The sequence below is a fragment of the Mycobacterium sp. URHB0044 genome (assembly GCF_000620625.1).
Taxonomy (GTDB): domain Bacteria; phylum Actinomycetota; class Actinomycetes; order Mycobacteriales; family Mycobacteriaceae; genus Mycobacterium.
This window is the reverse complement of sequence record NZ_JIAW01000002.1, coordinates 392,665-450,335: the sequence shown is the minus strand read 5'-3', so window position 1 is coordinate 450,335 and position 57,671 is coordinate 392,665. Positions and strand designations below refer to the sequence as shown.

Here is a 57,671-nt window from a genome sequence, read left to right as displayed (position 1 = left end):
GATTGAGGATGACGTTCTGCCGAGAGTCCGAACGCGGCGTCAGCCGGGCTTCGTTGAACGACGCGGTGACGGGGGACTTATAGGCATACCCAGTGGCGTGGATCAGTCGCAGGCGCCACATTGTTAGACCTCACCCGCTTCGATCACCAGACTGGCACTGCGGCCGGCGTCGGTCCATGCCACCCACGGTGCAGAGTGGAAGTACTCCAGCGCCAAGGCTTCTCCAACGTTTCGGCAGGTCGCCTGGAGTCCCGCCAGCCGCTGCTCCAGCGACTCCAGCAGCACACCCGGACGCAGGAACTCCAGCTCGCTGCGAGCCCGACCAAGTAAACGTTGCGCCTCAGCGGTGGCACCGACACGGTTGAGTGCACGATGATGCAGTTCGTCGAGACTGTGCTCGGCCAACCGCAGCGAATACATCACCGACCGCGGGAAGAGCCGGTCGAGCAGCATGAACTCGACCACGCGGCTGGCGTCGAGCACACCGCGATAGGTACGCAGGTATGCGTCGTGGGCACCCGCAGAGCGCAACACCGTCACCCAGGCCGGCGATGACGCCGGATCCCCAACCCGCGCGAGCAACAGACGGACGGTCATGTCGACGCGCTCAAGGGCTCGGCCGAGGAGCATGAACCGGTAGCCGTCGTCGCGGGACAACGTGGAGTCAGCCAGCCCGGCGAACATCGCGGCGCGACCCTCGACGAACGACAGGAACTCATGCGGGCCGAGTCGCTTCGCGGCGCGTTCGCGCTCGGCGAGCGCGTTGTACGTGGTGTTCAGACACTCCCACATCTCTGTCGACGTGACTTCGCGTGCGCCGCGGGCATTCTCACGGGCCGCCGAGATCGCTTCGACGATAGAGCAGCCGCCATCCGTGTCGCGGCTGAACGCCACCAAGTCTGTCAGCGACCATACGTTAAGCGTCTTCTGCGGTGGATCGATGCCGAGCACCGTCAACAGCGTCCGCGAGGTTTGGTCGGGGTCCACGCTCGAGTCCTCGAGTAGCTGGTGGACAGTGATGTCAAGAATGCGGGCGGTGTCGTCGGCCCGTTCGACGTAGCGTCCGATCCAGTAGAGCGATTCAGCGTTGCGCGCCAACATCAGTCGACAACCCCCTGTTGTTGTTGTTGCTGTTGTTGTTGTTGCTGTTGCTGATCGCTCCCCGAATTCGGCAAATGGGGGTGCTGCTGCTGCACCAACGAAGGCGAGTCGCCGTCCTTCTCTACCGTGGTGTGCTTGGGCAGGGTCCGCACCACCTCGCGGCCCGCGAGCTCGCGATCGGCGACCGAGGTCCGCGACGCGAGCACCCAGGTGTCCTTGGATCCACCGCCCTGGCTGGAGTTGACCACCAGCGAGCCCTCCGGCAGCGCCACCCGAGTCAGTCCACCGGGGAGCACCCAGACGTCTTCGCCATCGTTGACAGCGAACGGACGCAAGTCGACGTGCCGTGGCGCCAGCGTATCGCCGATCTGGGTTGGCACCGTGGACAACTGAACGACCGGCTGAGCGATCCAGGCGCGCGGATCGCTGCGGATCTTTTTGCTGATCGTCGCGAGCTCCTTCTCGGACGCGTCGGGACCAAAGACGATGCCGTAGCCGCCTGACCCCTCGACCGGCTTGATCACCAGATCCTCGATGCGGTCCAGCACCTCCTCGCGCTCCTCGGCGAGCCAGCACCGGAAGGTGTCGACGTTGGCCAACAGGGGCTTTTCGCCGAGGTAGTACTCGATGATCGTCGGCACGTAGGTGTACACCAGTTTGTCGTCGCCGATGCCGTTGCCGATTGCACTGGAAATGACGACATTGCCCGCCCGAGCCGCATTCAGCAGGCCTGCCACACCAAGCACTGAGTCCGGCTTGAAATGCATCGGGTCGAGGAACTCGTCGTCGATGCGGCGGTAGATGACGTCGACTTGACGTTCACCTTCGGTCGTACGCATGTAGACGGTGTTGTCGCGACAGAACAGGTCACGTCCCTCGACGAGTTCGACGCCCATCTGTCGAGCCAGCAGCGAGTGCTCGAAGTACGCCGAGTTGTAGACGCCGGGGGTCAGCACCACGACCGTCGGATCGGCCTCGTTGGATGCGGCCGCGCTGCGCAGGGCCCGCAGCAGGTGGGACGCGTAGTCGCCGACCGCGCGAACGCGGTGGGTAGCGAATAGGTTGGGAAAGACCCGTGCCATCGTGCGGCGGTTCTCCATCACATAGGAGACTCCCGACGGCGAGCGCAGATTGTCCTCGAGCACGCGGAAGGTGCCCTGGCCGTCGCGGACGAGGTCGATACCGGCCACGTGGATGCGCACTCCATTGGGCGGAATGATCCCCACGGCCGCGCGGTGGAAGTGGTCGCACGAAGTGATGAGCCGGCGCGGTATGACGCCGTCGCGGAGGATCTCCTGCTCACCGTAGATGTCGTCGAGATACAGCTCCAGCGCCTTCACACGCTGGGTTATTCCCCGCTCGAGTCGCGACCACTCGGCCGCCGAGATCACTCTCGGAACCAGGTCCAAAGGGAAGGGCCGCTCCTGACCCGACAGGGAGAAGGTGATGCCCTGATCGATGAAGGCGCGGCCGAGCGCCTCGGCACGCGCATTCAATTCTGAACTGTTGGACGGCCCGAGCTCGGTGAAGATCCCTTTGTACGGGCCGCGAACGTTCCCGTTGTCGTCGAACATCTCATCAAAAGCGCCGGCGTAGGAACCCAGCTGGTTGTAGCCGCTGAAGATCGGAGGAAATGTATTGCGGGCATGGTGGACAGCACGAATGCGCGCATTCTCGAGCGGGAGTGTTCGCAGGCTCACGCTGTTCATGCTGCACTACTCGCGGTTAGTTGGCAGGTCGTGCGACGCTTATCGCCTCGACGACCAGGGTGACCGTCGGTTCTGCGCGCCGAGTGCTTCGACACGACAACGGATCTGGCCAATGGGAACTCAAGCGCTGCTCGTGTCCTCACCACCTCAGCGGCCGCCCAAACCCAACACGCCCAAGTCCAGCTCGACGGCCGCAACGCCCTCGTCATCGCCGATCACCAAGAACCGGCCCGTCGCAGCCAGTGAACGTACGGCACTTCGACGCCTGATCGTGGCGACGCACTTCAAATCAGCAACGTCCCACACGTGGACTTCACACCCGTCTCCACCTTCGACGAGATACCTTCGGTCACTCGCTGTACGGAACATCGCAAGTGCGTTGATGCGGCCATTCGATTCGCAAAGTCGAATACTGGGCTTCGGACCCACGACCCGAATGTCGATTGCCGCAGCGTGTCTAACGACACCGACCGAACGAGTCGGATTGGAATGAGCCACCGCAATGACTGTGTCCGTAGCACTCTCACCGTCAATCGCCAACGCCGTAATCGTGCGAACGGCTTCATTGCCCGGTCGCGCAATGACTATCGGGTCCTTGATGCGATCGCCCGACTCGAAGTTCCACATCGAAACTCTCCGCGGATCGCGCCCGGCTACGACGACGGGATCCGCGCCAAAATATCCGAACGTGAATGCGGTGGGATTCTCCTCAGTAAAGTCGTGACCGTCGCCGGACACTGTGCCATCGAGGCTGTGCGCACGAACCATGCCGCCACGGGCTCCCACCAGCACCGCAAGCGACTTCTCGGTCCGCCCAAAACCCAAGTTCACGACCTTTTGCCAGCTGGCCGGTCGAAATGACGCCCCCACAGGCTCGTTTGCCGTCGCATCCCACAAATGCACCTCGGGCTCGCCCTTGCACATGTACGCCAGCAATAGACTGCCACCTTCGGAGACAGCGGCGCCGACGGCCGTCGCCGGACCGGGGGCCGTCACCGCGGCTTTCATCTCGGCATCGACGTCGCCGACGTCCCAGATTCTCACCGTCCCATCACGGCTTGCAGTCGCCAATACGGGCTCGCCATCGTCCAAGCACTCGAAAACGATGTGCTCGATCTTGCCGCTGTGCCCACCCTGGGGATCTCTGAGGCGCCCACCAGTCGTCGGATCGAGTACCTCGATCTTGTTGTCGGGACCGTTCACCACCAAGGTCGGATCGCCGTCTTGGCTCGAACACAGCGCGACCAAGGCCGGATCTCCTGAATCCAACGTAAGAATGCTGGTTGCTTTTCCGGACTTCACGTCCCAGAGATACACGGCGCCGTTTCCCAGGCCCACTGCCAAGCGCACGTGCGAACCATCTTGAACGTCGAACGACAGACTGGTCACGGCACTACCTTGGGTGGTCAATGAGCGATAGTGTTTGAAAGTCGGCGATGCACTCGACTTGCCGGCGACCCTATTCGCTCGATTCGCGATGAACTTCGACAAGTCCAATTGCGTGCATCTCCACAACGTTACCGATCCGTCGTCGGCTCCCGCGGCGAGCAATACGCAGTTTCCGGGTAGTGCCTTACTGACAATCGTGCTGATCTTGTTAAAATCGGCCGACAACGATGGGCCCAATTGCAGCCCACTGCTTGGATCCCAGAGCCGCAACACATCGCCATCAGCACAAACCAGAATGCTGTCGAGGCTGCCAATCTGTACGAAGGCCATCTCACGAATGGCGCGGGCATGACCGCCGAAATTGGCGACGAACGCCCCTGCACGCACATCCCAGACCCTGACGTTGCGTTTGCCGTCGCTGGCCGCCAGCAACACGTCACCATTGCCACATTGGCCCACCGCAGCGCCGAGGATGGGATGAACCTCTTCAGGAATCTTCAACCCCTGCCCTGCTGGAGAACCCGTTTGCGGATCGGAAGTCTGTACGACACCGTTCTCGTTGCAGGCAATCAAGACTGTCCGTCCGTCATTCGCCGTAATCGCATTCAAAGCTCGCAGCCTTCCAACGCCCGTCAAGGTCAGCAAGGCTTCATCTCTCAAGATGAAGGCCGAGAGCGTCGAATACGTGGGTCTGATGCCTTCTTGACCAGTTTCGAGCGTATTGCCCGTCGCCAGGCCGGCTTCGCAAAGATATGCCGCATTCTCATTCGGGTTATCGCCAAGCAGAGGACGAGCACGTCGATAGATGCGCGCACTCGAGGATGCGAGAATCGACGTGGGAGATAGCAACGGCGTAAGGGTGGTTGGATCCGCAACAGCAAGAAACCCATTCTGCTTCACGATGCTGAAGAATTTCTCTTGCCCTGCCCCGGAAGCATGTTCTGCCAAGTAGGTACGTATATACGGATGGGCTAGTGCCCAGTCGGCTGAATTCGCGTTCGGCAGAACCAGCGTGCTCATCAGGGCGTCGGTGATGAGCGACTCGATACGGAGCCATTTATCGGCCAACGATTGCCCACTTCGGCCGCCCCGCATGCTGTCCAACAATCTTTGCCTGAGGTGATCGGTCAATCGGTCGTGAAACGGCCGAAATACGGATCGGTTTCCAGGGCCGAGATCCTCGATGATGTACGCCCCAGCACGGTTGAGGGCGCCGTCTTTGCTCAGCAACCATCGAATGTCGAGGTCACTGACCGTCACCCGTCGCTCCGATTGCGGATGAAGCCGCTGGATCGCTTGGGCCACCGACAGCCAGACGTTCTCCCACGGCAGACCCGGACCCTTTGCCCACGCCAACGCCTCAAGCAGGATGAGCGCGACGTACTGCTTGTCTCCGAGGCCTCGGAGCTCCTCCTCGAATGCTTCGTTGAAGCTCGACGGCAATTGTGATTCCCAATTCGACGAATCCACATTGAGCCGGTCGGGCCTGCTTCGAACGGCACGAGCGATGACCTGAGCGATGAGAAAGGACTCCACGCCATCGCTCGACGTCGCATAGCTCGCAATGGCCCTGGCAATCTTGACGGTCTGCTCGTCGGGAATGCCCGACGCGGACCTGTAGGGGGGAGCCGGATGCAGCTCGGGCTCGTGGGTCGCCATCAGAAGTTGAGATACGTACTCGACGACTGCTTCCGGGTCGTGATGCTCTTGGGCATTGAGATCGATTCGCAGATCTGCGCTGACACCTTCGACCACGTTGGGTCTCGCCCCGAGAACCAGCCGCAAACCGTAGTGTCGGGTCATAGGCAACAACAACTCATCCCGTAGCTGCAGCGGATCCGCCGCCTCATCAACGGCGTCCACGATGATCACCGCGTACCACCGCGTGGGATGGTTGTGGAAGTGATCTAAGAGCTCTCCGACGGTAAACGCCTTGATCCGCAAGCCGGACGCGATTTGAGCGGCCACCTGATCGGCATTGAGACCCCTCGCATGGACTGAGATGATTCTCGTCTTCGTCGATATGTAGACCTCAGCCGTTCTTGCCGGCGAATCGGCACTGCAAGTCTCAAGCAGATTCTGTCGGCTCTGCGGCTTCGACAAGAGCACCGGTAACGCCAGCACCGTCGACTTTCCGGTGCCAGGGCTGCCCGTCACGATCGCGAGCAGACCTTGTTGTTCCTTCCCGGCGATCCATTTGGAGATCTCCTCGACCGCACGCACACGACCCGTGCGGCCCGTCACATACCAACCCGAACTGAAGGTACCCGCAGGGGCGCCGTTGGCTTTCGCGATCCAGTGCTGGTCGATTTCGGCGACGGTCTGCCCTCGCGCACCCTCGACGTACCTCAAATTCGGAAAGAACGGCGGAAACTCCGAGACGCCCGAGGCTGGCGGGAAGAGATAGACGCGCTGGTCGCTGGAAAGCGCAGCGCGGCACCTCTCTAGCACCACGTCAAAGGGCACCATCGGCATGAGATGCCCAATCTTCGGATCGCGGATCAATGACGACAACGCAGAAGCGAACGCACCGGATTGCGCATACTCGGTTTCGCCCGCGGTAGCCATTACCCACAGATTGGGGTGCTCATTATATGTGAGCGCACTTCTCAAGATCTCGATTCCAGCATTCTGCGAGAAGCAGCAATCGAGAATTACCAACGTAGGTGGCTGAGATGAATCAACCTCTCCGTCGTTGCGCCGAACCATTAATTCAGGAAGCAATTCTGGCTTGATTCCGCTGCGTGGCAGATCGGCTTTCTTATAGTCTTTTGTGGCGAGAATATACCGACCGCTCTCCAACAATACGCCGTGCCCAGTCCAATAAAGAACGACGATGTCGCCGTCCTGACAGGCCTTATGCAGAAGAGATTCTATTTCGCTCGCCTTCAAATCAATGCAATCGCTCGCATTCCGCTTCGAAACATACGTCACACTACCTAACGATTCGGATATCTCACGAATCGAATGCGGGATCGATTCGGCGACAGCTAGCGTGCGCTCTGGCAATGTGTTTAGCGTGGGCTCTTCATAGTTCGCGGAACCCACGACGAACAGTGTGCGAGTGTTTCCATCGAGCACGGGCGGATCACAGGCCCGCAGCGATCGCGCCGCCGGTTTCGGCGGCGGTCAAATATGGACCGATCCCGTGTGGCTCGCCTCCGTTGTCAACGCGGAGATCGGAAACTTCGCCGCCATCCGCCCTGGGAAATAGCGGCGCAAGGTCCTTGCGCATGGCGACGATGTCGTGAGGGTCACACACGTTGGTCCAGACAACTGCTTCCGTCCCAGGCCAAGCGCCCCCGTTCTGCGTTGGACGAGGCGTAAGTCTGTCGTAGACGATGTTGCGTATGCCCAACGGTGAGCCAAGCGTGATGAATGCCTTCACTGACTTCGGGCGATACATGCACAAGTACTCGTAGGCGACCACCGATCCCAACGAATGCCCAATCACAACCGTGGTCTCTTCGGACATTTCTTCGTCAACTCGGGCGAGCACCTTTCCCTTCACTTCTTCATCGGTCAAAAACCGTATGACCTGCTTGAGGTCGCCGATGAACGCCCGCTGCGGGATTGCACCGGCGAATGTCTTCGACCGCAGCACTCGCTCGATCATTACTTGCACAGGCGGATATTCGCCGATTTTCTTGACGGCGTCGCGGCCCGGCCCAAGGGCCCCCTCGGGCGGAAGGAGTTCTGGATCTTCGGCGGACGCAGAATCGTAGAGTGCCTCCAGGAATTCACGTTCGTCGGGAGACGACAAATCCTTCGGCTTGTATGGCGGATACTCTGCCCCCAAAGCGGCCTTGGGCCGGAACAGATCACCATAGAAGCTCACGGCCAGGTCGTCGACGTCCAACTTGGCTGCGATGTCCCGCTGTCCCGACACGATAAGGCCATCGGTCAGTGCGGGAAACCACACTTCTCTAAGCGAGTTCGGGCCACGAAACTGTTGAGCGATACCATGTATGCCGTTGATTCGAGCCATCCGCAGTTCTTAGCACGGACGTTCCGATTGCGACGGCCGTTTGAACGGATCTTGGGGTGACCCAAAATGGGTGCCGGTACTTCGAACGGGCAAACAACCGCAGTACATACGACGGTACATACGACTGAGGTGCGGTCACTCCAGAGATTGCGTCGACCAAGGTCGTCCGCAACTCTATTTCGACGATCTGCGTCCGGTCACACGAATCGTTTCGGCGGTCCCGACGACTGCCGAGCCCGATGAGAACCCCCGCTCGACCTATCGATCCTGGGTGCGGTGGTCGCCGGGATTGGGAGGTCGCCGAGGGTCACTGGTATCGTCGGTCCCTGCCCGCTTGCTGGGCGCAATGAACTTCCAGTACCCCCAACTCAGCTTTAGAAGGAATCAACGCGTGGCCAACATCAAGTCGCAGGAAAAGCGCATCCGTACCAACGAGCGCGCCCGACTGCGCAACCAGTCGGTGAAGTCCGCCCTTCGGACCGCTGTTCGCGGCCTGCGTGAGGCCATCGACGCTGGCGAGAAGGACAAGGCCGCCGAGTTGCTGGTCGCGACCAACCGTCAGTTGGACAAGGCCGCCAGCAAGGGTGTCATCCACAAGAATCAGGCGGCCAACAAGAAGTCCGCGCTGACGCAGGCCCTCAACAAGCTCTGAGCCTGCGCTCGGGGCTTCAGCCTTCGGCGGCCAGTTCCGCCACCCGCCGCACCGCCGTTTCGAGTGCGTAGTCGGCATCAGCCGCTACACCCTTCACGTCGGCGTTGAGTGCCGCGACCAATCGCATGGCCTCGGCAACCGATTCCCGCGACCAGCGTCGCGACTGTTTCTGTGCCTTCTGCACCCGCCACGGCGGCAGGCCCAGTTCGCCGGCGAGCCGATACGGATCACCCGACAGTGGACCGATGCGCGCGATCGCGTGCACGGCCTCGGCCAGCGCGTCGGCCAGCACCACCTGCGGTTCGCCGCCCATCATCGCCCAGCGCAGTGCCTCGGCCGCGCCTGCCACGTCGCCCGCGACCGCCTTGTCCGCGATGTCATAGCCCTTCACCTCGGCCTTGCCGCTGTGATAGCGGCGCACGGCAGCCACATTCACCTCGCCACCGGTGTCGGCGACCAGCTGTGAGCACGCCGCGGCCAGCTCGCGCAGGTCCGACCCAAGGGCGTCGAGCACCGCGGTGATCGTGTCGTCGCCGACCTTGGCCTTCAGCGCACGGAACTCTCGACGGACGAACTCCGCCCGCTCGGCCGGCTTGGTGATCTTCGCGCACGGATACACCTCCGCGCCAAGCTTTTTGAGTTGATCGGCCAACGCCTTCGCGCGTCCGCCGCCAGAGTGCACGACGACGAGCATGGTGCCGGGCGGCAGGTCGGCAGCGGCATCGGCGATGAGTGCGACCGCCTCCTTGCCGGCCTCTGCAGCGGCCTCGAGGACCACCAACCGCTCGTCGGCGAACAGCGAAGGGCTGAGCAGCTCGGCCAGTTCGTTGGTGCTCACCTCGCCGGCGCGCAGCCGGTCGACGGGTACGTCGACGGTGCCCGCAGCTTCGCGGGCGGATCGCAGGACGTCGGCAACGGCGCGTTCGACGAGCAGTTCTTCGTCACCCAGCACGAGGTGAAGTTGGCTCACGCTGAAGATCGTGTCACGTCGCGCCGACAGCACCGGTTGCCGGGCCAGCCGCGCCGCCCGTCACCGCCCACGCGAGCAGGCACATCGCGGCCGAGCCCGCCACGATGCGTCCCCACCGCCACCGCCACAGCACGACGGAACCGACTCCAGCGGCAGCCACGAACACCACGCCCACCGGTCCGGGTGGCACCGGCACGACGGCGCCGGGCACGGCCGAGGCCCAGCGCGCCACCCGAAGCAGCCACCACAGTTCGGGCCCGGTGAAGCGGACCAAGAACTGCGCAGCAGCTGGCCACAACGCCGACAGCGCCGCCGCTGCGGTGCCGATCACCGTGATGGGCGCGATGACGACAGTCACCGCGAGGTTCGCGGCCACGGACACCAGGCTGACGGTCCCCGCCATCCCCGCGACCAACGGCGCCGTGACGAGCTGGGCGGCGACGGCGACGCTGACCCCGTCTGCCAGCGGCTTGGGCCAACCACGGTCGACGAGCCGTCGCGACCACACCGGTGCGATCACGACCAGCGCCGCCGTGGCGGATGCCGACAGCGCGAAGCCGAGGTCCACCGCCAGTTGCGGCGCGCCGATCATCAGGACCACGACGGTGGCCGCCAACGCCGGAATCGCCCGACGCCGCCGGTGCGCCACGATCGCCAACAGGGTGATGGCGCCCATGACGGCCGCCCTCAGCACGCTGGCCGACGGCTGCACCACGACGACGAACGCCACCAGCGCGACGGCGGCCAATGCCACGGCCACCCGCGGGCCCACGATGCCGGCCGCCAGCAGCACCGCGCCACACACGATGGTGACGTTGGCCCCCGACACCGCGGTGAGGTGGGTCAGTCCGGCGGCCCGGAATTCGTCTATGGTCGTCGCGCTCACGGTCGACGTGTCACCGAGCACCAGTGCGGGCAGCATCGCCGCCTGGTCGGCAGGCAGTGCCCTGCGCGCCGCGTCGCCGAACGCTGCCCGCACCTGCGCGGCGATCCGTTGGATGCGGCCCGCCCGGCCGAGCGTCGGCTCCCCCGTCGCCGACAACACCGCCACCGTGAGGTCACGGCGCATCGGCTTCCCGACTGTGGCGCGGAAGGCGGCGGGGCGGCCCGCGGTCAGCTCGCCGTAGCCGACGCTCGACGCGAACACCACCACGCGACCGGTCGTCGGGCGGTCGCCGACGGCTCGCAGGTCGGCGCGGAACATCAACCTGCTGCCCGCCACGGTGCGGGGCGATTCCGTTGCGACGACCACCACGGACATCGTCGCGCCGACCTGACCGGACAGCGGATGGTGGGCCACGTCGTGCACGCGCAGGGTCACCGCGACCGTGAACCCGATCCCGACGACGAGCACTGCGAGCACGCCCGGCCACAGCGCCGCATCTGGCCGACGGGAGTGCCACCACCGGGTCACCACGAACGTGGCGACCACCGCGGCCGTCGTCGTCCACGCGGATCCCGAAGCGCCCCAAAGGATGCCGGTACAGGTCACGCCCCAAGCCGTCAATGCTGCGGGCACCAGCCGCAGGTCGTGACCGACCGCGCCGGTGTCGGGCGTACTCACACATGGACCAGGTCACGCAGCTTCTCCAGCCGCGCGGGACCGATGCCGTCGACCTCGCCGAGCTGCTCGACGTCGGCGAACCGCCCGTTGGCTTCGCGCCACGCGATGATCGCCGACGCGGTGACCGGCCCTACGCCGGGAAGCGCGTCCAGCTCGTCGGCCGTGGCGGTGTTGAGGTCGATGGGGCCGGGTGGTGCGGATGCGGTCTCGCCGCCGGGGGCCGGGGCGGGCGATTGGCCAGGCGGCGGCGTGATCGAGCTGCCCATCGCCGACGGCGCGCCCGGCGGTGACGCGATGCCGACGACGATCTGCTCGCCGTCGGACACCCGGCGGGCCATGTTCAAGCCGATCAGGTCGGCGCCGTCGAGCGTTCCACCCGCAGCCGTCAGGGCGTCGGCGATGCGTGCCCCCGACACGAGGGTGACCAGGCCGGGCCGGTGGACCAGTCCGACCACGCTGACCACGACCGGCCCGTCGGACGTCGGGGCCGCCTCACCCGGAGTTGGCTTCGCCGACGAAACCATCTCCACCGGAGGGAGTTTCGCCGACACCACCGGCGGTGGATCGTCGCGCATCAACGTGAAGATCGTCACCAGTACGGCGATGGCGCCGACCGCGGCCAGTGCCATCGCACCGGCCCGGCCCGGATCGGCCCGGATGGCCACTAGCCAGTTCGGGCCACCGGTCGCGGGCGTGTCGGGCAACCACCGTGACAGCGACGTATCGGGTTCCTCGTCGTCGGACCGTTCGGCGTCGCCGCCGGTCTCCGACCCCAACAGGCGGTGCGCCCGGTCGGCGGGAAGTTCGGTTCGCATGGCCGCGACGGTAGGCGCGGCACCGGACCACATCGGCCGGACGAGACGGCGTCAGGCTCTCGGCTGTGGATGAAATCCGCTCTGTGGATGGGGCTCAGAAGTCGCCGTGCGCGGCGAGCAGCGAGATCCGCAAGCCGTCCGGTCCGTCCGTCGCCACGTAGGTCACGGTGACGTTGGCGATCACCGCGCCGTGGTGGTCGCGGCGCGAGAAGGTGCCGCGGTAGAGACCCGACACCGAATTGAGGACGGTGACCTCGGCGTGCAGCACGTCGCTGTGGTGATAGCCGTTGGCGCGCAGGCCGTCGAGTTGGCCCTGCATCACCGCGGCGACCTGGTCCTCCGATGTCAGCGCGACGACTCCTTCGTCGCTGGTGACGATGAACGGCACACCGTAAAACTCCAGCAGCGAAGCGATCTCGCGATCACCGCGCGCACACGCCGCAAAGGTGTCGAGGTAGTCGTCGAACCACTTGGTCAATCCCTCGGCGTTCACCGGCATCACCCGATCATGCCCCAAAGTGCCTCGCACGCTAGGCGTTCTGACCGGACCGCCGGCCCGTCAGCGGTGCCTCGATTGCGATGCCGCGAACGTCGTCGGGAACCTTCGGGGCGGCCGACTCGGACGTCTCACCGGCCGTGGCCGTCTTCTCCTCGGTAACCGGTGTCGCCCGCTCCAGGAAGCGGAGCAGCTCGACCGGGAACGGGAGCACCAAGGTCGAGTTCTTCTCCGCGGCAACTTCGACCATGGTTTGCAAGAGTCGAAGTTGCAGCGCCGCAGGGCTTTCCGCCATCACCCTGGCAGCTTGGGAGAGCTTCTCGGATGCGGCGAATTCACCGTCGGCGGTGATGATTCGGGCCCGCCGCTCACGTTCGGCCTCGGCCTGGCGCGCAATCGACCGCTTCATCGACTCCGGCAGGCTCACGTCCTTGATCTCGACCCGGTCGATGTGGATGCCCCAGCCGAGCGCGGGGCTGTCGATCATCAACTCCAGGCCTTCGTTGAGGCGCTCCCGGTTGGACAGCAGGTCGTCCAGGTTGCTCTTGCCGATGATGGACCGCAGCGACGTCTGCGCCACCTGCCCGATCGCCGACATGTAGTCCTGCACGTCGACCGCGGCGCGCACCGGGTCCTCCACCCTGAAGTAGATGACCGCGTCGACGCGCACCGTGACGTTGTCGCAGGTGATGCCGTCCTGGGCGGGCACTGGCAACGTGATGACCTGCATGTTGACCTTCTGCAGGCGGTCGGCGAGCGGGATCAGCATCGTCAGACCCGGTCCGCGGACGTCGCTCTGCAACCGCCCGAACCGGAACACGACACCCCGCTCGAACTGCTTGATCACCCGGACGTTCAGTGCGGCCAGCCAGACCACGCCGAGACCAGCCACGGCGGCCAGCGTGAGTGAGTAGAAGATGCTCATGGGTCCTCCTCGATGGACTGACCCGCGGCGCTGTCCGGCCCCGTGGGCCTCACGACTCGATTGTTCTCCCCCAACCGTCGCTTCGCCAGCACACCCAATCGATCTCGACGAGCGCGCCGACCGCCAGCCCGGTGACTCCCACGCACGTCCGCGACGGCAACCGCTGCGGAAACCACGGCGCGTAGGCGTCGTTGAAGGCGGCGTAGTCGTCCCAGTCGAGCAGGTAGGCGCGCACCGAGACGACGTCGGCCAGTTCCCCGCCGCAGAGTTCGGTGACCCGCAGCAGGTTGCGCAGCACCTGATCCGTCTGGGCGGCGACGCCACCGCCGACCACGGTGCCGGTGACGTCGGTCGGCATCTGCCCGGTGACGTACAGCGTCTGCCCGGCGGCCGTGGCGTGGGCGAATGGCGCCACCCCCGGCGGCACTCCGTCGCGGGGAGTGAAGGTGAAACTGCGGATGCCCGTCATGGCGCGACCCCGGGCCAGCGCGGGAAGCACCGCTTGTCGATGCGGCCGTGCACGCCCTGGCGTTGGTCGACCACCTGGGTGATGGTGAAGTCGACGGCCACCGACATGAAGGAGTAGGCGTCCCTGCGGGACAGGCCGAAGCTGACCACGAGCACGTCGAGGGTCCGGAGCGCTGCCGCCTTCATCGCCGCGTCGAGGGTGTCGCCGAACCCGTGCACCAGCAGCTCGGTGGCGGTCTCGAGCACCGGCACCGTGAACGGTAGATCTCGCCGAATGGTCAAGCGCAGCAACCCGTTCAGTGACGACTCCAGTGCGGTGCCGCTGATCTCGCCGTCGCCCTGGGAGACGTGCGGGTCGCCGACGGACAGCAGCGCACCGGGCACCTGGACCGGGTAGTACATCCGTCCGCCCGCACCGATCCGCCAGTTGTCGACGTTGCCGCCGTGGTCACCGGGCGGCACCGACGACACCCGCTGCGGCTCGGCGGGTGCGACGCCCATCGTGCCGAAGTGCGGGCGCAGCGGGACGACGACGCCCGCCAGTGCCGGTTCGCGCGCGCCGGCGTCGGGTGCGACGACGGTGCCCGGCTGGTCGGCCAGCGGGGTCGCGGTCCAGTCGTACGCGAACAGGGCCCGGCCGAGCAGCGCGTCGACGTCGAGTTCGTAGACGGTGACCCGCTCGCCGGGCAGTTCGGCGTAGAGGTGGCCCCAATGCCCGGCCAGGTTGGAGCCGTACGGCAGCCGAGGCGTGGCCGCCAGGATGTCGACCTGCAACACGTCACCGGGCCGCGCACCCTCGACCGCGATCGGCCCGGTGAGCAGGTGTGGACCGGGTCCGCGGTCCTGCACCCGGTCGAACACCTCGGTGATGCCCGCATCCATCAGCAGGTCGGGGGCGTCCCCGGCGTGATGGGTCAGCGTCTCGATCGACACCAGGTCGCCGGAAGCGACGACGAGCGCCGGCTTCAGCCGAGGGTCGAAGTAGCCCCAGTGCACCGTCGACGGTGTGGCGGGCAGGGCGTGTTGCATCCGGCGATCATGCCAGCCAACGGCGATGTCGGCGCTGCAAGCAAATCGACTACGCGTTCCCCATCCGAGTGCAGGATTGACCGATGATCGAGATCGGATACGAACGTCGGGACAGAATCGCCTACATCACGTTGAACCGGCCGGAGGCCAAGAACGCGGTCACACCGCAGATGCACGAGGAGTTGTGCCGGATCTGGACCGACTTCGGCGAGGACGACGAGACGGACGTCGCAATCCTGACGGGCACCGGCGATGCCTTTTGCGCCGGAGCCGACTTGGCCACCTACGTCCCGCTGAACTACGTCGACGCGACGCCAAGCCGGGTTCGCGAGATCGTCGACATGGGTTTCGGCGGCATCACCCGAGGACTGCACCGGATCGCGAAGCCGACGATCGCCGCGGTGAACGGATGGGCGTTGGCGGGCGGTCTGGAGCTTGCGCTGGCGTGCGACCTTCGGGTGGCCTCGCACCAGGCGATGTTCGGCTCCTTCGAGGCTCGGCGCGGTTTTCATCACGGGGACGGTGGCATCACGCGGCTGGTCAACACGTGTGGCGTCGGCGTTGCCATGCAGATGGTCCTGACCGCCGAGCCGATCGACGCGCAGCAAGCGCTGCAATGCAACATGGTGACGAAAGTCGTTCCGCACGAACAGGTCATGCAAGATGCCGAGCGGTTGGCCCGCCAGATCCTGCGAAACTCGCAGCGGGCCGTACGCTCCGCGAAGGCGACGGTGCTCGAGGTCGTCGGCAAGCCACTGGACGACCAGTTGCGCATCGAGGGCTGGAATTCCTATACCTGTGTCGATCAGGCCGAAGCCCGAGAACTGCTCGGTCAGTTCTTCGACAAATCCGACGCGGGCAGGGCAGGGACGAAACCGACCGCCATGTAGTGCCGGTGTACACCTTCCGAATAGTGTCTACTGATCCGGCCGCAACGAGGAGGCACACATGACCGCTGACCGACCACTACGGGTGATCCAGTGGACCACCGGCAACATCGGCAGGCGGTCGCTGCACGCCATCATCGGGCGCGATGACATGGAACTAGTTGGGGTGTATGCGCACGGCGCCGACAAGGCCGGGGTGGACGCCGCCGACCTCGCGGGCTGGCCGGAACCCACCGGGGTGAAGGCCACCAACGACGTCGACGCGCTGATCGCGCTGAAACCGGACGCGTGCTGTTACAACCCGCTGTGGCCGGACGTCGACGAACTGGTCCGACTGCTCGAGGCCGGTGTCAACGTGTGCTCGAGCGCGGCGTGGATCACCGGGGGCAAGCAGACGCCGGAGGATCTCGACCGCATCAGGAAGGCCTGCGCGGCAGGCAATTCCACGATCTTCGGCAGCGGCGCACATCCGGGTATGACCAACATGGTCGGCATGGTGCTGTCCGGGGCATGCGAGAAGGTCGACGAGATCCGCATCACCGAGTCGGTCGACTGCTCAACGTACGAATCCGCGGGAACGCAAGCTGCCATGGGATTCTCGAAGGATCCCGACACGCCGGGCCTCGCCGAGAGCGTGCGGCGCGAGAGCGAGGTGTTCGCCGAGTCGGCGGCCATGATGGCCGACGCGATCGGTGCCAAGCTCGACCGGATGACGTTCGACGTCGAGTTCAGCACCGCCACGGGTGACACCGACCTCGGCTTCATGCAGATCCCGAAGGGCACCGTCGGCGGTGTGTTCGGCTACCACCGCGGCTGGGTGGGTGAGCGCAACGTCGTCAGCGTCGGATTCAACTGGACCATGGGCAACCACGTCACCCCGCCCAAGCCGCTGGAGCACGGCCACGTCATCCAGGTCTTCGGTACGCCCAACATGCGTACCGTGCTGCATTGCCTACCGCCGCGGGACTGGACCGAGCCCGGATTCATGGGGCTGGGCATGATCTACACCGCGATGCCGGTCACCAATGCAGTACCGGCGGTGGTCGCCGCCGCGCCGGGCATCGTGACGTTGAAGGATCTGCCGCCCGTTACGGGACGGGCATCGGCGTAGCGGCAACGATCGGCCGTCACGCGATGCCCACGTTCTTCGGTGGCATCTTCTGGACGCTCGAGATGATCTGCTGCGCCCGCGGAGTGACGTCGCCGTAGACCTTCCGGCATGGTCCGTTCCACAGGTTTCCGAGGCGGGTCAACTCAGCCCGGGCGGCGTCCATCCCGGCCGCGTTGTTCGAGTTGTAGGCCGCGCCCCACGCCTGGACCTGCGCATCGATCTGCGTCTGGAGGTCGTGGCAGGTGATCTGCAGGCTGTCGCTGTGCGTATCTGGGCTTGGGACACGTTCGGCGTAAGCGGCGGCCGGCGCAATCGCGGCCAGTGAACCCGCGAGAGCAAGGGCGGCGACGGCGGACTTGACGGCGAACTTCGCGTGCTTGGCGTTCATGGTGTCTCCTTGGCTTCGTCGTGGCCATCTGCCACGTTCATCAGCTAGGAGTGCCGGCTCGCGTCGATTCCCTCACTTTTTCGAAAACCGGTGATGGCCCTGCCGCCTCAGTCGTCCACCGTCACGCACACGCCAACCGCCCCGCCGCCCACGTGCACCGACAGCACCGGACCCATGTCGCTCACCGCGAGCGACTCGATCTGGGGAAGTCGGTCCGTCAGCGTGGCACCGATCTTGTCGGCGTCGTCGTGATTGTCGACGTGATGGACGACGATCGACGCCCTGCGGTCGCCGACGAACTCCGCGACGGCCTCCACCAGCGCGGCGTGGGCCTTCGACAGGGTGCGAATCCGCTGTGACAGCACCAGCCTGCCGTCGACGTCGATGCAGAGCAGCGGCTTGAGGGACAGTGCCGTGCCCAGCCACGACGCGGCCGTGCCGATCCGCCCACTGCGTCGGAGGTTGTCGAGCCGGTGCACGACGATGAAGGCGCGGCCGCGCGGCACGGCGGAGCGCGCCGCCGCCTCCACGGCGTCGAGGTCGGCGCCGGCGGCCGACGAACGCGCCGCTGCCACCGCGACGAACCCGACGCTGGCCGCCGCCGACCGGGCGTTCACCACGCGCACCGCAGGGCCGAACTCCCGCGCCGCAGCCACGGCCGTGCTGAACGTGCTCGACAGGGCCGCCGACAGATGCACCGCGACCACGCCGTCACCGCCGCTGTCCGCCAGTGCCTTGCGGTAGGTCTCGGTCAGGTCGGCAGGCGCGGCGCCGGCCGTGGTGACGTGCGCCCGGTCGTGGACGTCGTAGGGCACCGGGTCGATCCCGTCACGCAGATCATTGCCGTCGATCAAGACGTGCAATGGCACCTCGCGAATGCCCCACCGCTGCAGGTCATCTGGATGCAATCGCGCGGACGAATCGGTCACCACCATGACGGCCATGGCTAGCCGCCGGCGGCTTCGGAGACCACGACACCCGCTTCGACGAGGCCCTTCAACATCAAGTCCGCGACCGCCGCGTGGGCCTCGAAGTTCCAGTGGATGCCGTCCGGATTGCCGCGCCCACTCATCACCTCGTCGCCGACGGCAGCCTTCAGATCGACGATGGGCACGTCGTGTTCGCGTCCCCATGCGGTGATCGCGGCGACCGTCCCGTCGCGCCAGCGGTGCGACCGGCCGTAAGTGTCGGCGATGTGCACCGACGGTATCGACGCCACGATCGGAATGCCGGGCCGGTTGAAGTCGATTGCGGCCCTGGTCTGTTCGAGGTAGTCGGCGCTCAGGTGCGGGGGCAGCGCAGGCCGCGCGATCGGCGACAGCCGTGGCTGCAGCCAGCCGTATCCGTCACGGGCCCACCGGCGCAACCACGGCGGCCGCACGTAGCGGATCAGTTCGCGCACCGCCGTCGGCAGCGGCGACGGCAGCGAATCCATGCCACCCGTCGCGAAGATCACCGCGCCCGCACGGGGCAGCGCCGCCCACGCCCGCGGGTCCTGGGTGGCCGCCCACCACACGTCGCGGCACGTCCAGCCGATCCGGCCGATCAACTCGACATCCCAACCGAGTTGGGCGGCAACGATGTTGGGCCAGATCCGGGGATCGTCGGCAGGCAGACCACCGGTCGGCCCGTAGTAGGACAGGGAGTCGCAGAAGACGAGCAGGGTCCTGCGCTGGCTAGAGGACATCGTTGGCGACCTGTGCCGAGGCGTTCCACACGTCGAGCCGCCACCGGACCTCATCGGCCGCGGCGTTGGGTTCCGAATGCCCCGACAGCTGCACCCAGCTGGCGTTGCCCATGCCGCCGAGAATCGGCCAATTGTCCACCGGGAGATCGAGCAGCGCGGCGGTCAGCGCCGCGATCAGTCCGCCGTGGGCCACCAGCACCACGGGACGGTCCGGATCGTCCGAACCCCATTCAGGTTGTCCTGCAACGAGTTCCGCGACGAGCGGCAGGCTGCGGGCGGCCACGTCGACCCGGCTCTCGCCGCCGTGCGGCGCCCACCGGGCGTCGTCGCGCCACGCCAACCGGGCACCAGGCGCGATGGCGTCGACCTCGAGGTGCGTCATCCCCTGCCAGTCGCCGAGGTGGGTCTCCCGCAACCGGGTGTCGACGAACACCGGCAGCCCCGAGCGTTCGCTCAGCGCGGTCGCGGTGTCCAGTGCGCGACGCAGATCCGACGACACGATCACCAGGGGCTGCCGCTTGGCGAGCACCTCCGCGGCGGCGACGGCCTGATAGCGGCCGAGATCGCTGAGATCGGTGTCGAGTTGGCCCTGCATCCGGCTGCCCGCGTTGTAGTCGGTCTGCCCGTGCCGCAGCAGTACCAGGCGGCGGACCCTCATTCCGGACCGTCCAGCTCGACCGGCACCAGCGGGCAGTCGCGCCATAGCCGGTCAAGGGCGTAGAAGTTGCGCTCGTCCTGGTGCTGGACGTGCACCACGATGTCGACGTAGTCGAGCAGCACCCAGCGGCCCTCGCGGGTGCCTTCGCGGCGGGCCGGTTTGTGGCCTGCCGCGCGCATCTTTTCCTCGACCTCGTCGACGATGGCGTTGACCTGCCGGTCGTTATTCGCCGAGGCGATGACGAACAAGTCGGTGATGACGAGTTGTCCGGAGACGTCGATGACGACGACGTCGTCGGCGAGCTTGTCGGCGGCGGCGCGCGCTGCCACGGTGGCCATGCTGATGGCTTCCTCGGACGCGGTCATGCCCGGGCCTCCTTGCTGGCTAGGGAGCGGGCCGGATAGAGGCCACGCTTGTTCACGTACTGCACGACGCCGTCGGGCACCAGGTACCAGATGGGTCGGCCCGCCTCGGCGCGGCGCCGGCAGTCACTGGACGAGATCGCGAGGGCGGGCACTTCGACGAGGCTGAGGGCGTCCTGCGGCAACTCCTTCATGGCGGCGGCGATGTGTTCGCCGTCGAGTTCGTAACCCGGCCGGCTGACGCCGATGAACCGGGCCATGCCGAACAGGTCTTCCCAGTTCTGCCACGACAGGATGGATGCCAGCGCGTCGGCGCCCGTGATGAAGTACAGATCGGTGTCCGGGTTGAGCGCCGCGAGGTCGCGCAGCGTGTCGGTGGTGTAGGTGGGTCCGCCGCGGTCGATGTCGACGCGGCTGACGGTGAACCGAGGATTGGCCGCGGTGGCGATCACCGTCATGAGGTAGCGGTCCTCGGGTGCGGTGACGTTGCGCTCGCGCTTCTGCCATGGCTGGCCGGTCGGCACGAAGACCACCTCGTCGAGGCCGAACAGGTCGGCCACCTCACTGGCTGCGACCAGGTGACCGTTGTGGATGGGATCGAACGTCCCGCCCATCACGCCCAGCCTGCGTCGAGTCACGAATAGCCAGCTTACGGGAGTGTTCGCCGACGCCCCCGACCTGCCGATGAGCCTCGACCGTGCCGATTCGTACGCGGAAGCGGCGAGTCGCGTACGAAACTGCACGTTCGAGCGCGGACGGGCGCGGCGAGAGCCCCTAGACCGGCAGCAGCTGGTCGATCACCGCGGCGAGCTGCTTGGCCGATCGGCACTCGTGCATGGTGATGACGTCCTCGTAGCGTGGCACGGCAGAGTCCCCACTGCCCCACAGGTGCTTGGGTTCGGGGTTGAGCCAGTGCGCGTGCCTGCTGGCGGTGACCATGTGCGTCAGCAGATCGACTTCGGGGTTGCGGTAGTTGTTGCGTCCGTCGCCGAGCACCAGCAGCGAACTGCGCGGTGACAGCACCGTCGGGTAGTTCTCCAGGAACGACACGAACGCGTGCCCGTAGTCGGAGTGCCCGTCACGCGTGTAGACGGCCGCCTCGCGGGTGATGCGCTGCACCGCGACGGCCAGGTCGGCCTCCGGGCCGAACAGCTCGGTGACCTCGTCGGTGGTGTCGATGAAGGCGAAGACGCGAACCCGGGAGAACTGCTGCCGGAGCGCGTGCACCAGCTGCAGGGTGAACTGGCTGAATCCGGCCACCGACCCCGATACGTCGCACAGCACCACCAACTCCGGGCGAGCCGGGTGCGGCTTCTTGAGCACCACGTCGATGGGGACGCCGCCGGTGGACATCGACTTGCGCAGCGTCTTGCGCAGATCGATCTCGCCCGCGCGGGACCGGCGCCGCCGCGCCGCCAGCCGCGTGGCCAACGTGCGCGCGAGCGGCGCCACCACCCGACGCATCTGACGCAGCTGCTCACCGGAGGCACGCAGGAATTCGACGTTCTCGGCCAGCTGCGGGATGCCGTACATCTGGACGTGGTCGCGGCCCAACTGCTCGGCGGTGCGGCGCTTGGTCTCCGACTCCACCATCCGGCGCAGCTGTGAGATCCGCTTGGCGGCCATGGCCTTGGCGATCTCCTCCTGCGTCGGCGTGGGTTCGTCGCCGTAGGGCGCGAGCAGCCCGGCGAGCAGCTTCCCCTCGAGTTCGTCCAGAGCCATGGCCTTGAGCGCCTGGTACGAGGAGTACGACGGACCGCGGCTGCTGTTGTAGCGGCCGAACGCCTCCACGATCTGGGCGATCATCGCGGCCAGCCGGTCGTCGATGTTCTCCAGATCGGTGCCAGCCATCATCTCGACCAGCGCGGCGCGCATCGCCTCGATGTCCTGCGGCGGCAGGCCGTCCGGATTCTCATCGCGTGCGTCGTCGTCCTCGTCGAGAACCGTGCGGGCACCCAGCGCAGCGGGGAACCACAGGTCGAACATCGCGTCGTAGGTGTCGCGGTGGTCGGCGCGGCGAAGCACGGCGCAGGCCAGCCCCTCGCGCAGCACCTCGCGGTCGCCGAGTCCGAGGACGGTCATCACCCGACCGGCGTCGACGGTCTCCGAAGGGCCGACCGCAATGCCCACGCTGCGCAGCGCCTCGACGAATTCCACCAGATGGCCGGGAATGCCATGTGGCGCAAGGGGTTGCGGTGGGCGGGTACGTCGGACGGCCATGAGACTCCCTAATTCAGGCGAAGCTCGCCCGAAGCACGCTTCTGATCCGACTGATGCTTGAGCACCACGCCCAGCGTGGCGGCGATCGTCTCGTCTTCGATGGTGTCCAGGCCGAGCGCCAGAATGGTGCGGCCCCAGTCGATGGTCTCGGCCACCGACGGCAACTTCTTGAGCTGCATGCCGCGCAGCACCCCGATGATCCGGACCAGCTCCTCGGCCAGCCGTTCGGGCAGTTCCGGCACGCGCGAGAGCAGGATCCGCCGCTCCAGGTCGGGCTCGGGGAAGTCGATGTGCAGGAAGAGGCAGCGGCGTTTGAGTGCCTCGGACAGCTCGCGGGTGGCGTTGGAGGTCAGCAGGACGAACGGCGGGCGTTCGGCGACGATGGTGCCCAGCTCGGGCACCGTCACCGCGAAGTCGGAGAGCACCTCCAGTAGCAGGCCCTCGATCTCGATGTCGGCCTTGTCGGTTTCGTCGATGAGCAGCACGGTGGGCTCGGTGCGCTTGATCGCCGTCAACAGCGGACGGGTCAGCAGGAACTCCTCGCTGAACACGTCCATCTTGGTCTGGTCCCAGTCCCCCGACCCGGCTTGGATGCGCAGGATCTGCTTGGCGTGGTTCCACTCGTACAGCGCTCGCGCCTCGTCGACGCCCTCGTAGCACTGCAGTCGGACCAGGCCGGAACCGGTGGCCTGTGCCACGGCACGCGCCAGTTCGGTCTTGCCGACTCCTGCCGGGCCTTCGACGAGCAGTGGCTTGCCGAGCCGGTCGGCGAGGAACACCGCTGTGGCCGTGGCGGTGTCGGGTAGGTATCCGGTCTCGGCGAGACGCGTGGCGACGTCGTCGATGTCGGTGAACATCGGGACCGGGCGTGCGGGGACGCTCACTGGGCTTCTCCTGTTTAGGCAGGCCGGGTGTGGCCGTCGCCCCACACGATCCACTTGGTTGAGGTCAATTCTGGCAGACCCATCGGTCCGCGGGCATGCAGCTTCTGGGTGGAGATGCCGATCTCGGCACCGAACCCGAACTGCTCGCCGTCGGTGAACGCGGTCGACGCGTTCACCATCACCGCTGCCGCATCCACTTCGTCGGTGAAGCGTTGTGCCGCAGCCAGATCGGTCGTCACGATGGCTTCGGTGTGACCGGTGCCGTACTCGTTGACGTGGGCAACCGCGGCGCCGACGCCGTCGACCACCGCAAGCGTGATGTCCATCGAAAGGAACTCGGTCCGCAGCTCGTCCTCGCTGGGATCGAGGTGCACCGTCACCCCGGCGTCCTGCAGCGCACCGACCAGACGGGGCACGGCGCTTTCGGCGATGGCCGCGTCGATCAGCAGCGATTCCGCGGAATTGCACACACTGGGCCGACGGGTCTTGGAGTTCAACAGAATGCGTTCGGCGACATCGAGATCCGCTGCGGAATGGACGTAGACGTGACAGTTGCCGACGCCCGTCTCGATGGTCGGCACGGTGGCGTCGCGCACGACGGCGTCGATCAGACCGGCTCCCCCACGGGGAATCACCACGTCGACGAGGCCGCGGGCCTGGATCAGGTGCGTGACGGTGGTTCGGTCGTCGCTGGGCAGCAGCTGCACGGCGTCGGCGGGTAGCCCCTCCTCGGTGAGCGCGGCGCGCAGCGCGGTCACCAGCGCGGCGTTCGAGCGCGCGGCCGACGAACTGCCGCGCAGCAGCACCGCGTTCCCCGACTTCAGCGTCAGGCCGAAGGCGTCGACGGTCACGTTGGGTCGGCCCTCGTAGACCATGCCGACCACGCCGAGTGGCACGCGCTGCTGGCGGATCTGCAGACCGTTGGGCAGCGTGCGGCCGCGCAGCACCTCACCGACGGGATCGGGCAGACCCGCGACTTGCCGGAGTCCGGCGGCGATCCCGTCCACCCGTTGCGGGTTCAGCGCGAGGCGGTCGAGGATGGCCTCCGGGGTGCCGGACGCCCGCGCGATGTCGAGGTCCTCGGCGTTGGCGGCCAGGACTTCGTGGACCCTGGCGAGTACGGAATCGGCCGCCGCGTGCAGCGCCCGGTTCTTCGTCGCGGTGTTCAAGGTGCCCAGGATTCGAGAAGCGACGCGGGCGCGGCGTGCTGCGTCGTGCACCTGCTGACGCAGGTCACTCCCTGGGACGGTCTGCACACTCATTAGGCCAGCGTATCGGCGAAACTCGACCTTGGCCCGGTCGGGGTTACCGCAGGCGCCCGAAGCCTCGATGCGTAGTGACACCGACTCGTCGATTGATATTGACGCAAACAAAGACGCCAAGTCGGAGGGCGGGCATACTTTTCGCTCTACACATCGCAGCTGAGCCGATCCGCTGACTCCCATCCCGGCTGCACAGGTGAGACCAAATCGTTCAACCGCCTCGACGTACCGGGAGGGCAACACCATGGCTCGAACCGATTTCGCTCTAGCGCTCGGAAGCGGGTTGTACCTCGACGCCGACGGACAATTCACCAAGGAACCGCCACCTGGTGCGCCGATCTACAAACCACCCTTCGCGCTTCCCGTCGACCCGGACAAGATCAAGCCGGCTGTGGACAGCATTCAGAAGGCTCTGAAGGACATCAATCAACGGGGTCCCGCCCTGGAACTCTTCAAGCGCTACGGCTTCGACACCAAGATCCTCGATCTCCTCGCCGGGGTAGCTGCCATCGCCAGCGTGTGTGTGCCGGTCTTGGCCGTCGCGTCGTTCGCCTTGGTCGTGGTGAAGATGTTCGGGGTGCTCAAGGAGGGACCGTCGGCGCTCGAGAAGTTGATCACGGAACGATTCGACGAGCTCGAACGCAACATCGATGCACTAAAGATCCTCATCCAGGTCAAGGACCTACGGGATCAGCGCGTGAGCATCGAGACGTTCGTCGCCGAAATTCGTGCACACATGAACCAGTCCCCAACCGAGAGCACCCTCAGCGTCGAGCAACTCGAAGCTGACCGCGCACGCCTGCTGACGAGTCACTCCATTCATGCCACCGCCGTCGGCATCTTGCTCAGCGAAGACACCTGGCTTGCTACGTTCGACCGCCGTGCCAACAACACGGTGTGGCCGAACGCCATGCACACCCTGCCAGGAGCGCCCGGCGCCCCTCCCACGCCGGCGGCACTCCCCCAAGAGAACCAACCGGTATTCGACCACCGCTTGATGGTGCCGATGGCGACGTGGGCGGCGACGTCCTATCTCACGTGCATCCGTGGAATCATCCCCGAGTACCGCAGCACCGGCGACTTCCGAGACGCACTGCGCGACTATGCCGACAAGCTCGACGGCCTGGCGCAGAGCATGCGTGCGAACTGCCTCGGCATCACCCACTACTCCGCGGACGACTTTCGAAGCGCCACCATCACCTCATCGGAGATCGACTGGATACCGGCCGACAGTTCGGACCAGCTTCCATTCCCGCACAAGATCCCGATTCTGAAGCGCACCTTCACTCAGTTCCCCGTGGGCGCACAGGATTTGCGCTACCACGACAATGTCTTCTTCAGCGCGTTCATCAATGAGCTGTTCCAGTCGGAGTTCCTGGGCCGGCCCGCGACGACGAAGAAGGGCGGCATGGATCTGCGGTGGATCCCGCCGAACGCCCAACTCGTCTCCGCAGCATTCGGGAACTACGCCATCGGCAATCCGGAGGAGTGCGCCACGGCCGCCAACGAACAGGCCGAGCGCGACTACGCCGCTCTGCTGTCGGCAAGCGGCTACACCCAACTACTCCACCTTGCCGCGGTCTTACGCAATGAGTCCACCGAGCCAAGCTCGAGCCAAACGGTCACCGTCACCAACCGAGACATCCGCCGCGACGCCGGCCTTCCGCAGAGATCGCGAATACAGAGCGCTTGGACTCTGGGCGGACGCCCGATCACCGCGGCGGTCACCCGTAGTTCCCAGGACGTCCGTGCGGACATCAGTGCGACTACGCAACCGCCAAATCGCGCCCGGCCCTTCCACTACGACGTCAAACTGCGCACGTTGTCCAGTCTCGGCTCCCGAGGCAGCTACGAGGAACGCCAGTACAGCGACTTTTGGCGGGCGTCGTATCGCGCCGATCCCCACCACGAACGCTCACTCGTGCTCCAAACGTGGCAATCCCATGCCGATCTGGACGAGGTGCTGCTCGCCAGCGGGCCCACACCACGAACCCCCCTCACCAAAGAGGGCACACTTCAGTTCGATGCCCACACGTTCGACTGGTGGATACCGGGAGACGTCGAGGACGACGGACCGCCTCACGACGATTTGAGCGTTGGTCCTGGATTCACCACTTTCGCCGTCGGATCCGGTGGACGGCACGCGTTCGAGTTGAATCATCAGGGCGTCGAACTCTTCAATTTGGGGGAACACCGGTTTAATAACGACGAGCTCACCATCGCCTGGAAGAACGGCGAGTCGGGCTGGGACGGTGAACGTCGCGACGGTGCCGCGGCGCGTGTCACGTTGGAGTACAGCTTCGTCTGGGACGAAAGCGGTCTGACACTTCATCTGTCGAATGACCCCGACGACCGCAACTACCTCGTGTTCCTCGTCATCGAGGAGACTCTCTCCACCGGGACCGTCCTGCACACTGCCACGCCGATTCCCATCAATGGCCAGCTCACCAACGTGCCGAAGAGTTTCTTCGAGCAGGAACGCAAGGCGATTGCCGAGAAGGGTCGGCAGATCGCAGATTTCTACAAGTTCTACGAAGTGCGCCATCCCGAGCCGACCAACCCGATCATTGGGTGGCTACGCCGCGAGGATCTCACCAACCCGACGAGCATTCAACGATTCCTCGACCTGGCGTCGGAGGCAGAGCCGGAGCTCGTCGCGAGGTTCTTCCCCGATCTCCGGTTGAGCGCAACGACATTCGCTGAATTCGACGGCCTGATCTGACACAGACCGTGTTGCCCCGTAGCGACTCCCAACCCCGGGAAGGACGAAAGGCCATATGCCTGACTTCGATTGGCGCGAGCGACCTCAAGCATCGCCGTGGGGCGGATTCTTCATCCAGAGCCGAGCTGGCCGCAACCGTAACAACTTCGAAGTAGTGATCCCGTGGCCAGACGGCGGTCTGGCCCACTTCTACCGGGACAACGACAATGCCGCGGCGCTTCAGTGGTACGGGCCGACAGTGTTCGCGCAGGGCACCCACTATCAAGGCGTCTCGGTCACGGAGTCGGACTTCATGTCCTACCCCGGCACGCCGACCAAGAATCTGGAAGTCGTTGCAGTCCGCAAGGACAACGGGGCTCTCGAACACTGGTGGCGGGAGAACGGTGGTGCGTTGACATGGCACTTCGGTTCGCAGATCGCAGAGGGTTGCAGAGGCGTTCCTGCAATCGTGTATTCGGGTGCCCTGTTCAAGGACATACCCCTCATCCCCGGCGCTCACCGAGACGCACATGAAACGGGCATGTTCCACGTCGTCGTCGCGACCGAGGCCGGCGGGTGGAATTACTACCTCAAGTCGACGGACTCGACTTCACTGTGGACTCAGGTGCCTGGCTTCCCTGGAGCTCTGAAACCAGAAGAGTACGTACACAGTCAGGTACCTGGCGGGAAGCTCGTCGGAATGGGAATCATTCTGACCCCGGTCTTCGCGAACTCGTCGCATACGACCTACAAGGAGGTCTGGGAGGACACCAGCTGTGCGCACCAGGGGGACACCTACATCGTCGCAGGCAGCGAACAGAATGCGTTGCAACTCTGGTGCGCATCAGACGCGTATTTCGATAGGTTGTCGCCGGGTGGTGTCCACTGTGAGTGGCGCGGTTCCGACACCGTAACCAAGCCGAGCCCCGAAACTCAGTCGGAAGAGCTGCGGGCCTTCTATGGCCGCCCGTCATTGATCCAAGGCGATTACAACCACGACGACGACGGCTTCGCCGACGATGGCCACTACGGCAACTTCGAGCTGGTCTCACCGCTGAAGGCAGGCGGATTGCTCCATCGGGCACGAAATGTTGGCAGTCCGCATGCCGTTGAGGGATTGACCATGGGGTGGGGGCCGGGCACTCAGTTCGGTGGCAACTCGCTCTACGACGAAGTGTCCCTCATCCAATCGAACTATGGGCCCGGTGATCACGGCAATCTCGAGCTCGTCGCCCGCAACAGCTGCCAGTTCGGTTTCGACTTCTTCTGGCGGGTGGGCAATGTCTGGAATGGCCCCATCTACGTCGGCAAGGAGAGTGGCGCGATCCGCATCGGGACCAATTCCGAGGCACTCGGAGTCCTGGCCGGATCGTTGGCGCCGGCGGACAAGCTCGCGGCCCTGGGGTCGGTCAACATCTCGAGCAGCATCGAGCCAGCTTCGGACATGGTGGCGTGGCTGGGCGATCGGGATACCCCTTACCCCGCCCTTGCCGACGCTCTGCTGGCCGTGATGGTCAACCGGCGTCTGATCGCACCGGTTTTCATCGACGTCATCCGCGGGTTCTACGAGGATGACCTTGGACAGCCGTCACCACGGACCGTTAGTGACGTACGGACCGACGCGCTACGGACCGCCGTGTTGAAGGCGTCGAATGAGAACAACGGGACCGAGATCACGACGTTCGACGCGTTGCTCGCATAGCCGTCGACGACGGCAGCGATCAATGTCGCCGCCCGCAACCCCATTCACGGTGACCGAAGCCGCCCGAGAAGCACCCTTCGCACGAAATGCACGGCCCGGTCGGGTCTACTGTAGGCGCCGTGGCACGAGTCTGCGTGGTGGGCAGCGTCAACCTCGATCAGTCGTTCACCGTGCAATCACTGCCCCGACCAGGCGAGACCGTGCTGGCCTCGTCGTCGGCGGCCGCACCGGGCGGCAAGGGCGGCAACCAGGCCGTCGCCGCCGCCCGTGCCGGCGCGACGGTCGACATCGTCGCCGCCCTCGGCAATGATCCTGCGGCCGACGCCCTGCGCGCGCACTTGCGCGACAACGGGGTGGGTCTCGACGGTGTCGTCACGGTCCCCGGGCCCAGCGGAGCGGCGGCGATCGTCGTGGATGCCCATGCGGAGAACTGCATCATCGTCGCGCCCGGCGCCAACGCCCACCTGAGCATGGCCTCGGCCAACGCGCGGTCCGTGGTGTCCGCAGCGGATGTGGTGTTGCTGCAGTTGGAGATTCCTCCTGAGACGGCAGTGGCGGCCGCCCGGCTCGGCCGCGACGGCGGCGCGCTGGTCGTGGTCAACGCATCACCGGCGGGCACGCCGCCCGACGCTCTCGCTGCACTCGCGGGCCTGGCCGACGTGGTCGTGTTGAACGAGGTCGAATCGCACGAATGGCATTGGCCTGTACCGCATCTGGTTATCACCCGGGGTGCCGACGGCGCCACCCACGTCGGTCCGGACGGCCGCGGCGAGTTCGCGGCCCCCGCAGTCGAAGCGATCGACACGACCGGCGCGGGCGATGTGTTCGCCGGGGTACTCGCCGCGGGGTGGCGCTCCGGTCCGGAGTTCGCGCTGCGCCGAGCCTGCGTGGCGGGCGCGCTCGCGACCCTGACGCCGGGCGCGGGCGACTGCGCCCCCACGTCCGAGGCCATCGACGACGTCCTGCACGAGCGCTTTGAACAATGAGAAACCGCAACCGAGGAGGCGCATGACCACCACGACCGAGAACGCTCCACGTCCACCCGACGGCGACTGGCTGGGCACGCCGTTCCTGCGGTTCGACCGCGAGGGCCCGTTCGGCGTGGTGACGCTGGACCGCCCCGAGGCCCGCAACGCGATGACGCCTGCGATGTATTTCGGCATCCGCTACGCCGTACGACACGTCGACGCCGACCCCGATCTCGCGGGCCTGTTGATCACCGGTACCGGCGACGTCTTCGCGCCAGGTGGCGATATGGGCGGTGGAGGCGCCGACAACTGGTTGACCTATGGCTCGGCACTCGGCATGGACGTCACGCCGTTCGAGACACTGCGGCAGTCGGTCAAACCGGTGGTGTCGGCGGTCAACGGGCTGTGCCAGGGCGGCGGTCTGCAGATCGCGCTGTGCAGCGACATGGCCGTGGTCAGCGACCGCGCAACGTTCCGGGTACCCGAGCTATACCGCGGCATTGCAGACACGTACTACAGCCACATGCTGGCACGCTTGATCGGCCCCGTCCGCACCCGGGACCTGATGTTCACCGGCCGCACGCTGACTGCGCAGGAGGCCATGGACTGGGGCATGGTCGCGCGGGTGGTCGCGCACGACGACCTGCTCGGCGAGGCGCGCGACGTGCTGGCGCGGTGTTGCCGCACCGCACCGAGGGCCAGGACCGTGATCAAGTCCAGCCTGGACAATTACCTTGGCCTGTACGACCGGATCGGCATGCAAGCCAGCCTCGGTGAGCCCGAATCCATCGAGGGTTTCATGGCCTTCAAGGAGCGCCGCTCCCCCAGTTGGGTACATCCGGACCTGCAGGTCAACGGGCGCCTTTAGTTCAGTCTTTTCTGAATACATGTTCTGCTGTACGGTCCAAAGCATGCACACATTGACATATGTCGGGTGCCGCTGATGGACACCACCGTCGCGGCCGTCTCCGCACTGATCCTCTTCGGCGTCTTCGGCATCCTCGGATTCGGTTGGCGTAGTTGGGAACAACGTCGCCGCACCGGTTCCACGGGATTTCGGGGCATCAGCGGCAACCTCGGCTCCGCGGAGTGGTTTGGCGGCGTCGGCTTCATCGCGGCGCTGATCGCCGCGATTGCGGCGCCGATCCTCCAGCTGGGCGGCGCGGTCGCGCCATTGGCGGCGCTGAGCGCGGGGTGGATCCAATGGCTCGGCATCGGAATCGCCGTCGTCGGCATCGCCGCCACGGTCTACGCGCAACTCGACATGGGCGACTCGTGGCGCATCGGCGTGGATCCAAGTGAGAGCACGACGCTCGTCCGCAGCGGAGTGTTCGCATTCGTGCGCAACCCGATCTTCACGGCGATGTTGGCGTTCGGCGTGGGCATCGCGCTCGTCACGCCGAACGTCGTGGCGATCGCCGGATTCGTGTTGCTGATCGCGTCGATCGAACTGCAGGTGCGCGTCGTCGAAGAGCCCTACCTCGCTAGCGTGCACGGCACCGCGTACCGCGAATACCTCTCCCGGGTCGGGCGCTTCGTGCCGCGGGTGGGCCTCAGGCCCTAAGCCGACGCACGTCGTGGGCGATCGCCATGCCGAGACCCGACTCGATGTCGTCGGCGGATTGGGTCAATACGACGCGACTCCTGTTCGGCGACAAGACCATCGACAGCACGTGGTGCGGCGCTGCGGCGGCGAAGGCGACGTGGCTCACCCGGATCAGCGGCGAACCGATCGCGGTGTCGAGCAACGACGCGGTACGCGGACCCGCGATCTCGGCCGTCAACTCGTGCTCGAGGCGCTCCAGGGTCACGCCGGCTTCGGACAGCAGGCGGTAGAGCGGCGTAGTGGCCAGGGCCGTCTCGGTCACCGCCGTGGTGAGCGCCTGGGGTAGCCAGACCTCCGTGATCATCAACGGCTCACCGGTTCTGCGCTCGCGGCGCAGCCGAAGCACGTGCAACCCACGGTCGAGCCCATTCAGCCGATCCTTGATCGGACTGGGAAGGGTGCGCACGCCGTATTCGACGACGTCGACTTCGGTCTCGAAATCGACCTGCCGCACTTCGTCCATGTACGAACCGTCGGGCTCGTGCCGCCGCCGCGGCGAACGGTCGGTGACGAACGAGCCCACGCCGTGGCGGCGCTCGATCAGCCCCGCCTCCACCAGATCCGCCAGCGCGCGTCGGACGGTGATGCGCGAGACCCCGAACTGGTCGCACAGCGACTGCTCGGAGGGCAGCGCCTCACCGGCCTGCAAAGCACCGCGGCCGATTTCGTCGTGCAACACCAAGAAGAGCTGGCGATGCAGCGGCACGCCCGCGGCCGCGTTGACCAGCTGGGACCCCGACTTCCCGTGCTGCACGTCTTTGAGCTTTTCACACTGTCGCCAGTGTTTGCCAGGGTTTCGCCGGTGGTCAGGCTTCGGGCACCTCGCGCTCGATCTCGTCGAGCCAGATCCGCGCCGACATGTCCGACGGCGCGCGCCAGTCGCCCCGCGGCGAGAGCGCGCCACCGGCCGACACCTTGGGTCCGTTGGGCAACGCCGATCGCTTGAACTGGCTGAACGAGTAGAAGCGCTGCACGAACACCTGCAGCCACCGCCGAATGTCGCTCAGCGAGTACGTCGGCCGTTTGTCGGCGGGGTAACCGGTGGGCCAGTCGCCGCGCTCGGCGTCGCTCCAGGCGTGCCACGCCAGGAACGCGACCTTCGAGGGACGGAATCCGTAGCGCAACACCTGGAATAGCGAAAAGTCCTGCAGGACATATGGTCCCACCTTCGCTTCGCTGCTCTGGATCTCCTCGTCCTCACCGGCGGGTACCAGCTCCGGCGTGATCTCGGTGTCCAGCACCGACTGCAGAATGGAATTGACGCGGTCGTCGAACTGGCCGGATGTGCTGACCCACCGAATCAGGTGCTGGATCAGCGTCTTCGGCACGCCACCGTTCACGTTGTAGTGCGACATCTGGTCGCCGACACCGTAGGTGGACCAGCCCAGGGCGAGTTCGGAGAGGTCACCGGTGCCGAGCACGATGCCGCCACGCTGGTTGGCCAATCGGAACAGATAGTCGGTACGCAGGCCGGCCTGGACGTTCTCGAACGTGACGTCGTAGACCTTCTCGCCGCGTGCGAACGGGTGGTCCATCTCGGTCAGCATCAGGCTCGCGGTGTCACGGATGTCGATCTCCGCGAACGTGACTCCGAGCGCCTCGCTCAGCGCGATCGCGTTGCCCTTGGTGCGGTCGCCGGTGGCGAAACCCGGCATGGTGAAGGCCAGGATGTCACTGCGCGGACGGCCTTCGCGGTCCATCGCGCGGGCCGCGACGATCAGCGCGTGCGTGGAATCCAGGCCGCCGGAAACGCCGATGACGACCTTGGGATAGTTCAGCGCGCGCAGTCGTTGCTCCAGACCGGACACCTGGATGTTGTAGCCCTCGTAGCAATCCTGTTCCAGCCGAGCGGGATCCGACGGCACGAACGGGAAGCGTTCGATCTCGCGGCGCAGTCCGATGTCGCCGGTCGGCGGGTCGAGCACGAACTCGATGCGGCGAAACGCGTCGATGCTGGCGCCATGGTGGCGGCGGTTGTCGTCGAACGTGCCCATGCGCAGCCGCTCGGCGCGCAGCAGATCGACGTCGACGTCCGCGACCGAGCGTCGCTCCCCCTTGGGGAAGCGCTCGGATTCGGCGAGCAGGACGCCGTTCTCGTAGACCATCGTTTGCCCGTCCCACGCCAGATCCGTGGTGGACTCTCCCTCGCCGGCCGCCGCGTACACGTACGCCGCGAGGCAGCGCGAGGACGCCGAGCGCGCCAGCAGCTTCCGGTCGGTGGCGCGGCCGATGGTGATGGGGCTTCCGGACAGGTTGGCCAGCACCGTCGCTCCGGCTAGCGCGGCCTCGGCACTCGGCGGGATCGGCACCCACATGTCCTCGCACACCTCGACGTGCAGGACGAAGTTCGGCAGGTCGGTGGCCGCGAACAAAAGGTCGGGTCCGAACGGGACGTCCGCGCCCGCCAGGCGAATGGTGCCGGTGACGTCGTCACCCGGGGCGAGCTGCCGCCGTTCGTAGAACTCCCGATAGGTGGGCAGATAGGACTTGGGCGCCACGCCGAGCACCGTGCCGCGGTGGATCACCACGGCGGTGTTGTAGATGCGGTTGCGGTGACGCAGCGGGGCCCCCACGACCAGGACGGGCAGCAGGTCCGCCGACGCCGCCACGATGGTCGCCACCGCGTCCTCGACGGCGTTGAGCAGGCTGTCCTGCATCACGATGTCCTCGATCGAGTATCCCGACAGCGTCAGCTCGGGAAAGACCGCGAGTGCGACGCCGTCGGCATGGCACTCCCGCGCCAGCCCCAGCACGGAGTCCGCGTTGGCCGGCGGATCTGCCAGCGTGGTGTGGTGCGTGCACGCGGCGACGCGCACGAATCCGTGGCGGTAGGCGCTGTAGAAGTCCACGGACTCATTGTTGCCCGTTATTCGAGGAATCAACGCATCGCCTCCCCGTTTACGGCGGTCGGTCATGGGTATCGCATCGTCGTGCCAACGGCGGACCGCATCGCTGCACCGTGGGGTACGCGCACTCCCTACGGTCGGGGACAGCCGTGGCCCGAGCGGGTCGACACGTACCTCTGCGATGGCCGTCCCGAGGACTCGGTGCAGCGCTGGGTGCCTTCCGCGTCGGTGTTGCACTCCAACGGCGACGGTATCGACATCGCGGTGGCCGAGGGGCGCATCGTGGGGGTGCGCGGCCGAGCCGGCGACCGGGTCAACCACGGCCGCGTCGACCCCAAGGACCTCTTCGGCTGGCAGGCCAACGCATCGCCCGACCGGCTCACCACCCCCCTGATCCGGTCGGGCGGCCGGCTGGTCGAAACCGACTGGGACACCGCGATGGAACGCATCGTGCGGGAGAGCAAGGCGTTGCTCGGCAAGTACGGACCCTCGGCGATCGGCTTCTACACCTCCGGCCAACTGTTCCTCGAGGAGTACTACACCCTCGGCGTCATCGCGCACGGCGCCATCGGCACCAACCACGTGGACGGCAACACGCGGCTGTGCACGGCGACCGCCGCCGAAGCCCTCAAGGAGTCGTTCGGCTGCGACGGCCAGCCGGGCTCCTACACCGACGTCGACCATGCCGATGTCATCGCGCTGTTCGGGCACAACGTCGCCGAGACCCAGACCGTCCTGTGGATGCGGATGCTCGACCGGCTGGCCGGACCGGATCCGCCGGCACTGGTGTGCGTGGATCCGCGCGAGACGCCGGTGGCACGGCAGGCGACCGTGCACCTTCGGCCACTGCCCGGCACGAACGTCGCCCTGATGAACGGTCTTCTGCACGAGATCATCCGCAACGACTGGGTCGACCACGACTACGTCGCCGAGCACGCCGTGGGATTCGACGAGTTGCGCAAACTGGTCGCGGAATTCCCGCCGGAGCGCGTCGCCAAGATCTGCGACGTGCCCGCCGACGACGTCCGCGAGGCGGCGCGGTTACTCGGCACCGCCACGGCGCTGCTGTCGACGGTGCTGCAAGGCTTCTATCAGTCGCACCAGGCCACCGCGGCCGCAGTGCAGGTCAACAACGTCCACATCGTGCGCGGCATGCTCGGCAAGCCGGGCTGCGGCGTGCTGCAGATGAACGGACAGCCGACCGCGGAGAACACCCGCGAATGCGGCGCCGACGGTGATCTGGCGGGATTCCGTAACTGGGCCAATGATTCCCACGTCGAGGAACTGGCCCGGTTGTGGAACCTCGAGACGAATCAGATACCGCACTACGCGCCACCCACCCATGCCATGCAGATGTTCCGCCATGCCGAGCAGGGCACACTTCGGATGCTGTGGGTCAGCGCAACGAATCCGGCTGTGTCCCTTCCCGAACTGGCCCGCATCCGCAGCATTCTCGCCCAAGAGCGGTTGTTCCTCGTGGTGCAGGACATCTTCATGACCGAGACCGCCGAACTCGCCGACGTCGTGCTTCCCGCCGCGGCGTGGGGCGAGAAGACCGGCGCGTTCACCAACGCAGACCGGACGGTGCACCTGTCCGAAAAGGCCGTCGACCCGCCCGGTCAGGCGCGTGCCGACCTCGACATCTTCCTGGACTACGCGCGCCGAATGAACTTCCGCGACAAGGACGGTCGACCGCTGCCGCCGTGGACCGACGCCGAATCGGCGTTCGAGGCGTGGACGCAGTGCAGCGCCGGACGGCCATGCGACTACACCGGCCTGAGCCATCAGCGGTTGCGTGACGCCGACGGCATTCAATGGCCGTGCAACGCCGAGCATCACGATGGAACGGAGCGCCTGTACGCCGACGGCCGATTCTGGGCCGACCCGGACTACTGCGAGTCGTACGGCAAGGATCTGATCACCGGCGCCCCGCTGGAACCGACCGAATACCGCGCGATGAACCCGACCGGGAAGGCCATCATCAAGGCCGCCGAATACGTTCCCGCGCACGAAGTGCCAACCGAACGGCATCCGTTCGCACTCATCACCGGTCGGACCCTCTACCACTTCCACACCCGGACCAAGACCGCGCGTGCGCCGCAGTTGCAAGGGGCCGCCCCCCAGCCATGGGTCGAGATGTCACGCGAGGACGCGGACCGCCTGCACATCGCCGAGGGTGACGTGGTCGAAGTCGCCACGCCCCGCGGATCGGTCACCGCGCCATGCCGGATCAGCGGCATCCGCCGTGGTGTGATCTTCATTCCGTTTCACTACGGCTACTGGGACGTCGACGCCGCCGAGCACCACCGTGCCGCCAACGAGCTCACCATCACCGACTGGGACCCCGTCTCCAAACAACCCATCTTCAAGACGGCGGCCGCAGCGGTGCGTCGTGTGCGCGCCGGATCGGGGTCCGCTCCCGCGCCGACCACCACCGGCTCGGCGCCCGTCGACGGGCAACTCGTCTCGACGGCAGGTGGTGGCGACGCCGTAGCAGTCGAGACCATCTCCGGACAGGAGGCGCGATGAGCAAGCTCGGCCTCGCGCTGCGCGAGGTGCACCGGTCGGAACTACAGCTGGCACGCTGCCTGGAGGCCATCGCCGCCCGGCACCACAGCGATCATGACATCCATCACGTCGCGGTCGACCTCGCGCAGTGGTCCCGCGAGCACGTTGCGCTGATCGCCGAGATCGGTCGGCAGCACGGGGCACGGCTACGGGCTCATCCCCGCACCGCCGCGATCACCGGGTCCGCGCAGCGGTGGATCAGCGATCGCATGGGCCGCAGACCCGAACCGGCGCTGTTGCTGCTGGCCGATCTGAGGCGGCTGCACCTCGCGGCCGCAGGCGTATCCGTGGACTGGGAACTGGTGGCCCAGGGCGCTCAGGCGATCAAGGACGAGCAGCTACTCGACCTCGCCTCCCGCTGCCACCCCCAGACGCTGCGACAGATGCGCTGGGCGAATGCCATGCTCAAGGAGCTCTCGCCGCAGGTGCTCGCCAGCTGAGGGTTCTCGACACCGCCTACCCTGGAAGCATGGAAGGCCCCGAACTCGTCCGCCTGCTCGCGGGCTGCCGCATCGCCGTGTTGACCGGTGCGGGCATGTCCACCGACTCGGGCATCCCCGACTACCGCGGGCCGGATTCGCCGCCGAGCAATCCGATGACCATTCACCAATTCACGTCCGATCCGGTGTTTCGGCAACGCTACTGGGCGCGCAACCACGTGGGCTGGCGGCACATGGCCGAGACGATGCCCAACGCCGGTCATCGGGCGCTGGCGGCCATGGAGCGCGTGGGTGTGGTGACGGGCCTCATCACCCAGAACGTCGACCTGCTGCACACCAAGGCGGGTAGCCGGGCGGTGATCAACCTGCACGGCACCTATGCGCAGGTGGTGTGTCTGGACTGCGGGCACACCATGTCCCGGGCGGCGCTCGCGGAGCTGCTGGAAGCGGCCAACCCGGGTTTCATCGAGCGCGCGGAGGCGATCGGGGGCATCGCCGTCGCGCCCGACGCCGACGCCGTGGTCGGCGATACGTCGACGTTTCGCATCGTCGACTGCCCCGTGTGCGGCGGAATGCTCAAGCCCGACATCGTCTACTTCGGCGAAAGCGTTCCGAAAGATGTTGTGGGACATGCCTATTCGGTGGTGGACGCCGCTGATGCACTGCTGGTCGCTGGATCGTCACTGACGGTCTTCTCCGGCCTGCGGTTCGTCCGGCACGCAGCCGCGCGCGGCATGCCGATCGCGATCATCAACCGTGGCCCCACCCGAGGCGACGCGCTGGCCACCGTCAAGGTCGACGGCGGCTGCTCGGAGCTGCTCGCGCTGCTGGCCGACGAACTCTCGGCAGCTTCGGCACTTTCGGCGCAGGCGGGGATCTAGCGGGCGCACCGACTACCAGACCCGCGATCAGCCGCTCAGGTGACGAAACGACTGTGGTGGCCGGAACCTCCGAGGTTCCAACACTCCAGGCGCACTGGTCGTACGCGGATCACGTCGGTACCGGATATCTCGGCAAGCTCGGCGAAGCCGTGTATCTCCACGCCGCGGCCCGTTGGTTCGTCGAAGCCCCGCAGCGGCAGCGATGGGTCGTCGACGCTCAGCGACACCCGCGGATCGTGGCGAACGTTGCGGTACTTCTGTGATTCGCGCACGCTACTGATGTCGACCGATCCGTGGTCAGGGGCCACGACGAAGACCACGGGATGGATCTGCGGCGCGCCGTCGGGTCCGATGGTCACCAAGCGGCCCTGCTGGCAGGACTCGAGGAAGCGCAACTCGGTGTCGGTGAACACTGCGCCATCCTCCCGGTGGATCGTGCGGGACTTGATGGCGATGTTACTGGGCCGGTCAGAACGTGACGGGCATCGAGCGGATCCCATGAATGAAGTTGCCCGGCACGTACTCCGGCTCGCCCGCCTGGATGGTGGGTAGCTGGGTGAAGAGCTCGCTGAAGACTGCGCGCAGCTGAGCCCGCGCGACGTGTGCGCCTAGGCAGAAGTGCCGTCCGCCGCCGCCGAAGCCGAGATGGGGGTTGGGCTTTCGACTCAAGTCGAGGCGCTCGGGTGCATCGAACACGTCGGTGTCGGCATTGCCCGACGCGTAGAACATCACCACCTTCTCGCCGGCCGCAATGGTTTGATCGCCGACCTGATAGTCCGTCGCAGCGGTGCGACGAAAGGTCATCACCGGCGTGGCCCAGCGGACGAACTCCTCGATCGCCCCGCCGATCCGGTCATCGAAATCCGCGGCCAGCCAATCCCGTTGAGCACCAAAGTCAGTCAATGCCTTGACGGCGTGACTCATGGTCTGCCGAGTGGTGTCATTGCCCGCCACGGCGAGCAGCACGAAGAAGGCGGCGACCTCGGCATCGGTGAGCCGGTCACCGTCCACCTCGGCGTGAACGAGGCTGCTGATCAGGTCTTCGCCCGGATTCTGCCTGCGATCCGCGGCCAGTGCGCCCGCCACCTGGTGCAGGTACATCTGACTCATCACCAGGACCTCCAGCGGGTTGCGGCCCGCGAGGAACGCCGGATCACCCAGCGAGACCATGGCATCCGCGGCCTCGGCCACCTGCGCCCGCTCCGATTCCGGAATCCCGACCATGTCCGACAGCGTGCGGATCGGCAGCTCCTTGGCGCAGTGCTCGACGAAGTCCGCGCCGCTTCCCGCGTCTTGCAGTTCGGCGACGATGTCGCGCGCGTTCGCCTTGATGGAGTCCTCGATGCGGCGGACCTGGCGCGGGGTGAACGCGGCGTGCACCACCTTTCGGATCATGGTGTGCCGCGGCGGATCCATCGCCAAGAAGGACTGCGACGCCTCGAGCAGTTCCTCGGGAACGTTCTCGAACAAGACACCCTTGCCGGACAGGAAGACGTCGCTGTCGCGGCTGACGGTGACGATGTCGGCGTGCCGGGTCACTGCCCAGTAACCGGGATCCTGCGGGTCGTGCATCAACGAATCCTCGACCGGCGGGTGCCAACTGACCGGCCGCTCGGCCCGCAGTACCGCGAACGCCTTCTCACGCGTCGCCGCACTGGTGGACCAGAAGGCTCGCGACGACAGATCGATCGGATCGTATGGACGTGTGGGTGTGAGCGGCGACACAGTCATGCGATGGACAATAAATCTAGACACTATGTCTAGTCAAGGTGCCCGCTCGGTGACTACGCTGGCTTCCATGCCATCGGTGACCAGGAAACCGCAGGCCAATCGCCAGGAGCGGCGCGCACGGATCGAGAGGCAACTGCTCGACGCCACCGAACGCCTGATGGGCGCCGGTGCTAGCTTCACCGAACTCAGCGTCGACCGGCTCGCCACCGAGGCCGGCATTTCGCGCGCCAGCTTCTACATCTACTTCGAGGACAAGGGCCAGCTGTTGCGCAGGCTCGCCGGCCAGGTGTTCACCGATCTCACCGAAGGCGCCGAACGCTGGTGGAAGGTCTCGCAGCGACGGGACCCCGCCGACGTCCACGCGGCGATGGCCGGCATCATCGCCAGCTACCGCCGACACCAGCCACTCCTGGTGGCGCTGAATGAAATGGCGGCCTACGACGCGCAGGTCGGCGCCACCTACCGGGAGATCCTCACCGCCATCTCGGAGCGCCTGGCCTCAGTCATCGAATCCGGCCAGAACGATGGCGTCGTCCGCCGCGAGCTGTCGGCGGCCACCGCGGCGTCCGCACTCACCTGGATGGTCGAGCGGGCATGTCAGCAGAACCTGCCGGGCAGTCCGCCGTCATACGATACCGAGTTGGCCGATACCTTCACTCAGATCGTTTATGGCGCACTGTATCTCGAGACGCCCTAGACGGCGACGAGGTCGTCCGCGTGCACGGCGGGCCGGCGCATCTCCGCGGGCAGGTCGGACGTCGAACGACCGATCATGGTGACCAGTTCGGCGGCGTCGTACGCCACCACTCCCCTGGCAACCATCCCGGCGTCGGGCCCACGAAGCTCGATCACGTCGCCGCCGTGGAACCGGCCGTCGACCGCGATGATCCCCGCGGGAAGCAGCGAACGCCGTTGCCGCACCACCGCGCGCACCGCGCCTTCATCGAGGGTCAGCGCTCCCGCCGACTCTGCGGCATAGCGCACCCAGAACCGGCGCGCGGACATCCGGTCCCCGCGCGGCGCGAAGACCGTCCCGACCGACGCGTCGGCCAACGCGGCGGCCGCATCGGTGGCGGCTGCCAGCAGCACCGGCACCCCGGCGTCGGCGGCAAGCAGCGCCGATGACAGCTTGGAGGCCATGCCGCCGGTGCCCAGCCGGCTTCCGGTACCTGCGACCACGCCGTCGAGGTCATCGGGCGCGGCGACCTCGGGGATGAAGCGCGCGGGCTTGGCCTCGGTTGCCTTGCGCGGATCGCCGTCGTACAGGCCGTCGATGTCGCTCAGCAGCACCAGTGCGTCGGCCCCGACCAGGTGCGCAACCAGTGCCGAGAGCCGGTCGTTGTCGCCGAACCGAATCTCGTTGGTAGCCACGGTGTCGTTCTCGTTGACGATCGCGACGGCGTGCAGCGACCGCAGCCGGTCCAGCGTGCGCTGGGCGTTGGTGTGCTGCACCCGCATCGAGATGTCATGTGCGGTAAGCAAAACCTGGCCGACGGTGCGCTGGTAGCGGCCGAACGCCGCACTCCACGCGTTGACCAGCGCCACCTGCCCGACACTGGCGGCCGCCTGCTTGGTCGCCAGATCGGTGGGCCGCTTGGTCAATTTGAGCGGTTCGATGCCCGCCGCGATGGCGCCCGACGACACGATCACGACGTCGGATCCGGCCTTCATCCGCGCCTCGATGGCGTCGGCGAGGGTCGCCAGGCGGCTCGCGTCGAACACGCCCGTCGGCGTGGTCAGCGCAGTGGTGCCGATCTTGACGACGACACTGCGGGCCCTGCGGATCGCATCCCGGTGCTTGCTGCTCATTCCTCGTCACCGGGGCGGCGACGGTCGCGGCGGGCGGCCTTGCGCTCGTCGGCACCGACCCGGTCGGTCTGTTCCAAGCGAACGTCCGTGCCGCGTCCCGACATCTGCATGTCCATACCCGCCGGGGTCTGCGGCTCCCAGTCGAAGGTGACCTCGCCGATCGTGACCGCGCAGCCCGACCGTGCACCCTGCTTGACCAACGCGTCCTCGACGCCGAGCCTCGCCAGCCGATCGCCGAGATAGCCGACGGCTTCGTCGTTGGTGAAATCCGTTTGGCTGACCCAGCGTTCGGGTCGGGTACCGCGCACGACGAATCCGCCCTCGCCGTCCGACGACACGGTGAATCCGCTCTCGTCGATCGGGATGGGCCGGATGACGGGACGACGGGGTGCTACCTCGGGCTGCGCTTCGCGATACGCCGACACCATGTCCCACAGTGCGAACGTCAACGGCCGCAACCCGTCCCGATTGACGGTGGAGACTTCGAACACGGGCCAGCCGAAGCGCCGGGCCACCTCGTCACGGACGAAGTCGGCCAGTTCGCGAGCATCGGGCAGGTCGATCTTGTTGAGCACCACCGCACGTGGCCGTTCGGCGAGGTCGACGAGCGTCGTATCACCCTGCAGGGTCGGCGTGTACGCGGCCAGTTCGGCCTCGAGCGCCTCGATGTCGGAGATCGGGTCGCGGCCGGGCTCCATCGTCGCGCAGTCGACGACGTGCACCAGCACGGCGCAGCGTTCGATGTGGCGCAAGAAGTCCAGGCCGAGGCCGCGGCCCTCGGATGCTCCGGGGATCAGCCCGGGAACGTCGGCGACGGTGAAGGTGTGATCACCCGCCGACACGACACCCAGGTTCGGCGCGAGCGTGGTGAACGGATAGTCGGCGATCTTCGGCTTGGCCGCCGAGATCACCGACACCAGCGACGACTTGCCTGCGGACGGGAATCCGACCAGTCCGACGTCGGCAACGGTCTTGAGTTCGAGGGTGAAGTCGCGGGCCTGGCCCTTTTCGCCGAGCAGCGCGAAACCGGGTGCCTTGCGTGCGCGCGACGCCAGCGCCGCATTGCCAAGGCCCCCACGGCCACCCGCGGCGGCTTCGAAACGCGTACCCGCACCGACCAGATCGGCGAGCAGTCGGCCGTCCTCGTCGAGCACGACGGTGCCGTCGGGGACCCTCAACTCGAGGTCGTTACCGGCCGCGCCGTCTTTGTTGTTGCCCGCGCCCGGCTTGCCGGACGAGGCGTCGACGTGCGGATGGAAGTGGAAGTCGAGCAGGGTGTGCACCTGCGGGTCGACGACCAGCACGATGCTGCCGCCGCGACCGCCGTTGCCGCCGTCGGGCCCACCGAGTGGCTTGAACTTCTCCCGGTGCACCGACGCGCAGCCGTGCCCGCCGTTGCCTGCACGTGCATGAATGACGACACGGTCGACGAACCGAGGCATCGGACGTCCTTCCCTCGAATGTGAAGCTAGTGCTGCGATAAGCGTTCGAGAACTCGCAGCAGCTTCACTCGCGGGAAGTCCTCGTGGGGCTAGGCCTCGGGTGTCTGACGCGGGACGCGGACGATGTTGACCGTCTTGCGTCCCCGCTTGACACCGAACTGGACGGCGCCGGGAGCGGTGGCGAACAGGGTGTCGTCACCGCCACGTCCGACGTTCTCGCCGGGGTGGAAGTGGGTGCCGCGCTGCCGGACCAGGATCTCGCCGGCGTGCACGATCTGTCCGCCGAATCGCTTGACGCCGAGACGCTGGGCGTTGGAGTCGCGACCGTTGCGTGAGCTGGATGCGCCCTTCTTGTGTGCCATGGTTCGCTCCCCTGCCTACTTGATTCCGGTGACCTTGACGACCGTCAGCGGCTGCCGGTGGCCCTGCCGCTTGTGGTAGCCGGTCTTGTTCTTGAACTTGTGGATGCGGATCTTCGGGCCCTTGGTGTGCTCGAGGACCTCACCGGTGACCGCGACCTTCGCCAGGTCCTTGGCGTCGGTGGTGACGTTCGCACCGTCGACGACCAGCGCCACGGGCAGCGAAACGGACGCTCCGGGCTCGGTGTCGAGTTTCTCGACCTTGAGTACGTCTCCGACCGCGACCTTGTACTGCTTGCCGCCGGTCTTGACGATTGCGTACGTCGCCATCGTTTCGTTTCCTCTGCTCGCTCTGCGGGCGCGCGCTACCCGGAGGCGCGTGCGCGGGTCTTGGGGGTGCGGGTCCAAATGTCCCGCTGTCACCGGCTCAGTTGGTCACGGAGCCGAAAGACAACTGCTCAAGGTTACGTGACCAGCGGGTAAGGGGTCAAACCGCCGACTACGCGTCATGAGCTGGTGGTCCTGCTGGCCGGGCGGCCGCTCGGCGGCGGCGAGGGCGTGCCGAAGCCGTGACGAGCGACTCGTCGTCGTCATCGTCCTCGTCGTCCTCGTCCGAGTCGTCGTCGTCATCGTCGTCGTCGTCGTCCGAGTCGTCGTCGTCGTCATCGTCGTCCGAATCGTCGTCGTCGTCATCGGAGTCGTCGTCGTCATCGTCATCGTCGTCATCGGACCCGATCACCTCGATGTCGTCGTCCTCGATGTCCTCGTCCTCGTCGGCTTCCAGAACGACATCGTCTTCGGTGTCATCGTCTTCGGAGTCATCGTCTTCGGAGTCGTCGTCCTCGGAATCGTCGTCGTCCTCGTCGTCGGAGATGGCGTCGTCCTCGTCGGGAATCCGGCCTGCGAGGACCTTCTCGCGATCGTCCTCGACGACGGTCGCCTCGTCGTCGGTCTGCTCGTCCTCGACGTCCTCGTCGCCTTCGGGGCGCCCGTTCGCGGCGGCCATCGCCTTGAACATCGGATGCTCACCCACCGCATGGACCGGCACCTTGGCCACTTGGACGTCCTCGGCGGGGCTGCCCTTCTTGCCCCGCTTGCCGCGCCGGCTTCCGCCGCTCGTCTCGGGTTTGCGACTGGTCGCAGCACCCGAATCCACCGGGTCGCCGTGCATCACGATGCCGCGACCGGCGCAGTGCGTGCAGGTGGTGGAGAACGCCTCGATCAGACCCGTGCCCAGCTTCTTGCGGGTCAGCTGCACCAATCCGAGCGACGTGACCTCCGACACCTGGTGGCGCGTGCGGTCCCGGCCAAGCGCTTCGGTCAGCCGACGCAACACCAGGTCGCGGTTGGCTTCGAGCACCATGTCGATGAAGTCGATGACGATGATGCCGCCGATGTCGCGCAGCCGCAGTTGGCGCACGATCTCCTCGGCCGCCTCGAGATTGTTGCGCGTGACGGTCTGTTCGAGGTTTCCGCCGGAACCGGTGAACTTGCCGGTGTTCACGTCGACGACGGTCATCGCCTCGGTGCGGTCGATCACCAGGGTGCCGCCCGACGGCAGCCACACCTTGCGATCCATCGCCTTGGTGAGCTGTTCGTCGATGCGGTGCACCGCGAAGACGTCGGGGCCGTCGGGGGCGGAGTGCTGGTACTTCGTCATGCGCGGAAGTAGTTCCGGCGCAACGGTATTGACGTAGTCGTTGATGGTGTTCCACGCGTCGTCACCGGACACGATGAGCCCGGAGAAGTCCTCGTTGAACAGGTCGCGGATGACCTTGACCAGCACGTCGGGCTCTTCGTAGAGCGCGATCGCGGCGCCTGCCGCCTTCTTCTTGGTCTCCTCGGCCTTGGCGTCGATCTCGGCCCAGCGTTCCTGCAGCCGGTTCACGTCGGTCCGGATGTCGTCTTCCTTGACGCCCTCCGACGCGGTACGGATGATCACGCCGGCGTCGTTCGGCACGACCTCCCGGAGGATCTCCTTGAGCCGTTGACGTTCGGTGTCGGGCAGCTTGCGGCTGATCCCCGTCGACGAGGCGCCCGGCACGTACACCAGGTACCGGCCGGCCAGCGAAATCTGTGTGGTGAGGCGCGCGCCCTTGTGTCCGACGGGGTCCTTGCTGACCTGGACGACGACGTAGTCACCGGGCTTGAGCGCCTGCTCGATCTTGCGCTGCGCGCCGCCGAGACCGGCAGCCTCCCAGTTGACCTCACCGGCGTAGAGGACGCCGTTGCGGCCGCGGCCGATGTCGACGAACGCCGCCTCCATCGAGGGCAGCACGTTCTGCACGATGCCGAGGTAGATGTTGCCGACCATGGACGCCGACGATGCGGACGTGACGAAGTGCTCGACGAGGACGCCGTCCTCCAGCACCGCGATCTGGGTGTAGCGGGCGCCCTCGTGCGGCGGCTCCGTGCGGACCTTGTCGCGCACCACCATGACGCGCTCGACGGCCTCGCGGCGGGCCAGGAACTCGGCCTCGCTCAGGATCGGTGGGCGGCGCCGACCGGCGTCGCGACCGTCACGGCGCCGCTGACGTTTGGCTTCCAGACGGGTCGACCCGCTGATGCCCTGAATCTCGTTGTTGACGGCCTTGGCCGCCTTCTCCCGCGGCGGGCGCTCGTGCACGACGGTGTTCGGCGGATCATCGGGAGCGAGCGCTTCGTCGCCGTTGCCGTCACCCGCACCGGACTTGCGGCGCCTGCGCCTGCGACGGCGACGGTTGGCGCCCTCACCGGTCGCGCTGTCGTCGTCGGACTCGTCGGAGTCATCGGCGTCGTCACCCTGGTCCGCGGCGTCGTCGTCGTTCCCGTCGGCATCGTTCGGGTCGTCCGGGTTCTGCTCGCCACGTCCACGACCGCGGCCGCGGCGGCCTCGCCGACGGCGCCGGGCGGCGGGACGGTCGCCCTGCTCGTCGTCGGTGTCGCCCGAATCGTCGTCGTCGTCGGCGTCGTCGTCCTCGTCCTCATCGTCGTCGTCGGACTCCAACTGGGGAGGTACGAACGCGACGGGCTGCGGCGCGACGAACAGCGGCAGGTATCCGGCCGGCGAGGCGGTGGCGGGTGCCGGGGTCTCCAGCATGAGGCGCGATTCGGGTTCGTCGTCCTCGACCACGTCGTCGCTCGACACGGCGGCCCCGATGAACGGTGCGGCGTGCGGGCTCGGCGCCTGCTCGTCTAGAGCCTGCGCCGGCGGGTCCTGCCCGGGCTGGGTGTCTTCAGATAGGTCTTGGGTATGGGCATCTTCGGCCACGAATTCTCCTCAAGCCCCCGGGCGCGTCGTTTCGACGCGGCCACGCGAGGGCTTCCGCTATGGGCTCGGGGGTCTTCTCCCGAGCTTGTTTATGGTCTCGCTCCGAGCTGCTCGGGTGAGCACACGGTGCCTGGCTGAATGACGGCTGGACGGTCGGCGCCGCACTTGATGAGTCTCAAGTGGTCGCGCTCGTCGAAGTCTTCATCCGGGCGCCCGACCCTGGTTTGGAGCCGGTCACCCGCAGCCAGTATCCCACACCTGCGAGCGGAAACCGACGAGGCGGCGTCCGAGACCCGTCCGGCAGTTAACGACCGGGGAACCAGAGCGCGATTTCTCGCGCCGCAGACTCGGGCGAATCGGAGCCGTGCACCAGGTTGTCCTGAGTCACGAGGGCCAGGTCACCGCGGATCGTGCCGGGTGCAGCCTTCTCGACGGGGTCGGTTCCGCCGGCGATCTGCCGGAACGCGGCAACGGCGCGCGGACCCTCGACGATGGCGGCCACCACGGGCCCGGAGGTGATGAATTCCAGCAGCGACGGGAAGAACGGCTTGTCCGCGTGCTCGGCGTAGTGCTGCCGGGCGAGCTCGTCGCTGACGGTCTTGAGTTCGAGGGCCGCGATGCGCAGGCCCTTGCGTTCGATTCGGCTGAGGATCTCACCGACGAGAAGTCGCTCGACGCCGTCGGGCTTGACCAGTACCAGGGTCTGCTCAGTCACGTCCGCAGAGCCTACTAGTCAGTAGGGGGACGTTGCTGCCCGGGCAGCAGTCCCCGCTCCTGCCTGCGCTTGACCTCGGCTCGGAGGTAGGCGATCAGCACCCACACCGCGGCGAAGATCACGCCGATGAAGCCGACGGCCACGTGAATGAACGCACCGGCGATCACCACGGCCTGCACGGCGAGATTGACCCAGAGCGCCCACGACCGGCCCTGCATGCCGGCCAGCAGGATCAGCACGACAGCCAGGCCGACGAGGTAACCGCCGCTGACGACCCCGAGACCGCCGTGGGCGTACGAGACGACGGGCAGGGCGAGCAGCACGACGATCGACTCGAGGATCAGCGTGCCCGCCATCACGCCGCGAAAGCTCTTCCACGGATCCGCCGGCGCTGCGGCGGCGTCGGGCTCGTCGGTCATTGCGGATCCCGTCCGAACAGCGTGCGGGCGGTTCCCGCGGTCACCACGGAGCCCGTGATGACCATGCCTGCGCCGGAGAAGCCGTCGTCCTGGCCGGACTCCTCGACGAGCGCGGTGGCCGTTTCGATCGCGTCGGGCAGCGTCGCGGAGCTGATGACGCGGTCGGCGCCGAACCGTTCTTCGGCGCGCAGCGCCAACGCGTCGACGTCCATCGCGCGCGGGGAGCCGTTGTGGGTCACCACGATCACGTCGAACGCCGGCTCGAGCGCGGCGAGGATGCCGTCGACGTCCTTGTCGGCCATCACCGAAACGATGCCGACCAGATAGCGGAAGTCGAATTCGCCGTCCAGCGTGGCCGCCAGCGCGGCCGCGCCCGCCGGATTGTGTGCGGCATCGATGAATACCGTAGGCGCGCTGCGCATCCGCTCCAGGCGACCGGGGCTGGCGACCGACGCGAAGCCGGCCCGGACGGCATCGACGTCGAGCTGGCGCTGCGCGCCCGCACCGAAGAATGCCTCGACGGCGGCCAGCGCCAGCACCGCGTTGTGCGCCTGATGTTCGCCGTGCAACGGGAGGAACACGTCGGAGTAGACCCCGCCGAGTCCCCGCAATTCCAGGAGTTGGCCTCCGACCGCCACTTCGCGGCGCAGCACGGTGAACTCCGAGTCCTCGCGGGCCACCGCCGCGTCGGCCTTGAGCGCCTGCGCCAGAAGCACTTCCATGGCCTCCGGTGTCTGCTGGCCGATCACCGCGACGGTGTCGATGGGGACCAGGTCGTCCTTCTGCCGGACGATGATGCCCGCCTTCTCCGCGGCGATCTCGGCGATGGTGTCGCCGAGGTATTCGACGTGGTCGATGCCGATCGGCGTGATGACCGCGACGGGCGCGTCGACGACGTTGGTGGCGTCCCACCGTCCGCCGAGACCGACCTCCACCACCGCCACGTCGACGGGGGCGTCGGCGAAGGCGGCGAACGCCATTGCGGTGAGGACCTCGAACTTGCTCATCTTCGGACCCACGCCACCGGGAAGGAGCCCGGCCTCGGATTGCTCGTCGACCATGTGCACGAACGGTTCGATCTCGCGGTAGGTCTCGACGTACTGCGCGGGCGTGAGCGGCCTGCCGTCGATCGAGATGCGTTCCACGGCGGACTGCAGGTGTGGGCTGGTGGTGCGGCCGGTGCGCCGGTGCAGCGCGATCAACAGCGAGTCGATGAGCCGGACCACCGACGTCTTGCCGTTGGTCCCGGCGACGTGAATGCTCGGGTACGCGCGCTGCGGCGACCCGAGCAACTCCAGCAGCGCTTCGATCCGCGCCGTGCTGGGTTCGATCTTCGTCTCCGGCCAGCGCTGGTCGAGGAGGTGCTCGACCTGCAGCAGCGCGGCGACCTCGTCGGGCGTCGGTTCGGTCATGACAGGCCGGCGAGACGACCGTTGATGCGCTCCACCTCTTCGGTGGCAATCTGACTGCGCTCCCGGATCTTGTCGACGACCGCCTCGGGAGCCTTGGCGAGGAACGCCTCGTTCCCCAGCTTCGCGGCGGTCTGGGCCAGTTCCTTCTGCGCCGCGGCCAGGTCCTTCTCCAGCCGGCGGCGCTCCGCGGCGACGTCGACGGTGCCCGAGGTGTCGAGTTCGACGACGACCGTGCCGCCCGACAGCCGAACCTCCACCGACGCCGACGGCGCGAAACCGTCGGCCGGTTCGGTCAACCAGGCCAACGCGCTGACGGCGGCAACCTGGGTGTCCAGGTCGGCAGCGGAGACTCCGACCAGCCGGGCCGGCACCCGCTGACGGTCGTTCAGACCCTGGTCGCTGCGGAACCTGCGCACCTCGGTAACGAGCTTCTGCATGTCCGTGATCCGTTGGGCGGCAATACCATCCAGGGTGATCCCGGACGGCGCCGGCCAGTCGGCGATGACGAGCGACTCGGCACCCGGCGCATCCCCCATCAACGTCTTCCACAGCGTCTCGGTGACGAACGGCATCACCGGATGCAGCATCTTCAGCAGACTGTCGAGCACGGCCGCCAAGACGGCGTTGGTGGGCCCGTCCGGCCGGTCGGCCAGTTGCACCTTGGCCAACTCCAGATACCAGTCGCAGAACTCGTCCCACGCAAAGTGGTAGATCGACTCGCACGCCCGGCTGAACTCGTAGCCGTCGAACGCCGAATCGACTTCTGCCCGAACCTCTTCCAACCGGCCGAGGATCCAACGGTCGGCGTCGGTGAGGGCATCGACGCCTGGCAGCGGCGCCGGGGCGGCGCCGTTCATCAACGCGAACCTGGTGGCGTTGAACAGCTTGGTGGCGAAGTTGCGGGACGCGCGGGCGTGATCCTCGCCGATCGACAGGTCGCCACCGGGGCTGGCGCCGCGCGCCAGGGTGAACCGCAGCGCATCCGCTCCGAACGTCTGCACCCAGTCCAGCGGGTCGATGCCGTTGCCCTTGGACTTGCTCATCTTGCGACCGAACTCGTCGCGAATCAGCCCGTGCAGGAAGACGTTCTCGAACGGCACCTGCGGTGCACGCTGTCCCCCACCGGTGATGGTGTCGTCGTCGCCGACGAACGTGCCGAACATCATCATCCGGGCCACCCAGAAGAACAGGATGTCGTATCCGGTGACGAGAACGCTGGTGGGATAGAACTTGTCCAGCTCGGGGGTGCGGTCGGGCCAGCCCATCGTGGAGAAGGGCCACAGTGCCGACGAGAACCAGGTGTCGAGCACGTCGGGGTCCTGCTCCCAGCCCTCCGGCGGTGTCTCGTCGGGTCCGACGCAGACCTTCTCACCGTTCGGCCCGTGCCAGATCGGGATGCGATGGCCCCACCACAGCTGCCGGGAGATGCACCAGTCGTGCATGTCGTCCACCCAGGCGAACCAGCGGGGTTCCAGGCTGGCAGGGTGAATCACGGTGTCGCCGTTGCGCACCGCGTCACCGGCGGCCTTAGCCAGCGACTCGACCTTCACCCACCACTGCAGCGACAGCCGCGGCTCGATGGGCTCGCCGCTGCGTTCGGAGTGGCCAACGCTGTGCAGATAGGGCCGCTTCTCCTCGACGATCCGCCCTTGTTTGGCGAGCGCCTCGCGGACCGCGACGCGGGCGTCGAACCGGTCCATGCCGTCGAATTCCGTTCCGGTATCGGCGATGCGGCCCTTCGTGTCCATCATCGACGGCATCGGAAGCTGGTGGCGGACACCGATCTCGAAGTCGTTCGGGTCGTGCGCCGGGGTGACCTTGACTGCGCCCGTGCCGAATTCGGGGTCGACGTGCTCGTCGGCGACCACCACGATGTCGCGGTCGAGGAACGGGTGCGGCAAGGTCTTGCCGACCAGGGCGCGGTAGCGGTCGTCGTCGGGGTGCACGGCGATCGCGGTGTCACCGAGCATCGTCTCGACCCGGGTGGTGGCCACGACGAGGTGCGGTTCGTCGTCGTTCATCGAGCCGTACCGGAACGACACCAGCTCGCCCTCGACGTCCTCGTAGCGGACCTCGAGATCGGAGATCGCGGTCTGCAGGATCGGCGACCAGTTCACCAACCGCTCGGCCTGGTAGATCAACCCCGCGTCGTAGAGGCGCTTGAAGATGGTGCGGACCGCGCGGGACAGGCCCTCGTCCATGGTGAAGCGGTCACGGCTCCAGTCGACGCCGTCCCCGATCGCGCGCATCTGCCAGCCGATGGTGCCGCCGGACTCACGCTTCCAGTCCCACACCTTCTCGACGAACAGTTCGCGGCCGAAGTCTTCCTTCGTCTTGCCGTCGACGGCGAGCTGCTTCTCCACCACGCTCTGGGTGGCGATGCCCGCGTGGTCCATGCCGGGAAGCCACAGCACCTCGTAGCCCTGCATGCGCTTGCGGCGGGTGAGCACGTCCATCAACGTGTGGTCCAGCGCGTGCCCCATGTGCAGGCTGCCGGTCACGTTCGGCGGGGGCAGCACGATCGAATAGGGCGGCTTGTCGCTGGTCGGGTCGGCAGTGAAGTAGCCGGCGTCGACCCAGGCCTGGTACAGCTCGCTCTCTACCGCGCTCGGGTCCCACGTCTTCGGCAGGGACTGCACCCCTTGGGTGTCGGCGGAGTTTGAACTGGCGGTCACCTCGACATTCTAGGAAGACCGGCGACCGCATCGCGAAAGCGGTGTTACTTCTTGCCGCCCAACAGCCCGCCGAGGATGTCGCCGAGGGCGCCCCCGCCCTGACCGCCGCCCCCGAGCACGCTGCCGAGGATGCTGCCCAGCGGGTTGTCGTTGCCGCCACCGCCACCGCCTCCCGCGCCGGACAGAATGCTGCCGAGGATGTCACCGAGACCACCACCGGAGCCCTGCGCCTGAGGTTCGGCCGCGGCGCCGCCGCCGCGGTTGCTGAGTTGCTTGCCGATGTAGGCGAGCACGATGGGCGCCAGAATGGGCAGCAGTTTCTGAATCAGGTCGCCGCGGCCTGCCCCACCGCCCGCGAGCGCCGAGGCGACCTGGCCGGTGTCATTGCCGCCGAAGATCTTGGCGACGGCCTTGGAGCCGTCGGCCTCGTCGACCTGGTCCACGCTCACGCCGCCGTCCAGCAGCCCGCTGGCGGCGTGCGTGCTGGCCGCGTTCTCGATGGTGGAGGCGCTGTCGGGATCCTGGGCGTTCTGCTGAAGACCGCCGACGAGAAGCGGTACCAGCGTGTGAATCGCGCTGTTCACCTCCCCTTCGTCGGCTCCTAGTCTGCTCGCAATCTGTTGCGTGGGAATCTGATTGAAGAGTTCGTCGAGACCGGGCATGGCACGTCCACCTTCGTCGCTGGGATGTTGCACAACCGCATTCGCGACACTAGCCGCTGCGATCTTGACTGACAGGCGTTCCGCTCGGGCGAGATCAGTCGAGACGTTCGGTCTCCAAGGTGACTCCGGCAGCGGGAAGACGGCTCAGCAGGACGTCACCCATCGCTGCCGCAGGCGTCAGCACGCCCCGCAGGTCGGAGAGCTGCTCGCGGTCGAAGGCGAGCGCGAGCCCACACTCCCCCAACAGCACCGACGTGGCCTTGTACCCGGGGTCGCCCTGCTGGGCCATCGTGGCGCGGTAGCGGGCACCCGTCGACGTGATGGTGTACGTCTCCACGCGGTAGTGGCCCTTCTCCCTGGCCCGCTCGCTCGGCCCGGTGCCGGGCTTGGGCAGGACGCGATCCAGCACGCCGCGCGGCAGCTTGTCGAAGTATCGGCTGCCCAAGCCGAAGACGGCGGCGTTCACGGCGGTACCCACGGCTGCGGCCACCGGTGCCACCACCGATGAGCCGACGCTCATGTTCTCCGCGTAGCGGAAGTCGGGGCCGTACGCCCAGTCCAGCAAGGCGTTGCTGCGCCGCACGAGTCGCGCGTTGGTGGCGCCCATCACGAAGGCGCCGGTCCAGGTGCCCGCCAGTTCGGGGGCGATGTCGCGACCGCGCCGCCACGGGGTGTCGGACTGGTGCCCGAACTCTCGCTCCCCCGAACGGTCGGTGGTCAGGGTGTACGGGTCGCTCATCAGCCGACGTGCCTCGGGGTCGGTCGACGACGTCGCCATGACCTCCAGCATCGACGCGACGGTGCCGCCGGACACGCCGCCGGCGAAGCGCCGCACCACCAAGTTGGTTTCACCTAGGTGGCCTGCACCGTCCCGCTGCGCCGCCTGGTACAGCGCGTAAACCGTGAGATCCGAAGGGATGGAATCGAATCCGCAGGAGTGCACGATCCGGGCACCGGTGTCGGCGGCCTGCTTGTGGTAGGTGTCGATGCTCTCTCGGATGAACATCGTCTCGCCGGTGAGGTCGGCGTAGTCGGTGCCTGCGGCGGCGCACGCGGCAACCAGCGGCAGTCCGTACTTGGTGTAGGGACCGACGGTGGTGACAACCACCCGGGCCTTGGCCGCCATGTCCGCCAGCGACGAGGGCGACGCGGCGTCCGCGGTGATCAGCGGCCATTCCCGTGCCGCCTCACCGAGCGACTCGCGCACCGCGAGCAGGCGTTCCGCGGACCGGCCCGCAAGCCCGATCCGTGCCGTGCCACCGGCCTTGGCGAGGTAGGCGGCGGTGAGTTTCCCGACGAATCCGGTGGCGCCGTACAGGACGATGTCGAGTTCACGCTGCGCTGCGGTCATGACCCCAACCTACCGACGGGCGGGCCCATCAGCCGAGGATCTCCGGGACCCCTGCCTGCTCACCGAGGACATGCTTGCCCAGGAATGCCGTCACCACCTGGTACCAGATCTTGGCGTGCTGCGGGGCCAACACCCAGTGGCCTTCGGTCGGGAAGTAGAGGAATTCGTGCAGGCTGGTGCCGTCGTCGGCGGCGGGTAGGCCCGAGTCGGTCAGCAGCTCGTACCACAGCCGTAGGCCTTCGCCGATCGGCACGCGGTAGTCCTTGTCGCCGTGGATCACCAGCATCGGCGTCCGGATGGCTGCGACGTGCCGATGCGGGCTGTTCTCCTCGGCCATCTGCGTGGTCATCTCACGCGCCCACCAGTACGCGCCGTCGGTGGTTGGCCCGAACTGGTCGAGCGCCCAGAGGCTGGCGTGCGTGACGACGGCGTCGAACCGGTCGGTGTGGCCGGCGATCCAGTTGGCCATGTATCCCCCGAATGAACCACCCATCGCCGCGGTGCGCGTGCCGTCCACTCGAGGGTGCGCAGACGCCGCGTCGGTCGCGGCCATCAGATCGGTGTAGGGCGCGAAACCCCATGCGCCCCAACCACGCTGGATGAATTCCTGGCCGTACCCCGTCGACAGTGCCGGGTCGGGCATCAACACGGCGTACCCCCGGGCCGTCAGCAACCACGGATTCCACCGCCAGTGCCAGGAGTTCCAGCTGCCCAACGGGCCGCCGTGGATCCACAACACCAGCGGCGCCTTGCCGTCGCCGGCGGGCAGCGTCAACCACGACCGGATCGGGGTACCGTCGGGCGCCGCGGCGGACACCTCCGTCAGATCACCTGGCAGCACCGGCATTTCGACGCTGGGCAGCACCGTCACGGTGCCATCGGGGTCGATGCGGACGGGATGCGGTGGCGTCGCGTAGCTGCTGCGCAGCGCGTAGACCACGCCACCCGGCGCGGTCCGCACGTCGGAATAGGTGAAGTCGTCCTCGGTGAGCCGGGTGACCTCGGACGTGGCGGGGTCGACGACGAATACCGGACCCCGGCCCGCCTCGTCGGCCGTGACGACGAGGTGTGTGCCGTCGGCCGACCAGGCGACCGAGGTGGGCCAGCGATCCCATGCGGTGGCGATCTCGACGAAGTCCTCACCGAAGCGCATGAGGCACAGCGTGATTCGCGGCGCCAGCGACGGCGTGGAGATGGTCTCGCGGGTGAATACGACGGCGGTGCCGTCTGGTGAGACGGCCGGGGCCTCCAGGTCGGCGGCGGGGTCGTCGGCGATGACGCTGCGTTCACCCGTGCCGACGTCGATGCGGACCAACTTGCTGCGCAGGGATGCGCCCGGGCCTGGTGCGTGCCACGACGTCACGACGAATCGCCCGTCCCGGCTGACGTCGAGGTGCGCTTCGCGCATGGCCTGGCCCGGGTTTGGGGTCAGGTCACGGACGCCGGATTCATCCCCCGAGTCGCTGCGCTCCCGCCCGCCGGAAACTTCCAGTAGGTGCGGCAGCGCCGGTCCGATGTCGTGGTCCCAGTGCCGCACCGGGTAGCCGGTGTGCAGAACGGCCGAGACCTTGGCGTCCTTGCGCAACGCCCGCAGCCGCTCGTCGTCGTCGACGCCGGTCGCCGACGGCAGCAGGGTGGTGCCGACGAGCGTGACCTCGGCTTGCCGGGCGGCGTGGACGGCGTCGACGCCACCGGGCAGTTCGAGAATCTGCGTCGCCTCGCCGCCTGACACCGGAAGCCGCCACAGGGATGCCGGTGGTTCGTCGTCCTCGCCGGTGGCGCGTGCGGCGAGGAACAAGAGGTCGTTGCGTGCGGTGAACGTCGGCGCCGACTCTCCCTTGGCGCCGTGGGTCAGCTGTCGCGCGGGCGCCTGGCCCGTGGGATCCAACTCCCAGATGGCGCTGACGAACTCGGTGCGCTTGTCGTTGAGTTCACTGATCGTCGTGACGACGCGGGACCCGTCGGGCGATACCGCCAGGCCGGACACGCGCGGGAGGGCAAGGAAGTCGTCGAGATCGTCGAACGCTGTCGGGCTCACCTGCCGTTGGTAGCACACCGCATGCAGCGCCTCGACCTCTTGCGGCCTAGGTTTGATTTTCAAACCAACACCTGACAGGCTGGTCGGGTGTCCACCGTGCCGCTCGCGGATCTACCGGGACGTCCGTGTCCGATCGCCGCTGGGCTCGAACTCGTCGGTGAGCGGTGGTCACTGCTCGTCGTGCGGGAGATCGCGGTGGGGGCCACCCGGTTCAGCGACATCGTGCGCGGCACCGGGGCGCCCCGTGACCGCATCGCGGCCCGGCTCAAGACACTGGCGAGCGCCGGCATCGTCAAGCGGGTGCCGTATCAGAGCGCCCCGCCGCGCGACGAATACCGGCTCACCGATGCCGGCCGGGCCCTCATCCCGGTCCTCGACGCCCTGCTGGAGTGGGGCACGAACCACGCCATCGACCCAGACGATCCGGACCGGCTGCGCCGCTACTGGACCATCGCCGAACAAGAGGAGAGAGCTTGACCGCCGAACTGAGCGAAACCTTCGAGGACTCCTGGGGCGAGCGTCGCTCGAAGGTCGTCGAATGGCACGACCCCGCTCCCACCACGGCCAGGGGCCTCGCGATGGCGGGCATCGACTACCTGCGCGCCATGGCCGACAGGGCGTTGCCGCCGCCGCCCATCTCCGGACTGATGGACTTCGAACTGGTGGCGGTCGATCCCGGCCGGGTCGTCTTCACGTGCCGCCCCGACGAATCCACCTACAACCCGATCGGCATGGTCCACGGTGGCCTGGTCTGCACGCTGCTCGACTCCGTCGTCGGATGTGCATTGCAGAGCACGCTGCCGCAGGGCAAGGGATACACGTCCATCGAGATCAAGGTGAACTACCTCAAGGCGGTCCGCCTGACCAGCGGCCTGCTGACCGCGACCGGCACCGTCGTCAAGTCGGGGTCACGGGTCGGCTTCGCCGAGGGCGTCGTCACCGACCCCGCCGGCGCGATCGTCGCGACCGCCACCAGCACGCTGTTGGTATTCGACCTCTGACCAGGTAAACCCGCGTCGCCACGCTAGTTTCGTCGCGTGGGGAAACGCATCGTGGTCGTCGGCGCAGGCATCGCGGGACTGGCGACGGCCGCCGCACTGCAACGCAACGGCCATCGGGTCACGATCGTCGAGGAACGGAAGGACACGTCGTCGGGCGCGGGGATCAGTATCTGGCCCAACGCCCTGGCCGCCCTCGACGAGCTCGGTCTTGGTGACGCCGTCCGCGCGTCGGGCGGCCAAGTATCCGCAGGCGCCATGCGTTGGCGTGATGGATCGTGGCTGCGCCACCCGTCGCCGGACCGGATGACGCGCGCACTCGGCGAGCCGCTCGTCGTGATCCGGCGCGCGGTGCTGATGGACCTGCTCGCCGATGCGCTGACCGACGGAACCATCGAATTCGGTTGCCCGGTAATCGAACTCGTCGCGACCGGCTCGGGTGTGCGGATCACCTTGGCTGACGGCACGGCCCGCGAGGCGGATGGCGTGGTCGGGGCCGACGGTGTGGGCTCGGTGGTGGCGCGTCATCTCAA

The 57,671-nt window shown here is 66.8% G+C and carries 52 protein-coding genes (2 of these 52 only partly in view); 15 read left to right on the top strand and 37 right to left on the bottom strand.

What is annotated here, in order from left to right; genetic code table 11:
* From N536_RS0106260 to N536_RS0106240, 5 genes are all read right to left on the bottom strand, one after another.
* A protein-coding gene (locus N536_RS0106260) for a transglutaminase family protein (protein ID WP_029112831.1) crosses the window boundary here: on the bottom strand, window positions 1-121 show its 5' end (the start). It extends 719 nt beyond the left edge of the window; only the first 121 of its 840 coding nucleotides appear in the window; its start codon is at window positions 119-121; the stop codon falls past the left edge of the window.
* A 2-nt stretch (window positions 122-123) separates the two neighbouring features.
* The gene (locus tag N536_RS0106255; protein ID WP_029112830.1) at window positions 124-1,101 is read right to left on the bottom strand and encodes an alpha-E domain-containing protein; all 978 of its coding nucleotides are present in this window, start codon (window positions 1,099-1,101) and stop codon (window positions 124-126) included.
* Window positions 1,101-2,675, bottom strand: coding sequence for a circularly permuted type 2 ATP-grasp protein (locus N536_RS0106250; protein WP_231514442.1), 1,575 nt, complete (start codon window positions 2,673-2,675; stop codon window positions 1,101-1,103). Before N536_RS0106250 ends, N536_RS0106255 begins: the two co-directional genes overlap by 1 nt.
* Before the next feature lie 282 nt (window positions 2,676-2,957).
* Complete coding sequence (locus tag N536_RS0106245; RefSeq protein ID WP_155948444.1) at window positions 2,958-7,247, bottom strand: WD40 repeat domain-containing protein; 4,290 nt, start codon at window positions 7,245-7,247, stop codon at window positions 2,958-2,960.
* A 40-nt stretch (window positions 7,248-7,287) separates the two neighbouring features.
* Complete coding sequence (locus N536_RS0106240; RefSeq protein ID WP_029112827.1) at window positions 7,288-8,187, bottom strand: hypothetical protein; 900 nt, start codon at window positions 8,185-8,187, stop codon at window positions 7,288-7,290.
* Between the two features lie 391 nt (window positions 8,188-8,578).
* Here N536_RS0106240 and rpsT point away from each other — a divergent pair, with 391 nt between their 5' ends.
* Entirely contained in the window at window positions 8,579-8,839 is a 261-nt protein-coding gene (gene rpsT / locus N536_RS0106235; RefSeq protein WP_029112826.1) for a 30S ribosomal protein S20, read from the top strand.
* Window positions 8,840-8,855: 16 nt separating this feature from the next.
* On the opposite strand, the gene holA is transcribed toward rpsT, so the two are convergent.
* The 7 genes from holA to N536_RS0106200 all read right to left on the bottom strand — a co-directional run bounded on the left by holA (window position 8,856) and on the right by N536_RS0106200 (window position 15,106).
* Window positions 8,856-9,809 carry a DNA polymerase III subunit delta gene (gene holA, locus N536_RS0106230; protein ID WP_029112825.1) on the bottom strand — a complete coding sequence of 318 codons (954 nt, stop codon included), beginning with the start codon at window positions 9,807-9,809 and terminating at the stop codon, window positions 8,856-8,858.
* Window positions 9,810-9,822: 13 nt separating this feature from the next.
* Window positions 9,823-11,373, bottom strand: a complete 1,551-nt coding sequence (locus N536_RS0106225) for a ComEC/Rec2 family competence protein (protein ID WP_029112824.1) — start codon at window positions 11,371-11,373, stop codon at window positions 9,823-9,825.
* Window positions 11,370-12,188, bottom strand: a complete 819-nt coding sequence (locus N536_RS0106220) for a ComEA family DNA-binding protein (RefSeq protein WP_029112823.1) — start codon at window positions 12,186-12,188, stop codon at window positions 11,370-11,372. Before N536_RS0106220 ends, N536_RS0106225 begins: the two co-directional genes overlap by 4 nt.
* 94 nt (window positions 12,189-12,282) lie before the next feature.
* A complete protein-coding gene (locus N536_RS0106215) occupies window positions 12,283-12,687 on the bottom strand; it encodes a hypothetical protein (protein WP_029112822.1) in 405 nt (134 codons plus the stop codon).
* Window positions 12,688-12,718: 31 nt separating this feature from the next.
* Entirely contained in the window at window positions 12,719-13,609 is an 891-nt protein-coding gene (locus N536_RS0106210) for an SPFH domain-containing protein (RefSeq protein WP_029112821.1), read from the bottom strand.
* Between the two features lie 49 nt (window positions 13,610-13,658).
* On the bottom strand, window positions 13,659-14,078 hold the full coding sequence (locus N536_RS0106205; RefSeq protein ID WP_029112820.1) for a RidA family protein: 420 nt from the start codon (window positions 14,076-14,078) through the stop codon (window positions 13,659-13,661).
* Window positions 14,075-15,106: an acetamidase/formamidase family protein gene (locus N536_RS0106200; RefSeq protein WP_051574275.1), complete on the bottom strand. Its 1,032-nt coding sequence runs from the start codon at window positions 15,104-15,106 to the stop codon at window positions 14,075-14,077. The genes N536_RS0106205 and N536_RS0106200 overlap by 4 nt, the downstream gene beginning before the upstream one ends.
* 83 nt (window positions 15,107-15,189) lie before the next feature.
* Here N536_RS0106200 and N536_RS0106195 point away from each other — a divergent pair, with 83 nt between their 5' ends.
* Together N536_RS0106195 and N536_RS0106190 are read left to right on the top strand one after the other, a co-directional pair.
* Complete coding sequence (locus tag N536_RS0106195) at window positions 15,190-15,996, top strand: enoyl-CoA hydratase/isomerase family protein (RefSeq protein ID WP_029112818.1); 807 nt, start codon at window positions 15,190-15,192, stop codon at window positions 15,994-15,996.
* Window positions 15,997-16,054: 58 nt separating this feature from the next.
* Window positions 16,055-17,104, top strand: a complete 1,050-nt coding sequence (locus N536_RS0106190; protein ID WP_029112817.1) for a dihydrodipicolinate reductase — start codon at window positions 16,055-16,057, stop codon at window positions 17,102-17,104.
* Between the two features lie 16 nt (window positions 17,105-17,120).
* Here N536_RS0106190 and N536_RS0106185 read toward each other — a convergent pair whose 3' ends face one another.
* From N536_RS0106185 to N536_RS0106145, 9 genes are all read right to left on the bottom strand, one after another.
* Window positions 17,121-17,492 (bottom strand): hypothetical protein, encoded by a 372-nt coding sequence (locus N536_RS0106185; protein WP_029112816.1) that lies wholly within the window; start codon window positions 17,490-17,492, stop codon window positions 17,121-17,123.
* A 107-nt stretch (window positions 17,493-17,599) separates the two neighbouring features.
* The gene (locus N536_RS0106180) at window positions 17,600-18,436 is read right to left on the bottom strand and encodes a DegV family protein (RefSeq protein ID WP_029112815.1); all 837 of its coding nucleotides are present in this window, start codon (window positions 18,434-18,436) and stop codon (window positions 17,600-17,602) included.
* Window positions 18,437-18,438: 2 nt separating this feature from the next.
* Window positions 18,439-19,179 (bottom strand): diglucosylglycerate octanoyltransferase, encoded by a 741-nt coding sequence (gene octT, locus N536_RS0106175; RefSeq protein WP_029112814.1) that lies wholly within the window; start codon window positions 19,177-19,179, stop codon window positions 18,439-18,441.
* Entirely contained in the window at window positions 19,169-19,837 is a 669-nt protein-coding gene (gene gpgP / locus N536_RS0106170; RefSeq protein ID WP_029112813.1) for a glucosyl-3-phosphoglycerate phosphatase, read from the bottom strand. Before gpgP ends, octT begins: the two co-directional genes overlap by 11 nt.
* A complete protein-coding gene (gene rsfS, locus N536_RS0106165) occupies window positions 19,834-20,202 on the bottom strand; it encodes a ribosome silencing factor (protein ID WP_029112812.1) in 369 nt (122 codons plus the stop codon). Before rsfS ends, gpgP begins: the two co-directional genes overlap by 4 nt.
* A complete protein-coding gene (nadD, locus tag N536_RS37570) occupies window positions 20,199-20,822 on the bottom strand; it encodes a nicotinate-nucleotide adenylyltransferase (protein WP_255358408.1) in 624 nt (207 codons plus the stop codon). Before nadD ends, rsfS begins: the two co-directional genes overlap by 4 nt.
* Before the next feature lie 151 nt (window positions 20,823-20,973).
* Complete coding sequence (locus N536_RS0106155; protein ID WP_029112811.1) at window positions 20,974-22,419, bottom strand: VWA domain-containing protein; 1,446 nt, start codon at window positions 22,417-22,419, stop codon at window positions 20,974-20,976.
* Window positions 22,420-22,427: 8 nt separating this feature from the next.
* The gene (locus tag N536_RS0106150; protein ID WP_029112810.1) at window positions 22,428-23,303 is read right to left on the bottom strand and encodes a MoxR family ATPase; all 876 of its coding nucleotides are present in this window, start codon (window positions 23,301-23,303) and stop codon (window positions 22,428-22,430) included.
* A gap of 14 nt (window positions 23,304-23,317) precedes the next feature.
* On the bottom strand, window positions 23,318-24,565 hold the full coding sequence (locus N536_RS0106145) for a glutamate-5-semialdehyde dehydrogenase (protein WP_029112809.1): 1,248 nt from the start codon (window positions 24,563-24,565) through the stop codon (window positions 23,318-23,320).
* A 244-nt stretch (window positions 24,566-24,809) separates the two neighbouring features.
* Between N536_RS0106145 and N536_RS0106140 the strand changes: the two genes are divergently transcribed.
* From N536_RS0106140 to N536_RS0106120, 5 genes are all read left to right on the top strand, one after another.
* Complete coding sequence (locus N536_RS0106140; protein ID WP_029112808.1) at window positions 24,810-27,287, top strand: hypothetical protein; 2,478 nt, start codon at window positions 24,810-24,812, stop codon at window positions 27,285-27,287.
* 154 nt (window positions 27,288-27,441) lie between these two features.
* Complete coding sequence (locus N536_RS41265) at window positions 27,442-28,968, top strand: hypothetical protein (protein ID WP_051574274.1); 1,527 nt, start codon at window positions 27,442-27,444, stop codon at window positions 28,966-28,968.
* Window positions 28,969-29,054: 86 nt separating this feature from the next.
* Window positions 29,055-29,954 carry a ribokinase gene (locus tag N536_RS0106130; RefSeq protein WP_081809069.1) on the top strand — a complete coding sequence of 300 codons (900 nt, stop codon included), beginning with the start codon at window positions 29,055-29,057 and terminating at the stop codon, window positions 29,952-29,954.
* Between the two features lie 22 nt (window positions 29,955-29,976).
* The gene (locus N536_RS0106125; protein ID WP_029112805.1) at window positions 29,977-30,804 is read left to right on the top strand and encodes an enoyl-CoA hydratase/isomerase family protein; all 828 of its coding nucleotides are present in this window, start codon (window positions 29,977-29,979) and stop codon (window positions 30,802-30,804) included.
* A gap of 75 nt (window positions 30,805-30,879) precedes the next feature.
* Window positions 30,880-31,500 (top strand): isoprenylcysteine carboxylmethyltransferase family protein, encoded by a 621-nt coding sequence (locus N536_RS0106120; RefSeq protein ID WP_036435563.1) that lies wholly within the window; start codon window positions 30,880-30,882, stop codon window positions 31,498-31,500.
* On the opposite strand, the gene N536_RS0106115 is transcribed toward N536_RS0106120, so the two are convergent.
* Window positions 31,490-32,296, bottom strand: coding sequence for a GntR family transcriptional regulator (locus N536_RS0106115; RefSeq protein ID WP_029112803.1), 807 nt, complete (start codon window positions 32,294-32,296; stop codon window positions 31,490-31,492). The two genes, N536_RS0106120 and N536_RS0106115, sit on opposite strands and share 11 nt — an antisense overlap.
* Before the next feature lie 52 nt (window positions 32,297-32,348).
* Window positions 32,349-34,391 carry an NAD(+) synthase gene (locus N536_RS0106110; RefSeq protein WP_029112802.1) on the bottom strand — a complete coding sequence of 681 codons (2,043 nt, stop codon included), beginning with the start codon at window positions 34,389-34,391 and terminating at the stop codon, window positions 32,349-32,351.
* A gap of 81 nt (window positions 34,392-34,472) precedes the next feature.
* Between N536_RS0106110 and N536_RS0106105 the strand changes: the two genes are divergently transcribed.
* The 3 genes from N536_RS0106105 to N536_RS0106095 are packed head-to-tail and all read left to right on the top strand — an operon-like array spanning window position 34,473 to window position 38,277.
* Complete coding sequence (locus N536_RS0106105; RefSeq protein WP_029112801.1) at window positions 34,473-36,917, top strand: molybdopterin oxidoreductase family protein; 2,445 nt, start codon at window positions 34,473-34,475, stop codon at window positions 36,915-36,917.
* On the top strand, window positions 36,914-37,396 hold the full coding sequence (locus N536_RS0106100) for a hypothetical protein (protein WP_029112800.1): 483 nt from the start codon (window positions 36,914-36,916) through the stop codon (window positions 37,394-37,396). The genes N536_RS0106105 and N536_RS0106100 overlap by 4 nt, the downstream gene beginning before the upstream one ends.
* A gap of 29 nt (window positions 37,397-37,425) precedes the next feature.
* Entirely contained in the window at window positions 37,426-38,277 is an 852-nt protein-coding gene (locus N536_RS0106095; protein WP_029112799.1) for an NAD-dependent protein deacetylase, read from the top strand.
* A gap of 35 nt (window positions 38,278-38,312) precedes the next feature.
* Here the strand turns inward: N536_RS0106095 and N536_RS37565 are convergent, their stop codons facing one another.
* Together N536_RS37565 and N536_RS0106085 are read right to left on the bottom strand one after the other, a co-directional pair.
* Entirely contained in the window at window positions 38,313-38,690 is a 378-nt protein-coding gene (locus tag N536_RS37565; protein ID WP_036435561.1) for a pyridoxamine 5'-phosphate oxidase family protein, read from the bottom strand.
* 55 nt (window positions 38,691-38,745) lie between these two features.
* Complete coding sequence (locus N536_RS0106085) at window positions 38,746-40,008, bottom strand: cytochrome P450 (protein WP_029112798.1); 1,263 nt, start codon at window positions 40,006-40,008, stop codon at window positions 38,746-38,748.
* Window positions 40,009-40,075: 67 nt separating this feature from the next.
* Here N536_RS0106085 and N536_RS0106080 point away from each other — a divergent pair, with 67 nt between their 5' ends.
* Window positions 40,076-40,705: a TetR/AcrR family transcriptional regulator gene (locus tag N536_RS0106080; protein WP_029112797.1), complete on the top strand. Its 630-nt coding sequence runs from the start codon at window positions 40,076-40,078 to the stop codon at window positions 40,703-40,705.
* Here N536_RS0106080 and proB read toward each other — a convergent pair.
* The 12 genes from proB to N536_RS0106020 form a co-directional block, all read right to left on the bottom strand.
* A complete protein-coding gene (gene proB, locus N536_RS0106075) occupies window positions 40,702-41,817 on the bottom strand; it encodes a glutamate 5-kinase (RefSeq protein WP_029112796.1) in 1,116 nt (371 codons plus the stop codon). The genes N536_RS0106080 and proB overlap by 4 nt on opposite strands.
* Complete coding sequence (gene obgE / locus N536_RS0106070) at window positions 41,814-43,259, bottom strand: GTPase ObgE (RefSeq protein ID WP_029112795.1); 1,446 nt, start codon at window positions 43,257-43,259, stop codon at window positions 41,814-41,816. Before obgE ends, proB begins: the two co-directional genes overlap by 4 nt.
* Window positions 43,260-43,348: 89 nt before the next feature.
* Window positions 43,349-43,621, bottom strand: a complete 273-nt coding sequence (gene rpmA, locus N536_RS0106065) for a 50S ribosomal protein L27 (RefSeq protein WP_029112794.1) — start codon at window positions 43,619-43,621, stop codon at window positions 43,349-43,351.
* Window positions 43,622-43,636: 15 nt separating this feature from the next.
* Window positions 43,637-43,948 carry a 50S ribosomal protein L21 gene (gene rplU / locus N536_RS0106060; RefSeq protein ID WP_029112793.1) on the bottom strand — a complete coding sequence of 104 codons (312 nt, stop codon included), beginning with the start codon at window positions 43,946-43,948 and terminating at the stop codon, window positions 43,637-43,639.
* Window positions 43,949-44,117: 169 nt separating this feature from the next.
* Window positions 44,118-46,868, bottom strand: coding sequence for an Rne/Rng family ribonuclease (locus N536_RS0106055; protein ID WP_029112792.1), 2,751 nt, complete (start codon window positions 46,866-46,868; stop codon window positions 44,118-44,120).
* Window positions 46,869-47,172: 304 nt separating this feature from the next.
* Complete coding sequence (gene ndk, locus N536_RS0106050; protein WP_029112791.1) at window positions 47,173-47,583, bottom strand: nucleoside-diphosphate kinase; 411 nt, start codon at window positions 47,581-47,583, stop codon at window positions 47,173-47,175.
* Window positions 47,584-47,597: 14 nt separating this feature from the next.
* Window positions 47,598-48,002: a DUF4233 domain-containing protein gene (locus N536_RS0106045; RefSeq protein ID WP_029112790.1), complete on the bottom strand. Its 405-nt coding sequence runs from the start codon at window positions 48,000-48,002 to the stop codon at window positions 47,598-47,600.
* Window positions 47,999-49,414, bottom strand: coding sequence for a folylpolyglutamate synthase/dihydrofolate synthase family protein (locus N536_RS0106040; protein ID WP_029112789.1), 1,416 nt, complete (start codon window positions 49,412-49,414; stop codon window positions 47,999-48,001). Before N536_RS0106040 ends, N536_RS0106045 begins: the two co-directional genes overlap by 4 nt.
* Window positions 49,411-52,089 (bottom strand): valine--tRNA ligase, encoded by a 2,679-nt coding sequence (locus N536_RS0106035; RefSeq protein WP_029112788.1) that lies wholly within the window; start codon window positions 52,087-52,089, stop codon window positions 49,411-49,413. Before N536_RS0106035 ends, N536_RS0106040 begins: the two co-directional genes overlap by 4 nt.
* A gap of 44 nt (window positions 52,090-52,133) precedes the next feature.
* The gene (locus tag N536_RS0106030) at window positions 52,134-52,751 is read right to left on the bottom strand and encodes a DUF937 domain-containing protein (RefSeq protein WP_029112787.1); all 618 of its coding nucleotides are present in this window, start codon (window positions 52,749-52,751) and stop codon (window positions 52,134-52,136) included.
* A 94-nt stretch (window positions 52,752-52,845) separates the two neighbouring features.
* Complete coding sequence (locus tag N536_RS0106025) at window positions 52,846-54,102, bottom strand: trans-acting enoyl reductase family protein (protein WP_029112786.1); 1,257 nt, start codon at window positions 54,100-54,102, stop codon at window positions 52,846-52,848.
* A 28-nt stretch (window positions 54,103-54,130) separates the two neighbouring features.
* Window positions 54,131-56,140 carry a S9 family peptidase gene (locus tag N536_RS0106020; RefSeq protein WP_029112785.1) on the bottom strand — a complete coding sequence of 670 codons (2,010 nt, stop codon included), beginning with the start codon at window positions 56,138-56,140 and terminating at the stop codon, window positions 54,131-54,133.
* An 87-nt stretch (window positions 56,141-56,227) separates the two neighbouring features.
* On the opposite strand from N536_RS0106020, the gene N536_RS0106015 reads away from it, so the two are divergent.
* The 3 genes in view from N536_RS0106015 to N536_RS0106005 are tightly spaced (at most 36 nt apart) and all read left to right on the top strand, a layout consistent with a single transcriptional unit that may run on beyond the window.
* Entirely contained in the window at window positions 56,228-56,617 is a 390-nt protein-coding gene (locus tag N536_RS0106015; RefSeq protein ID WP_029112784.1) for a helix-turn-helix domain-containing protein, read from the top strand.
* Window positions 56,614-57,141, top strand: coding sequence for a PaaI family thioesterase (locus N536_RS0106010; RefSeq protein WP_051574273.1), 528 nt, complete (start codon window positions 56,614-56,616; stop codon window positions 57,139-57,141). The genes N536_RS0106015 and N536_RS0106010 overlap by 4 nt, the downstream gene beginning before the upstream one ends.
* Window positions 57,142-57,177: 36 nt before the next feature.
* Window positions 57,178-57,671: the start of an FAD-dependent oxidoreductase gene (locus N536_RS0106005; protein ID WP_029112782.1), read on the top strand. Its footprint extends 682 nt past the window's final position; the window shows 494 of its 1,176 coding nt (coding positions 1-494); its start codon is at window positions 57,178-57,180; the stop codon falls past the right edge of the window.

Bases quoted from the DNA above. Each gene is read 5' to 3' on its own strand.
- N536_RS0106255 (WP_029112830.1), bottom strand. From the start codon at position 1,101: ATGTTGGCGCGCAACGCTGAATCGCTCTACTGGATCGGACGCTACGTC.
- N536_RS0106250 (WP_231514442.1), bottom strand. From the start codon at position 2,675: ATGTTCGACGACAACGGGAACGTTCGCGGCCCGTACAAAGGGATCTTC.
- N536_RS0106240 (WP_029112827.1), bottom strand. From the start codon at position 8,187: ATGGCTCGAATCAACGGCATACATGGTATCGCTCAACAGTTTCGTGGC.
- N536_RS0106220 (WP_029112823.1), bottom strand. From the start codon at position 12,188: ATGCGAACCGAACTTCCCGCCGACCGGGCGCACCGCCTGTTGGGGTCG.
- N536_RS0106215 (WP_029112822.1), bottom strand. From the start codon at position 12,687: ATGCCGGTGAACGCCGAGGGATTGACCAAGTGGTTCGACGACTACCTC.
- N536_RS0106210 (WP_029112821.1), bottom strand. From the start codon at position 13,609: ATGAGCATCTTCTACTCACTCACGCTGGCCGCCGTGGCTGGTCTCGGC.
- N536_RS0106205 (WP_029112820.1), bottom strand. From the start codon at position 14,078: ATGACGGGCATCCGCAGTTTCACCTTCACTCCCCGCGACGGAGTGCCG.
- N536_RS0106200 (WP_051574275.1), bottom strand. From the start codon at position 15,106: ATGCAACACGCCCTGCCCGCCACACCGTCGACGGTGCACTGGGGCTAC.
- N536_RS0106195 (WP_029112818.1), top strand. From the start codon at position 15,190: ATGATCGAGATCGGATACGAACGTCGGGACAGAATCGCCTACATCACG.
- N536_RS0106190 (WP_029112817.1), top strand. From the start codon at position 16,055: ATGACCGCTGACCGACCACTACGGGTGATCCAGTGGACCACCGGCAAC.
- N536_RS0106185 (WP_029112816.1), bottom strand. From the start codon at position 17,492: ATGAACGCCAAGCACGCGAAGTTCGCCGTCAAGTCCGCCGTCGCCGCC.
- N536_RS0106180 (WP_029112815.1), bottom strand. From the start codon at position 18,436: ATGGCCGTCATGGTGGTGACCGATTCGTCCGCGCGATTGCATCCAGAT.
- octT (WP_029112814.1), bottom strand. From the start codon at position 19,179: ATGTCCTCTAGCCAGCGCAGGACCCTGCTCGTCTTCTGCGACTCCCTG.
- gpgP (WP_029112813.1), bottom strand. From the start codon at position 19,837: ATGAGGGTCCGCCGCCTGGTACTGCTGCGGCACGGGCAGACCGACTAC.
- rsfS (WP_029112812.1), bottom strand. From the start codon at position 20,202: ATGACCGCGTCCGAGGAAGCCATCAGCATGGCCACCGTGGCAGCGCGC.
- N536_RS0106155 (WP_029112811.1), bottom strand. From the start codon at position 22,419: ATGGCCGTCCGACGTACCCGCCCACCGCAACCCCTTGCGCCACATGGC.
- N536_RS0106145 (WP_029112809.1), bottom strand. From the start codon at position 24,565: ATGAGTGTGCAGACCGTCCCAGGGAGTGACCTGCGTCAGCAGGTGCAC.
- N536_RS0106140 (WP_029112808.1), top strand. From the start codon at position 24,810: ATGGCTCGAACCGATTTCGCTCTAGCGCTCGGAAGCGGGTTGTACCTC.
- N536_RS0106130 (WP_081809069.1), top strand. From the start codon at position 29,055: ATGCACGGCCCGGTCGGGTCTACTGTAGGCGCCGTGGCACGAGTCTGC.
- N536_RS0106125 (WP_029112805.1), top strand. From the start codon at position 29,977: ATGACCACCACGACCGAGAACGCTCCACGTCCACCCGACGGCGACTGG.
- N536_RS0106120 (WP_036435563.1), top strand. From the start codon at position 30,880: ATGGACACCACCGTCGCGGCCGTCTCCGCACTGATCCTCTTCGGCGTC.
- N536_RS0106100 (WP_029112800.1), top strand. From the start codon at position 36,914: ATGAGCAAGCTCGGCCTCGCGCTGCGCGAGGTGCACCGGTCGGAACTA.
- N536_RS0106095 (WP_029112799.1), top strand. From the start codon at position 37,426: ATGGAAGGCCCCGAACTCGTCCGCCTGCTCGCGGGCTGCCGCATCGCC.
- N536_RS0106085 (WP_029112798.1), bottom strand. From the start codon at position 40,008: ATGACTGTGTCGCCGCTCACACCCACACGTCCATACGATCCGATCGAT.
- N536_RS0106080 (WP_029112797.1), top strand. From the start codon at position 40,076: ATGCCATCGGTGACCAGGAAACCGCAGGCCAATCGCCAGGAGCGGCGC.
- proB (WP_029112796.1), bottom strand. From the start codon at position 41,817: ATGAGCAGCAAGCACCGGGATGCGATCCGCAGGGCCCGCAGTGTCGTC.
- obgE (WP_029112795.1), bottom strand. From the start codon at position 43,259: ATGCCTCGGTTCGTCGACCGTGTCGTCATTCATGCACGTGCAGGCAAC.
- rpmA (WP_029112794.1), bottom strand. From the start codon at position 43,621: ATGGCACACAAGAAGGGCGCATCCAGCTCACGCAACGGTCGCGACTCC.
- rplU (WP_029112793.1), bottom strand. From the start codon at position 43,948: ATGGCGACGTACGCAATCGTCAAGACCGGCGGCAAGCAGTACAAGGTC.
- N536_RS0106045 (WP_029112790.1), bottom strand. From the start codon at position 48,002: ATGACCGACGAGCCCGACGCCGCCGCAGCGCCGGCGGATCCGTGGAAG.
- N536_RS0106040 (WP_029112789.1), bottom strand. From the start codon at position 49,414: ATGACCGAACCGACGCCCGACGAGGTCGCCGCGCTGCTGCAGGTCGAG.
- N536_RS0106030 (WP_029112787.1), bottom strand. From the start codon at position 52,751: ATGCCCGGTCTCGACGAACTCTTCAATCAGATTCCCACGCAACAGATT.
- N536_RS0106025 (WP_029112786.1), bottom strand. From the start codon at position 54,102: ATGACCGCAGCGCAGCGTGAACTCGACATCGTCCTGTACGGCGCCACC.